The sequence below is a fragment of the Mangrovivirga halotolerans genome (genome assembly GCF_026241165.1).
GTDB lineage: Bacteria > Bacteroidota > Bacteroidia > Cytophagales > Cyclobacteriaceae > Mangrovivirga > Mangrovivirga halotolerans.
Window position 1 is genome coordinate 1 of the sequence record NZ_JAPFQN010000007.1, and the last position, 57,671, is coordinate 57,671.

Here is a 57,671-nt window from a genome sequence, read left to right on the forward strand (position 1 = left end):
TAAACACTTTTTTAATAATTGCAATACGTCACATTGGAAAAAATATTTACTCCCCCATAACTTGCTTAAAGTCACAACAATAATTTATTAAATAAAAAAAGCCGGCCTTTCCCGAGGCCGGCTTCATTTTAAAAGACTAAGCTTATTTTTATTTAAGCCGGTACTTCTTCTTTAATTATTGTAGCTTCTCTGTCTGGCCCAATTGAAACCAATGTGACAGGTACTCCTACGTATTTTTCAATATACTCGATATATTCTTTCATCTCAAGAGGCAGGGACGAAAACTCATTTATACCATCAAGATCACAATCCCATCCTTTAAATGATTTGTAAACAGGTTCTACCTCATTTGTACTCAGGTCGTATGGAAGCTCTCGATTAACAGAACCATCCTCATGCTTATACTCTGTACAAACTTTCAGTTCTTTAAAATCATTCAGAACATCTGCTTTCATCATATATAATTGCGTAACACCATTGAGCATTACAGCATATTTCAAAGCAGGTAAATCCAGCCATCCACATCTTCTGGGGCGACCTGTCGTAGCTCCGAATTCGCTGCCCAGCTCCCTTAATTTCTCTCCGGTCTCATCATGAAGCTCAGTTGGAAAAGGTCCGCTTCCTACTCTTGTACAATAAGCTTTAAAGATACCAAAGACTTCTCCGATCTGTGAAGGTGCCACACCTAAGCCGGTACAAGCTCCTGCTGTCATTGTATTACTACTTGTAACAAAAGGATACGATCCAAAATCAATATCCAGTAGCGATCCCTGGGCTCCCTCAGCCAACACTGACTTTTCCTCTTTTAAATAATTATTGATTACATATTCACTTTCGATGAACCTGTAATTTTTCAAGAATTCAATTGCTGAGAAAAAATCATCTTCAAGTTCTTTAAGATCATAGTCAAACTTATATGCATTTAAAATTGACTCGTGGTGTTTTACAAGTCTGTCATATTTCTGTTTGAACTCCTTAGAAAGAATATCCCCTATTCTAAGACCCATTCTTGCGACCTTATCCTGATAAGTTGGGCCTATTCCCTTTAGTGTGGATCCGATTTTACTTTCACCTTTAGATTTTTCATAAGCAGCATCTAGTAGGCGGTGAGTAGGTAAAATTAATTGTGCTTTCTTAGAAATTGATAAGCAATCTTTACATTCTACTCCGGCATCGATAAGCTTTTCAATTTCTTTTCTAAGAATTACCGGATCAAGAACAACTCCGTTTCCTATAACGTTGTCTACTTTATCTCGAAATACCCCTGAAGGAATTTGATGTAAAACATGCTTTCTTCCTTCAAATTCCAAAGTATGCCCAGCGTTTGGTCCACCCTGAAATCTGGCGACTACATTGTATCGGGGAGCCAATACATCTACTACTTTGCCTTTGCCTTCATCTCCCCATTGAAGACCCAACAATACATCAACTTTCATTAGCTACTTATTAAGCTTTTTTTAGCTTCCTCTATAGAATCAACTATTTGGAAAATATTATTCAATTTCGTTATTATAAGAAGTTTCTTAACCTGTTCTCCAGGATTGACAAGAACAACTTCACCTCCTCTATTTCTAAACTTGGTTAAAATAGTTATCAAAACCCCGATTCCGCTGCTATTGATGTATCTCAAATCTGAGATATCAATAGCACAAAGACTTATTCCTTTTTCAATTTTTTCCTGTATCACTTCTATCAGCTCAGCACCATCATTTTCACCAATAAGGTCTCCTGAAAAAGAAAGGATAAAGACTTGGTCTTCTATCTTATATGTATACTTCATTTTATTTCAATTATAAAATAGTGCAACTCCAATATAGAAATGCGTTTTTCACCACAAATATATATAAATGAATGAGAACCGACGAAAAAAAGAAATTATTTACAAATTATTCCTTTGGATTATATCGTGTTACTGATTCTACTCCATCTACACTGCGTAGTTTATCAATTAAATTTTTTAGATGAAATTTACTATCAACATATAATTTTATATTTCCATTGAAAATCCCTTTATCGGTACCTATCTGTACAGAACGCATGTTTACCTGCAATTCCGAAGAAATAATTTTGGTTACATCATTTACCAGGCCTATTCTGTCAGTACCGGTAATTTGTAATCCGGCAAGTGCAGCAGTTTCCTTCTGACTTTTCCATTTCGCTTTAATTACACGGTATCCATAGTTTGATAAAAGCTCAACAGCATTAGGACATGATGTTCGATGAATTTTTATACCGTCGGACACAGTAATAAAACCAAATACATCATCTCCCGGAATTGGATTACAACATTTAGCTAAGGTATAATCAACCTTATCCATGTCTTCACCAATAAGAAGTATATCCCGGTCTTCTTCTGTAACCCGCTTAAGTTCGGAAGCAAACTTTTTAGGATCATCAAGTTTAACCCTTGGCTTATGAGGAGTTACTTGCTCGGTTTCATCCTTTTTATATAGAATAGACTTTATACCCTTGACATCAATAATCCCCTTCCCGATCTTATAATACATATCAAGAACCGTACGCTCATTAAAGCGGTCTCTTAACTTATCAACGACACTACTATTAAATTCAATTTTATTTCTTTTTAATTTTCTCTGGAGTATTTCTTTACCGTCCGCAGCAGCGGCTTTCTTTTCTTCTTTAAGAAAATCTTTAATACTTGCTTTTGATTTACTGGTTACTACAAAACGCAACCAATCCTCAGAGGGCTTTTGCTTATTTGAAGTTAATATTTCTACCTGGTCACCGTTTTTCAAAACATGATCAATAGAAACTAGCTTTTGATTGATCTTTGCTCCGATACACTTTTTTCCTACTTCAGTATGGATTTCAAATGCAAAATCCAGAGTAGTGGCTCCATTTGGAAGAGACTTTAAATCTCCTTTAGGAGTAAAGACGAATACTTCCTTATTGAAAAGATTATATCTGAAATCATCTACAAATTCGATTGCCTGAGTGGTATCACCGGCTTCCAGAACTTCTCTGACCCGTGCTATCCATGCTTCGAGACCCACTTCCGGATTTATATTTTTACTTTCCTTATACTTCCAATGGGCAGCATATCCCTTTTCAGCGATATCATCCATTCTTCTTGAGCGGATCTGAACCTCAACCCATTGACCGCCTTTACTCATCACTGTGGTATGAAGAGATTCATAACCGTTAGCTTTAGGCGTACTGATCCAATCTCTTAAACGGTCCGGATTAGGTTTGTAGAAGTCAGTAACAATTGAATATGCCTGCCAGCATGCCGGCTTTTCCTGCTCCTGATCTGTGTCTAAGATTATTCGAATGGCAAAAACATCATAAACTTCTTCAAATGGAATATTCTGTTTATTCATTTTTGACCATATACTATGCACGGATTTTGTACGTCCTTTTACTTCAAACTCATATCCATGTTTTTCTAGCTCAAGTTTGATCGGATGAGTGAACCTTCTGATAAAGCGATCACGAATTGGTTTTTCAGCCTTTAATTTAGTTACTATTTCATTATAGACTTCAGGCTCAGTATATTTTAAAAATAAATCTTCAAGTTCAGACTTAATGGCATACAATCCGAGTCTATGAGCCAAAGGCGCGTAAAGATAGATTGTTTCGCTGGCAATTTTAAGCTGTTTATTCCGAGGCATACTTTCAAGTGTACGCATATTATGTAATCGATCTGCAAGCTTGATTAGAATTACACGGACATCTTCTGAGAGCGTCAGCAACATCTTTCTGAAATTCTCAGCTTGTTGAGAGGTGCCATATTCAAAAACCCCGGATATTTTTGTTAGTCCATCAATGATCTGAGCAACCTTAGAACCAAATTCATTTTCTATCTCATCCAGTTCGATATCGGTATCTTCGACAACATCGTGAAGTAAGGCAGCAACTATTGAGGTTGTCCCCAGGCCAATTTCTCTAACACAAATGTGGGCAACTTCTAACGGATGAAAAATATAAGGCTCCCCGGATTTACGCCTCATATCCTTATGTGCTTCAGCAGAAAGATTAAAAGCTTTTCGGATTATTTTAGCATCATTATTTTTAAGAAAAGGTTTTGCCGCTCTTAGCAACCTTCTATACTTGTTAATTATTTCTTTATTTTCTTCTTCTACAGCTACTACACCGGCCATATTTAAATTTTATTTTATTTTTTTTTCAAACGTTATTGCGAATTAAAAAATCTTTTTTACATTTGCACACTCAATTGCGGATGTGGCGAAATTGGTAGACGCACTAGACTTAGGATCTAGCGCCGCGAGGCATGGGGGTTCGAGTCCCTCCATCCGCACAAAACTCACCCTCGATCAGATAAAAGTATATCTTGGTTGAGGGTTTTTTAATTATTGTCGTACTATAAATGCAAGTCAGCCTTGGATATTACGTTAAACAAGAAATCCAATACAGAAGCTACCATTAAAATTAGCTTAAATCAGAATGATTACCAATCACAGGTAGCCGAAAAAATTAAAGAGTACAGCAAAAAAGCTAATCTTAAAGGATTCCGCCCTGGAAAAGTGCCTACAGGTGTAATTCAGCGCATGTATGGCAAGTCAATTCTCGTAGAGGAAGTAAATCACCTTGTCTCTCACAAAGTTTCGGACTACATCAGAGAAAACAAGATTCAGGTTTTAGGTCAGCCTATCCCGAATGAGGAAATGATGAACAAAATCGATTGGGACAACCAAAAAGATTTTGAATTCGAATATGAGATCGGTTTTGCTACAGAATTTAAAGCTGATGTTTCTAAACGAAAGAAGCTGACTAAGTATGTCATTAAAACCGACAAGAAAAATATTGATGAGACCATCGAGCGTCTTCAGAAGCAATTAGGCGAAACCACTGAGCCTGAGACTGCAGAAGCTGACGATGTCTTCACGGGAACATTAACATCTGAGGATGGTACCTTTGAAAAGGAGTTAACCCTAACCATCGATAAAGCTACTAAGAAAGAACAGAAAGCATTTATTGGTGCTAAAAAAGATGATGAAATCACTTTTGACATTAGAAAGTCTTTCAAAAAGGATGAGGATCTTGCTGCAGCGATCGGTCAGCCGGTTGACGAGGTAAAAGACCTTAAAGGTAACTTCACTTTCAAAATAGAAAAAATAGAAAGAAAACAGCCAGCTGAATTAAATGAAGAATTCTTTGAGAAAGTTTTCGGAAAAGATTCTGTCAAAGACGAAAAAGAATTCAGAGCTAAAGTTGAAGAAACAATTAAAGAAAACTACGACAGAGAGAGTGGTTATCTATTAGACAGAGATATTCGAGATAAGTTTGTTGAACTTACTAAGATCGAACTTCCTGATGAGTTCTTAAAGCAGTGGATTGTTAGAAATAACGAAGGCGAGGTTAATCGCGACCAGGTAGAAGATGAATTTGAAGCTTATTCTCGTGACTTGAAATGGAGCATGATCATCGATCAGGTTGCTGAAGAGAATGAAATTAAGGTTGAGAATGAGGAGATCATGGAAGAAGCTAAAAAATCCATTGCTCAACAATTTGGTGGTATGCAAATGAATGATGAGATGAGCCAAATGCTAGATCAAATCGCTCAAAACTACCTTCAGCAAAACAATGGCCAAAACTATATGAACATTCATAATCAGGTTAAAGGTCAGAAAGTACTTGATTTCATAAAAGAAAAAATTGAAATCACGGAAAAAGAAGTTGACGTTGATAAATTCAACGAGCTAGCTCAAAACTAATTTTCATTAATAACGTTATAAAAAAAGTCCGGCTGAACGTTGGACTTTTTTGTTGTATAAAACATAAAAAAGTCACTTCCGTTGGCAATTATAGGCTACAGATAGTAGATTGTTTGTAGAATTATAGTCAATTAAATCCATGAAAGAAATCAACAAGGAAGAATTTAGAAAATACGCAGTAAATCATAGAGGTATAAGCGGCTCTACTTTTGATGATTATTCAAAAGAAATGCAAAATATGACTCCTTATGTTATTGAGGAGCGTCCAACAAATTTCAGACAAATAGATGTATTCTCACGTCTGATTATGGACAGGATAATTTTTCTTGGTACACCTGTAAATGATGAGGTTGCCAATATCATAACTGCTCAATTATTATTTTTAGAGTCTGTTGATTCTAAAAAAGATTGCCTTCTTTACATCAATAGTCCTGGTGGATCTGTTACTGCTGGTCTTGGTATGTACGACACAATGCAGTATATCAAACCAGACGTAGCAACTATTTGCACAGGTCTGGCTGCATCAATGGGAGCTGTTTTATTAGCAGGTGGTGCAGAAGGAAAACGTGCAGGATTACCACATAGCCGTGTTATGATTCACCAGCCATCTGGTGGAATGCAAGGTACCTCTGCCGATATGGAGATCAGTTATAAATTGATCATGTCTTTGAAAAAAGAACTATACGATATTTTATCAAAACATACAGGAAAATCTTACGATCAAATTGAAAAAGATTCTGACAGAGATTATTGGATGAAGTCAGAAGAGGCTAAAGAATATGGCCTGATCGATGAGGTTTTAAACAGAAATTAAAGGAAGGAAATATATGTCCCAGGAAGTAACGTGCTCATTTTGCGGGAGGAATAAGAAGGATGTGGACCTGATGATTTCCGGTATTCATGCTCATATTTGCAACTTGTGCATCAGCCAGGCAAATCAAATTCTAACCGAGGAGTTGAAGAATAATAAAAAGACTGAGTCTCCTCAGTTTAAACTTCTCAAACCTAAAGAAATGAAATCTCATCTTGATGAATATGTCGTTGGTCAGGATGAGGCTAAAAAAGTTATATCTGTTGCTGTGTACAACCACTATAAGCGGTTGATGCAGCAAAAAGCAGATGATGATATTATAATTGAAAAATCTAATATTATCATGGCCGGCGAGACGGGTACGGGTAAAACTTACCTGGCCAGAAATCTTGCAAAAATACTTGAGGTGCCTTTTTGTATTGCAGATGCTACAGTGCTGACAGAAGCTGGCTATGTCGGTGAGGATGTAGAAAGTATTCTGACAAGATTACTTCAAGCTGCCGACTATGATGTCGAAGCTGCAGAAAGAGGAATCGTTTACATAGACGAGTTGGATAAAATCGCTCGTAAATCTGATAATCCTTCGATTACCAGAGATGTAAGTGGCGAAGGTGTACAGCAAGCATTACTTAAACTTTTGGAAGGTACTGCAGTTAATGTACCCCCTCAGGGTGGAAGAAAGCACCCCGATCAGAAAATGATCACTGTTAATACTGAGAACATTCTCTTTATTTGTGGTGGTGCTTTTGATGGTATAGACAGACATATAGCACGACGTCTTGACACTAAACCTATTGGGTTTGCTGGTGAAAAAGACAGAGCTGCTAAGGAAATTGACGAAGATTCAATTCTAAGCCATGTAACAGCTCAAGATCTTAAGAGCTTTGGATTAATTCCTGAATTGATAGGCAGACTTCCCGTATTAACTTACTTGAATCCGTTAACACCGGAAATTCTAAAGATGATACTTAAGGAGCCAAAAAATGCATTAATCAAGCAGTACACAAAGCTCTTTGACATGGAAGGTATCAAGATTCGATTCACCGATGGCGCACTTGATTTTATAGTCCAAAAGGCTACAGAATACAAACTTGGTGCTCGTGGTCTCAGATCAATCTGTGAAGCAATAATGAATGATAGTATGTATGAGCTACCATCAATGGATGATGTTAGTGAATTAACTATTGATAAGGAATATGCTCAATCCAGATTTGATAAATCTAATTTCAGAAAACTGAAAGTAGCTTAATTTTTAGAATTAAGCCTTGAAAATATAAGCTTCCCTGCCTCCAGGGAAGCTTTTTTATTGCCAAGTATTTCTTTTATTTCTCTAAAACCATCGATCATTTCTTCTCTTCTCCCTCCACTAATAATCTCTTTAAGGCCTTCCATCATTTCCTTAGAATTCATCTTATCCTGTATCAATTCGGGTACTACTTCTTTTCCCGCAATTAGATTCGGAAGCCCTATATAATCAACTTTGATCAGTTGCTTGGCAATTAAGTAACTAACCGTACCTGCTTTATAACAAATCAAATGGGGGACATTAAATAAGGCCGTTTCCAATGTTGCTGTACCACTTGTCACGAGGGCCGCATCGGCTACATTGAGAAGATCATAAGTCTGACCATTGATTAGTTTTACATTATCAAATTCATCAACCTTTGCATATAGCTCCTCTGGCAAGTTATCTACTGCGGCAACAACAAATGTTGCTTCTGGAAATTCGGGAATTACTTCCAGCATTTCGTTCAGCATGGTTGATACTTCCTGGTATCTGCTTCCGGGAAGAAGTGCTATTATTTTTTGAGATCCTTTTTCGTTAATCCTATTGAGAAAGGAAATATCCGGTTGAAAATTTCTGATTTGATCGAATAACGGATTGCCAACATAATCAGTAGAATAATCGAATTGTTCATAAAACTCTACTTCAAAGGGTAAAATGCAATACATGTGGTCAACCAGTCTTTTAATCTTATATGCTCTTTTTGTATTCCAGGCCCAGATTTTTGGGGAAATGTAATAATGCACAGGAATACCCAGGCTTTGAGCAAAAGCAGCCATCCTTAAATTAAAACCGGCAAAGTCCACTAAAATTATCGCATCTGGCTGTACAGATGAAATATCCGATTTGCATTGTTTGATAGCTTTTTTAATAGTCCGGAAGTTTTGAATAACCTCCCAAAAACCCATAAAGCTAATTGATTGATAATGTTGTAAAAGCTCCATACCTGCATCTTTCATATAATCTCCCCCCCAGCCAAAAAATTCAGCCTTATTATCTATAGAAGCCAAAGCTTTGATGAGATTACCTGCATGCATGTCTCCGGATCTTTCCCCGGCAATCAAAAAGTATTTCACAGATAGAAAATTAGATTTTATTCACCGTAATATTCTACGTAATTTTTATGCGTTTCAAAGAGAGTTAGCTTATGAAGAACGCTGTCCTTACCCATATCTTTAATAGCCGGAGCTAATATTTTCCATATTTCAGCTATAAGGTTTTCACAGCTTGGAAGTTTACCTCTCATAAAATCCACGTCCAGGTTCAAATTTTTATGATCAATTTTGTCGATGACTTCTTTGTTTACCAGATCCCCAAGCTTTTTCATATCAACAACAAACCCTGTATCAGGATCGGGATTACCTTTTACAGTCACAATAAGCTCAAAATTATGACCATGCCAATTAGAATTCGCACATGGCCCAAATACTTCCTTGTTTTTTTCCTCTGTCCAGCTATCGTTATATAGCTTGTGAGCTGCATTAAAATGCTCTTTTCTATTAACGTAAATCATCACTATCTAATTATTGTGCAAATATAGGAAAAGATAAGCCAATGAGTTCCATACAATTAAACCTATCAATTATATTTGTCATTCATTATGATATTTATTAACAATACAGATAGCTCAATTCCACTAACTTTAATTAAGTTACTAAACAAAGAAGGATTCTCTAATCTTCTGATTATTAATCCCAATCCGCCTTTACTATCCGAAATAGAATATTTTGATTCTATACAAATCAAAGAGCTAGAGTATTATTTAGACAAATATCAATGGGAAGCTGAAATGTTTATTTACATCAACACTTTGGATCTTGATCTCGACTGGGTGATAAAAAAATGTTCAGATTTTCAAATCCCACTTTTAGCTATCAACGCTAATGAAAACTCCGTTGATAAAAATCAAAATTCACCATTTTACTTTAAGTTTTATAAATGGGAAGGGGAAAGCATTACCAATGAGGAAAAAGAAAAGTTACTTTCTTTAATTCGTTTAAATAAATAAAAAAAGCCTGCTTGATTTACAAAGCAGGCTCTAAAATATACTTCTAAATTTTAGTATTTCATCAATTTAAACTTCTGTGTTCCATCAGGAGTATTAACTTCAATTATATATAGACCAGCAGACCATTGTGAACCATCAATTTCACACTGACTTTCCTTAACTGATATTTCTTTCATTAGCTTACCCTGAATATCTATTATAGAAATCGTCGCTACATTAGAAGGTAAATTATTGATTCTCCAAATTCCCCTAATACTTGGATTAGGATACACAACGATTTTATTCTCTTCTAATTCATCTTCAACAGAAGTTACTATTAAAGGTCTTACACTAGTATCCTGACATCCATTTTCACCGGTTATTGTAAGTGAAACATTAAAATCTCCATAATCACTATATGTGTGTTCAGGGTTTTGTTCAACAGAAGTGCTTCCATCTCCAAAATTCCAAAACCATGCAACCGCATCAGTACTTTGATCAGTAAAAAGAACTGGTGACTGATCAAAAATTGATTTTACATCATCATCAATTGCAAACAAACTAGTTGGCTTTGGTTTGATTGTTACAGACACTTCGTCACTTAAACTATTACAAGAAAATTCTGAGTTGGACACTTCTACTGAATAGGTTCCTCCTTCTTTTACTGTAATTGTTCTATCAGTACTGCCAGTTGACCACAAGTATTCATTACCACTCTGAACAGCAAGTAAGATAGAATCTCCCTCACAAATATTAGTTGAAGCTCTTGATAAAATAATTTGTGGATTTGCTACTACATTTACTACCGCAGGAGTTCTTACACTTTCAAAAGATGAGGTAGCATTAGAAACATAAATCACAGTATCATTTTTCACGTTGTTAATAGTAATAGTATTACTGTTTGTGACAATTGGCTCTCCTCCAGTAAAATTTTTATACCAATTAAATCTTGATGCACCTGAAGCTACTAATGTTGCATTACCATTATAGCATACGTTAACTGTATCTACTACAGGCATTGTTGCATTTAATGTCCTGTTATACATTGTGTAAGCAGCATTGGCAGAGTTGACAACATCGGCAAGACTATCACCGGCTAGTAATGCAAATGCAACTTTTGTGGTTTCTCCGGAATTAATAGATATAGGGCCAATTGAAACGGTATGAGATACATCGTTACCATCTTCTGATATTCCAGCTTGTGGTCTGCCTATGCCCGATGTCAAAGATTCAATTTTTTCTTCATCAGAATAGCCATCATACACTCCCCAGGGATTATCTTGAATATCACTATCATTATCAATAGCCCAATAATTAAAATCACCTGTGAGGGTTTGAATTGCTGCATAAATACTATCTGCTTCCTTTAAATTATGAACAAACCCAAAATTGATATTACCATCTGAATGATAACCAGCCCTATCCGGAGGCCCTGCAAGCTGGGATATATCCCAATCAGCATATAATCCTATATACAAATCTGTCAAAGGGGCCTCAGACTGATTTTCAAGTTCATATTCTACAATAACATATTTATCATCTGGTTTTTCTCCCCAAACCATTGAACGGTAATTGACTAATACATTGAGAGGCTTATCAGAATCAGAATCATCGAATGACCCAAATGCTTCTTCAGCTGAAAATTTACCTGGTATTATATTAGTAATTCTATCTACCGGGTTAAAATCATTATCAACAGATGATCCTGTACCCCTTACATTATTTGATAGATTTCCATTTGAAGTAAGCAATAAACCCATTTCAAATAGAAGATTTCTATCATCATAGAGAAACCCTATTCCCTCTTCAGCATTAGATAACGGATCATTAAATCCAATCCTTCCTTCTCCTGTAATAGTTGTTGAAACTAAATTTCGCTGAATATTTATATAAGTCGGGTTTAATATAAGGGTGATAAACTGAAAATCTTTATAATCACCATCTGTGAATGTTACCTTGAATGAAACTTCAGTATCGTTAGGTATCGTATTTTCTATAGCTATTCGAAAAGGTATATTTTCAGTGTTTAGCTGGTTAGTACTATCTATTACACCCGGGAAAATTTCACCATCCAAAACCTCAATATATATTGAGCTAGTTGATAATGTTACTTTGGTTGCATTTGATGATCTCCATAAGGAATTATTGATTACCCCTGTAATAATTGCCGTATCACCAGCTTTGGCTACTTGTCCTGTTTCTTCATTTTTAATTTCAATATCATTAAATGATAAGGCAGGTGATTGAAGAGTAAGGGCTTTAAATATATCCAATCTACCAAACCCTAACTTATCTCTATATCGAACTCCAGCCGTTTCATAGATTGAAGTATCTGCAGAAACTCTTAATAGTTTTTGAATTTGTTCGGGAGTGAAATCAGGGTATTTACCTTTGATTAAAGCTGCAGCACCAGCCACGATTGGCGCTGAAAAACTTGTTCCATTTGTATAGGTATATGAATTATCAAAGGAAGTTGTATATATTGATGAACCTGGAGCTATAATATCAACATAGTAACCATAGTTTGTAAATGATGATATCTGATCATTTCTTCCTGATGAAGCTACTGCAAATACACCGTCATAAGCTGCAGGATATTCATTTCTATTCAGAGCGCTATTGCCAGCTGCTGCAATAAATGTGACACCATTTTCTACTCCAAAATTGATGACTTCTTGCCAAATATCACTACGGCTAGGTCCGCCAAATGACATATTAACAATATCAACTCCTTGTTCAATCATATACATGACTCCTGCCAGCGTAAAATATACACTTCGGTCATCTTCCCCTTGATTATCATAAGAGTGCTTAGTAATCAATAAACTTGCATTATATCCTACACCTGCAACTCCAATTTCATTATTTGTCGCAGCAGCTGCAGCCCCTGCTACTAAATTACCATGATTTGTACCCGGGACGTCTTTTTTTACATTTACATCAGGATCTCCTGGATAATCAAAATCTAATGTATCTGGCCCAGCAAAATCCCATCCTCTTACGTTATCTATATAACCATCATTGTCGTCATCTATATCGTTATTAGGAATCTCATCCGGATTAACCGTTAATTTTGAAGCAAGGTCTTCATGGTCTATATCAATTCCACTATCTACAATTCCAATTACAATACTTGAATTTGATTTTGAAATATCCCATGCATCATATGCACCGATCAAATCCAAATAATATTGATTAATTAGAGACGCATCATTGGGAATTTCATATGTCTCATATACGATATCCTTTTCAGCAAATTCAATAAAATCACTTTCTTTAAGATTTGCTAAAAATTGATTTTCGTCAATATCATCAGGTTTAGTGATGTAAAACACCTTGTCTATGATAGAAGGCTTACTTCTTTTTAAAGGAGAGGAAATCAAATTCCGGATTGGAACTAACTTTATTTCTTTATGTACCTGATCTGATAAAACAGTTTTCAGGTTTTCGGATGAAACGAAATCTTTTGTTTTGATTACATACCTTTTTTGAGCACTGAGAGATACAGAAAGACAAAGGAAGGCAATTAAAAATAAATATTTTCTCATATCAAAATTGAAATAGTGTCTAAAACCATTTTCATCTATAAGGACAACCTATCAAAATTAAATAAAATAATCTAAATTTTTTACAATATTAATATCAGTCTATGTTTAAGAAAGTTTTAAAAATAATCATTTGATTTTCAAGTCATTAAATAAATAAATCGCCTATCACCCACCTTAAAAAGAGATTTAAAATTGAATTGAATTCAAAATTCATTCACATGATCTATTTTAAAATAACCCTGTAGAAACTATTAATATATTCTACATTAGCTTAGTTAAACATACCAATTTAGAAAAGTTGGTTTCAAGCGTTTTGTATAGTTTATTATTATCCCACTTAAAATGTATCTAATTAATCTAATTAACAAATAGAAGATGCCTATGTTTCTTTTGCGTGTATAAAAAAATGCTAAATAAATAAAAAAAGAGGTCGATAAACTCGACCTCTTTTATATAAAATTCAAAATTAACTTTTACTGTTTTGTTAAGGTCAAAGTACTTTCAAAACCACCGAAACAATCAGGGTTACTATAAAACATTGAGATTGTAAATGAAGTATCATCAGTACCGTCAAATGTACCTATTAATCCTGATGTAGGTGTTACAACATCAACGTTGCTTCCTCCACCACAACCAATACCAATTGATTGCTCATTAATAAATACCTGACCACAGGACAAATCAAATGTAAAGCCCAAATCAGCAAAACTACAGCATCCAGGAATAGTATAGTCAGCAGTAATTGTTCTTGCGTTTCCACCCGCATTAGTAATGGTTGCAGGCCCTATAAACAATCCCTGATCATCTTCTAAATCATATGTCCCTACAAATAACTCTTCAGGTACCGGACAAGATGCAATTGCAGCAACTGTTTTCGCGATAGGAAAAGCTTTTCCATCTGATTGTCTGATAGCCCTGAATGAATAAGTGATATTATCATTCAGACTAATTGTTTCAGGAGTCACTTCTGTAAATCCTGCAAATATGGCATCCTTACCGTCATTCACAGTAGCCGGGAATGTTGAATATACATCACCCTCAACTGTTTCGACTACACCATCTTCAGCAGAAACATAAGTTTTAACCACTTGTATTTCTATATTCTCATTAGTTGGTACCATTTCGAAATTCACAACCGATTGATCCAGATCTAACAAGTTAATTATTGGATCTGAACTAGCATTGATTTCTATTCCTGAGGCACCAATTTCATCTGCCTTACTGGTCGGGAGTTCAAAGTCTTCCCTATCCCAGCCACAAGACATTATCAGTATCGATAAAAATATATAATTTAATTTTTTCATTTCAGCAAATTTTAGTTTTCACTTAAATCATCCCAATAAACACCATTAATAGGTCGGCCTGAAGGAACATTTTCTCCATTGTTATCTATTTCACTTTGAGGATAAGGCCATCTTCTTAACAGATCTCCATTTGGATTGAAAAGGTTTGGAACTCCAGTTCTTCTCCACTCAGCCCATGCTTCAATTGACTGGAAAGGATAAAAACCAATATATTTTTGAAGATAAATATCCTCTAAAGAAAGATTGCCTTCTCCAGGTGCTACTGAAGGTTCGCTCAGGTATGCATCAATAACATCCTGGTCAGTCACTCCAGCTCTTCTTAATGCAGCCTCTAAAGCTTCAAGATAAGCAGCGTAAGCTTCCGGAGCATTATTATTTCTCAAATGAGCTTCAGCTTCAGCTAATTTCAATTCATCATAAGTCATGAATTGAATTGGTGAATCGGGTTCTATATAATCATAAACTTTTGAATAAATAGCACCTCCCTGATCAAGATCAGCTGTTCCATTTGGAGCTGGGATACTATTGTATCCATCATCAAAAAACAAGTCTCCTCTCGGATCATTAAATCCTGATAATAAATTAAAGAAGGATTCACTAACTGCAAAATGTACCCTATCGTTAGCTTCTTGAAACCTTGGGTTTTCAGTTTCTGCTCCAGCTGAAAATGCATCAAAAATAAAAGCTTCATCATTACTATCAAATGAATTGCTAGCTGCAGCTATCACCGCATCAGCGTCATAATAAGGGGTATTCCCTAATCGAGTAATCATTTTGGCTTTTAATCCATTTGCTGCTTTTATCCAAAGCCCCAAATCACCCCCATAGATCAGATCATCATCTCCTGGTACTATTGGAGTATCAGTATTTAGTGCTACGATAGCACTATCAAGTAAATCCAAAAGACCATTATCGCCAGTGTATATCTCCTCCTGCGTATCATATTCAGGATTGAAGAACTCACCTGAAGCTGCTTGTGAAAATGGTACAGGGCCCCAGCTATCTGTTGCCATCATAGCATTATATGCATAGAGAACCAGCCCTATTCCCTGGTAGGAATAAGCCTCTTCATTAGCCGCCTGCTCTATCATGATCCTTAAGTTTTTAAGAGATCCGGGATAGATTGCTGTCCAATCGTTATTAAAAGTAGTAGCACTATATACAAACCTGTCAAACTGGTGTAATTGTGCATGAACTCCAGTCATATGCTGGATCATTGTTGACATATATAATGAACCGTCTCCTCCTACTACAGCATACGCAGTATGAGTTTCCACATACGGTAAAATTGTCCTTAGAGGTACTTCTAACGGATTATCTTTGTCCCGGTTTATTTCATTCAGTGTTTCATCAGAACAAGCTGAAAAAATTAAACCAATGAGAAGTATATATATTATTTTAGTTTTCATATCGGTTTATTTTAGAATGTTACATTAATTCCACCACCTATTGAACGTGTTTGTGGTAAGTTAACATACTCCAGTCCCTGGAAGTTACTTGCTCCACCAACACTAGTTTCAGGGTCAAAGTTTGGATACTTTGTCCACAAGGCCAAATTTCTTGCCTGGAAGAAAACTCCAAGATTTTTAATTAAGCCTCCGCCCAAAATTGATTGTGGGAAATTATAGGTCAAATTAAGTTCTCTGAAACGTACAAAATCCGTATCGTAAACATTTGATTCGTCAATTGCATCCATTGCAATTTGCCAATATTGCTGATTTCTTTCAATAACAATATCATTTTCTCCTTCAGACTCCACTACAACATTTCCGTCACTATCGAAAGAATAATACCCTTTTACTCCTTCAACTACATATGGAGACTCTCTGTCCTCGGTAACTTCATCCATTCCATATAGCTTTTGAAGTCTGGTGTTACCAGCGTATGCCTGACCACCTACTCTTATATCAAAATGAACAGATAAAGTTAAATTCTTGTAAGAAAGAGATGAAGATAGTCCGACTTCATAATCTGGATTAACCTGACCGATCACCCCATCATCCGGGTTTTGAACAGGCATACCATAACTCGAATTAGGCACTCCATTTACAAACTCTCTGTTGTCAACCACAACTCTTCCTTCATCATCTCTCAAGAATCTTGAGCCAAATACAACAGGATAAGGTGATCCGGCATAAGCTCTAACGTTAGGCGTTACGAAACCACCCAGGAAAATATTTTCTACACCTGGGGCTAGTGATATCACCTCACTTCTTAACCTTGTGTAGTTAGCCGTTATATTCCATTCCCAATCCTGAGTTTGAAGAGGAACAAGATTTAAAACAACCTCCCAACCCTGGTTTTCTAACTCTCCAGCGTTTCGAAGGATAGATGTATAACCTGAAGATGGAGCTAAAGGAACAGTAAAGATCTGGTCTGTAGAATTCTCATTAAAATAAGTTGCATCTATTCCCAGACGTCTGTTGAACAACTCTAATTGGACTCCAACTTCCCAAGTTGTTACATTTTGTGGCTCAAGATTCGGGTCACGCAATGCATTACTTTGTTGATATGCAATCAAGTTATTAAACGTAGGAAATGCTATACCGTCATTGGTAAAACCTGTTCCAGTTCCAGCTGAAAGGAAAGGTACCTGAGTTGCCTGAATCGGACCAGGCTGACCTACTTCTGCATAAGATCCTCTGATCTTACCAAAATTGAACCATTCTGGCCTGCCATCCCATGGCTCAGTAAACACAAAACCAAGACCTATTGATGGATAAAAGAAGCTTCTGTTTGCCTCAGGCATATTAGATACATAATCCATACGACCACTTGCGTTCAGAAATAACATATCTCTCCACGATAATGAAGCATTCGCAAAAAACCCAACAGTTCTTTGCTGACTTGTTCCTACCGTTGTAGTTTGAGCTGAAGTATTACTGATTTGATCAAATCCACCAATTACAATTCCATTACCAGTTACACCTAATGATTTAGTCCTGATATCAATCAACTCATTTCCTAAAAGGAAATCTAAATAGAAATCATCACTCAAAGCTTTCGAAATAACCATATTAAGGTTTGAGTTGATCTGCTGATAATTGTAGGTTAATTCGGTAATCTGACCACCTGAAGGAGGGACTGTACGTCCACCTGTAAATCCTGAACCAAGAGCATAAACTTCTTTTCTTTGTTCAGAGAATACATCGGCACCAAACTTATAATTAACTGTAATCCAATCTAGAGGCTTATATTTAAAATATACGTTTCCAAAAGTTCTGGTGATTTTCTCATTGAAACTGTTGTTTGCCAGTGACCATCTTGGGTTATCCATAGCACCCCTGTAATGAATTTGTTGATAAGGGTCTGCTTCTGTAGCAAAAGGAGTTCCCCATAAATCATAAGATCTAGGAGCCCAATAGGTAGTAAAAAGAACGTTGGATAAGTTACTACCTCCTGCTAACTTATCGATATCAGTAACAACGACATTTATACGAGCACCTGAGCTAAACTTATCATTTAATTTATAATCTCCAGCTAATTTGAAATTAATCTTGTCCATTCCAGTAGTTGGAATTATACCATCTTGAGTAGTATAAGCTCCTGATACTGCATAATTGAATTTTTCTGAAGCACCTAATATCTCTAGGTTTGTGATTGAAGTAGTACCATTATCAAACATTGGACTGACATTGTCATAAACACGAGGTGTGACAAGTTCACCAACATTATTAACGTACTGACCATTACCATCAGCAAATGCATTTACAGATGGATCAGCAAAATTACTGATTCTTGGACCCCAGGAAGTACTGGCTGTTGGACTATATATCCCTCCTGATCCCTGGCCGTATGTAGATTGTAAATCAGGGGTTAGAGAAACCTCGTCAACCTGAAATGATTGTCTTAAATTAACCTTAAACTGACCAGCTTTCAGGTTTTTACCACTCTTAGTAGTAATAACAACTACACCATTAGATGCTCTGGATCCATATAGTGCCGCAGCAGTTGGGCCTTTAAGAACTGAAATACTTTCAATATCACTCGGATTAAGGTCTAATGCTCTGGAAGAATAATCTGTACCAGATACAGCACCAGAAGAAGATGCGTTGGATGCAATAGGCACCCCATCAACTACGAACAATGGCTGATTGTTACCTGTAAAAGAATTACTTCCTCTAATTCTAATGAAAGATGATGACCCAGGCATACCAGATGATTGGTTAACCTGAACACCAGCTACTTTACCTTGCATAGCATTTACTGTATTAGGAGTACCGGCATTTTCAAGTTTTTCACCAGATACATCTTGCACAGAATATGCTAATGCTTTTTTCTCTTTTTCAATACCAAAAGCTGTGACAACAACTTCAGTTAATTGCTGCACATCCTCTTCCATTACTATGTCAATAGTATTTTGAGCTCCTACAACCACTCTTTGTGTTGCATATCCCACCGAGGAGAAAACTAAAACAGCATCTGAAGAACTAACAGATATGGAATAATTTCCGGAAATATCTGTCACAACACCTGTTGAAGTACCCTCGATTATAACATTCACGCCGGGAATTCCTTCCCCGGATTCATCAGTCACCGTTCCAGTGACGGTCCTCTCCTGTGCCAAAGTCTGAAACATTAGCAATAGGAAAGCACTCAGAAATAGTAAACTTTTCCTCATACTTAAAAAAGGTTTAGATTTAAAATTAACACCGTTTACAATTTAGCACTTTTTTTGTATTTGTTAAAAAATGCTAAATTAAATTATATGAAGAATATCTGAATAATTCAATTTAAAACAAAATAAATTTTACAAAACTTAGGTTTATAAATATATTATTGGTTTAATCACTCAATCAGCAAGGGCATTATAACATACCGATTATTAATTGCTTAATCCAAAACCATAATAATCCAAGAGCTATTATTGAAGCAAATGATTATTCGACTTAATAATTTATCTAAAAAATATGTGTTGCTTAAAAAAAAAATTATGCTTAGAAATGTGAAGCTTGATTAATTAGGCAAGGCAAAAACATCCTCATTCAATCATTTAATAAGTCTATAAAAAACAAAAACCGAAGAAGGGTAGCCCTTCCTCGGTTTTTAATGTTGTTAATCCTGTATGATTAACAAATGATGATTAGTAAATGGTAAATATTACCAAACTAATATTTTTTCAGATATTTGATTATTTCCGGATTCATCAAAAGTATTTACAATATAAATCCCGGAAACCAACACATTTTGTAGTGTGATCTGATTATTTATGACTTCTCCTTGTTGGACCTGTTGTCCTAATAAATTAGTAATTGTATAACTATCCGTTTTAGTATCTGAATCGATATTCAACACCTCTCCATTTCTTAATCTGGTTGGATATATTGATGAAGCGCTAATAGTCAAATTATCGCCCACGGATAACAATTCATTTCTATCTTGAATGATAAGATCATCTATTGCCCATCCCCAAGAAGTGTTTTCAAGATCAGAATACATTCTAAATCTTAATAAAATCTCATCTCCTGGTTCAAAAAATTGAAGTAAATCAATCTGATGACTTACAAAATCATCATTCTTTGGTTCCACATTATTTTCATATGCTTCCAGCCATTTCGAATCAAATGATGCATCATACTTTTCCGTAATGCTAATCCATTCAAAACCATTCTTGGAAGCCTCAACTACAACATAATCTTTAAACGATGCTTCTTCAGGTAACGAACCTTCCAAACCGGGCTCCACTATAGCTATATCCTTATATGCAACAAATGCATCAAATTCTGCTACTCGTACCGGGAAATCAAACAATACTATTGATTCAGTTTCTGTATTGTATGGATGATCGGTTTGTATCGGTCTTCCATCAAAAATTGTAGATGAGTTTTGACCGATGTTATTGAAATCAAAATCAAAAGTGTTAGTCTTGAATCGGTTAATGTAACTATTAATTGCATCTGGATAGAATCCTAAAGTTCTAGACAATCCTTCACCAGGGAATGCTAATCCATTTTTATATCCTACAGTATTTATCTCTGCTCGTACGACTTCTTCATTAATATCAATTAACACTTCATATTCACCCTCTTTGATATCATAACTATAAATAGTGTCATAATCATTGAGTATTATACCAACAGAATCAAAGTCATTTCTGAATTTAAATCCTGCGATAATATCTTTAGTTAATGCAGCTTCTATTGACAATACTTCAGGACCCACTATAGTTTGCGGTAACTCAGGTAAGGTAACTGACCAAATACCACGGCCATGTGTACCTAGTACAACCTGATCATCTTCAACTTTAATATCCCATATAGATACAGCTGGCATATTTGCATTTAATCTATGCCATGATTGGCCTCCATCTGTAGATTCTATTATACCAATTTCAGTACCAACCCAGATAATATTATTATCAAATGGCATCACCTGTAAATCAAATACTGCTACATCAGGGAAGCCAGATGAAGACACTTCATTTGCGCCAAATCCAGAAATATCATTCCATGTTTGCCCATAATCATCAGTATGAAGTACTTTAGGTGATTTAGCAAAAGAAAATAATGCATATGCTTGTGCAGGGTCATTTGGATGTGTTGCCAAACCTGAAATAACTCCCATTTCTAAATCTGTAAAGTTATTTACCTGGCTAAAAGTTAATCCATTATCTTTTGAAACGAAGATACCAGCTTGATCAGGAATCATTCCTGCTCCTGCATAAACTACAGTTGGAGTTGCTTCTGAAATACTTACCTGGCTAAATGAAGTCAAACTCCAATCTCCATCAGGCTCAATAAGATCCCAAGTACCTCCAAATGTAGATGACCTCCAGATTCCTGAGGACCCAACAGCGTAAACAACATCAGGTTGGGAGTTTGAATTCTCCAATCTTGTAATAAAAGGAGCATTACCTGCACTATTATCAGTAAGACCTCTCACTGAAGATTGGAAGGATACTCCTCCGTTAGTTGATTTATTTATATCGTTGTAATAAACAGTTCCTAAGATTAAGTCAGGATTTGTATAATGCCAAACTACTCCAAAACCATCACCACCTAAAGCTCTTTGATATTTAGTATCGCTACCACCTACTTCTCCCTGTGGAGTTAACCACGTTCCGTTATCCTGAGACCCACCAATATACCTGTTCTCTCCAGGAGCTTTATCAACAAAGTAAAATTGAGTAGTGTTGTAGCCATCTCCTGAATAAATCCAATCACCATTAGATTCTCCTGGATTTGCTCCAGGTTTGGAAACATAAACACCTCCATCATTACCGTTTATTATCTTCCATTCCTGATTTGCTTCGTCAGTGATGACTGGAACTAAATTATGATGGTCAGGGTGAAGACCGGTTACTGTTGTTGCACCCGTTGTCTGACTAAATCTATTGTTTCCTGAATACTGGCCATATGCATCTGAAACATTCTTTGTATCCTTAACCCGAGTTATCATTGTACCCCAGTTTATTTTATATACAAGGCTTTGCATGTTAGCAGGATCCCAGGTTTGAGACTCTATTAAATAAGGCCAGAGAAAATACATGTCGTTAAAAACGTGACCGCCGTCTGTTGCAATATCAGTTGAAGGTGTTTCAGAATATTCAACGCTATGAATGTATAGATACTCTCTTGAATGAAGGTCTTCTTCTCCTGCAGTTGTATTTAAATTAATTAAATTGAATTCTCCATCACGTTGCTGATCTCTAAAAGACACCATTAGCTGGCGGTTATTATCCACATCCCAAACCTGGAAAGGAACCTCAACATAATCCTGATATGTATAATCAGAAGCAGGAACTCCCGGCCCCTCACCTTCAGGAACTGTAAATCTATATGCCTTTTGAGAAAGTCCAGCACCAAATCTAATTTCTACAGATGAATAATCTTCGATTGCTGCACTTCCTTGTCCAATTGTCCCAGAAAGAAATTCACCACCAAACTGAACAAGCTCAAAAAATGTCTCTCCGGTTTCTTCAACATTTAATAAAGTAGGGTCAGTTTCACTCAGTCCTTCTTGTACAGTGAATTTCCACAGGTTTACACCACCCACATATACAACATCCTGATCAAAAGGATGGGCCATTATTATATTATCATACCAACCTTGTCCTCCTAAGAAGTCAACATTAGTTGTAATTGCATCAGATGAAGATGACTCAAAAAGTAAATCCCACGTTTCACCCCTATCATCAGAGATATATAGGTCTGACGCATTCCCAGATTGATCACCTTGTGCAGAAGCAAAGACTCGATCTGTTTTTACTGGTGAAACCGTTATTTCTACCCTTCCAGATGGACTCATCCCTGAATTTGAAACACTCCAGTTTTCACCTGCATCAACAGATTTTAAAACGCCTAGTCTTCTCTCAGCAGCATAAATAACATCAAAGTTACCTGGTTCATAATCCAAATCCTGAACATACGAGACCTGAGCATCATATACTCTTCTCCATGATTGACCCCCATCTGTACTCTTAAATATCCCTGAATTAAAAGCCCTTGCATTAACAGGATCATTATTTGCACAAACGAGAACTGTATTAGGATCCTGAGGATCTACTATAATTCTACTAATTGTTTGGAAATTTTCATTAGCTGTGGCTGATAATTGAACCCAGTTTTCACCTCCATCGGTTGATTTAAACACACCAGCCCCTTTAATAAAACCAGAAGATGCTGAAAAACCTTCTCCGGTGCCAGCATATATTATACTAGGATTTGAAGGCGCATAGGCTAACCAGCTTATAGCAATGTTAGGTAATTCCGGAGTTTTATTAACCCAGGTTTGACCTGCATCTGTAGTTTTCCAGATACCACCACCAACAGATCCTGCCAACCAGGTATTACCTGTGTTATCGGTTGGATCAGCAACAATTCCTCTTGTTCGTCCCGGAACGTTCGAAGGCCCTCTTTCGTCAAAATTCAATTCGGCATTTCGTACTGAAAAATCGGTTGGTAGTTTGCTGTTTTCCTCAATCAAATAATTCACACCGTACTGAGGTGCTGAATCTCCATGCTTTGTTCTAATAGCATTGTAATACTTAATAAATTCATCAGGTTTATCAGCTTTAAAAGCACCATTTTGCTTAGAGCGAATTTTTTCCTGCCACCATTTTGTGAAGGAATCTTCTGCTAAATCTGATGTTGACTTAATTTTGGTTGTTTTATTTTCTTCATCTGCAGAATTGAATTGAAATATCATAATTACTGCAATAGCTGAAAAAAAATACACTAACAATTGTAAAAATTTTTTCATAATTAATATTTAATGGTTTCAGATTGTTTAGGTTGATTATTTCTCGTTTTGGTTTGAACGTTTAATATATAGGCTGGATTTATTGAATCATTTTGAATTCCAATTATAGGTCTAACTAAAATATTCTGGTCATCCTGCCAGGAAATATCCCCGCCTATGAAGGAATCATCAAAAATTATTTCTTTTTTATCATAAACTTTATAAAAAATAACTTGTTTACCGGATGTTGGAATTTTTCTCTTACAAACATCGATATAGTGACTTTTTGGTTGATTAAAAATCTGGTAAGTGCTGTCACATTGCAATGTGTCAAAACTACTTATCGTATTAGATTCTTTTTTATTACTAACGCTACAAGAGTACAAACTTAAAAATAATACAACTAAAAAGTACTTAGATCTAAAAATGTTTTTCAAAACAATAAAATTGGAATAATTTACAGGTTGAAAATAATTTTCAATTTAAAACACTTTTGACAATTTTTTGCACATATTTTATGAAAAATTTACATTTATCAACCTTTATTTGTTTAATAGTTTCGATTTTACAGATAAATGCTCAATCACAAACAGCAGGTGGAGTTTCTACGAAAGGTGTAGATATGAACACAAATGCATTTGGTGCTATCAGTCAATTTGATAGTTATGTACCATCTGAGAAAGGAACTGTTTATCTAACTGATGGATGGCATAAAAGCTCTTTTACCTTAGCAGACGATAGAAAAATTGAAGACGTTTGGGCAAGATTAGATCTTGTGAGAAAACAATTTGAAATAAAAAATCCTGAAAACATCAATGATATTAAGGTATTGAGTATCTCTATGATTAAGAGCTTTAGTTATTTAGATGTAGATAATAATAAAACCAGGTTTTTTAAAAATGCCAAATACATGGGGCAAATAACTAATCTACAACCAGGTCTTTACGAGATCCTTAGTCAAGGAGAAAATATTAAACTAGTAAAGAAAGCTGAGATAAAAGTTATTGAAGGAAACTATAACGTTGCACTTGATGTTGGATCAAAAGATAAAACATTTAAAAGAGATTTTAACTACTATTGGTTAATTGATAATGAGTTAATGGAAGTTAAAAAATCGACGATAAAAAAGTCTGACGAAATATCTTCAGAAGAATATAAAAGCCTGAAAAAATTCAACAAGAACAATGAGAGTGAATTAATTGAAACAACACTTAATTTTGACAAAGCTTTATAATTATCTATAGCAGTTAAAAAGCCATATCAACATATGATATGGCTTTTTTTATGCCCAAATAATAAATATATTAGAATTAAAATAGGCATTCAAAATATATTAATACAGGATAAAATATTTTCCTGTTCCCAATTTTGATTTTTAAACTGTCATACGAAAGATTGTCAGAATTAGAAGCAAAGTAGATGTTCAAATAAGCAGGGGGTTATAAATTCTAATTCTTTTACATTTTCACTTAATCAATTGAAGATGTTATATACTATATTTTATTAAACTAACACTGTGCTTAGCTATAGCTTACAATAGCATTTTTGCGGCTATTCAAAGGTTATCTCGCCCTTCTTACCTCTGGTAAACAACAAACAAAAAGTATTAAACCCTTTATGTATCTATTATTGTAAAGGTTCACTTAGCATAAATAATTGATTTAATTTCTAACAGCTTCCAAAATACGCAGCAATAAAAAAAAGCAGACCCTAAGGTCTGCTTTATATTTTGACATTCTAATAAAGAATGAACTTATTCAACTGGCTCTTCAAAAAGAAGATTATCATCTGCATCATATACCTTAAATGTGCCATCGCTATATACGTAATAGCCAATTAGGGTATAAGTTCCGTACTGTGTGATATCTGGATAACTTCCTATCTGTCCTTGCAATTCTGTCTCATCATATGTTACAGACTCAACAGTTACTTCTTCAAATGAACCACATCTTGAAAAAGACATCGTAGAAGGATAAGTAAAAGGACCTATCTCTCCAGTTTCAGTTACTGCATAAGTATAAGCGTAGATGAAATATTGCTTTCCAGCTTCTGGTGCAGTTACTTGTAAAGATTCTTCACCTCCTGTGAATGAACCACCGTAATAATTAAAATCTGCATCATAAATTTCGATATCATTGTCTAGAAAATCATATCCAGATTCGTTAGCAGAAACTTTTGCTGCATCATCACCAGAAAGATTCCAAGAATGAGTCAAATTAAACGCTGGTGTTCCTTCATCATTTTCCTTTACATTAGTTATTGTAAAGTCCATTGTTTCAGCAGTGAATTCAACGTTTCCGTTTCTTTCATCACCAATTGTGATTTGAAGAGTTTTTTCAGCTATATCATCACAGTTCGCTAAAATAGTAACATATGAAGTATCAGTAAGCTCTCCAGCAGGAATAGTTACTGAAGCCGGCATATCAAAATCTGTTCCAGCAACAGCGTCTCCACCAGTCTTGCTTAGATTAAACATCAAATCAACATTTTGAGCTTTGTTAAGATTAATAACTAACTCGACTTCTGTTTCTGCTTCATCGGTAACTAAATAAGTACCATCACCTTCAGGAACTATAGTAGCCACCACACCTTCTACAGGTGTCATACTACCATAACCTGTAAAGTCATCATCTTCGCAAGCAGTAAAAGCAAGTAATACTGCAACAGCTAATATATATATACTTTTAAGTTTCATCATTCAAATATTAATTTACAGGTGTTAAAACATCGTTATATGTCTGTCCTCCACGGTAATCTATGAAGTAAGAATAATCAATTTTAGTAACGTTACCATCTGCATCAAATGAAACTTTACCATTGATTCCAGCTTGTCCATAAAGGTTTTCATCTTCAATACCATATACCTGGTTACTGTAATAGTCACCAAGGTTATGCTGAGGAATGAATAAGTTACCGCATTGGTCATTTAACAATAATGGTGCATCCTTATCTCCAGGTAAAATTGGAGAAGACCAGTGACCAGTTCTTGAAACAGTGTACTGTCCAGGTCCTATTTCAGTAACTACAACATCAGTATACTCATAAGGATCGCCATCAGTCCAAGTACCACTTAAAGTATATGTTCCAGCTAAATTACTAGCACAGTTAGCAGTAACATCATACTTACCACCTCTTGATTCAAGAACTCTACCATCTTTCATGTGAATCATTACAACGAAAGAAAACACATCGCCTACTTTGATTCCATCTAAAGAAGCAGTTGTACCTTCAACAAACTCCTCAGGAGAAGTGATCTGGTAAGTAAATGATTTATCAAATGCAATATCTTCAGATGTGAAAGTTGTTACAGGAACTGCTTCTCCACCATTGTATTTCTTAACTAATTCGTAGAAATCAACAGATCCGTCCTCGCCTCCTGTATAAATCCTGACATTAAAATCAAGTAAAGTTTCAGTAAATGAAGCTAAAGTATCATTTTCAGTACTTTTGTTTCCTAAGAACTTACCTTCAGTTCTACTAACCTCAAGTAAAGCTCCACCTTCTTGCGCATTGCCTGTCATTGGATCCTCAGGATCTATACAGCCATATACTAATACTGCCAAGAAAGCTATTATTAATAAATTAATTTTTTTCATCGTCAATAATTTTATTTGTTCCACCAAAGTTTAGTAGTTAAATTATCTGAACCACCAAGCATTTCAACAGCCTCATCATAGCTTTCTCTGTTTTGAGATTGCTCATCACGTGGATAACGATATCTACTTGGAATTTCATCTTCAACTGCTTCAACTGGTAAATCTAAAGCAGGAACTTGTAATCTTCTCCACTCAGTAAAAGCTTCTAATCCCTGAGTATAAAGAGATACCCATTTTTCTTCAGCTATTTTATCAACACCAGCATAACCATTAGCTTCAAGGTATGACGCGATATCTGCAGCACCAATACCATTAGATTCTAAATCAGCTGTAACTGCATTATTATAATGCTCCTGAGCTAAAGCAGAACCACCAGTAATAAATCCTCTGGCAATTGCTTCAGAAATAAAGAATTCCTGCTCACTATAAGTTAAAAATAACGCTGGGTTTGTAGCCTGAAGATAAAACTCTCCGATTGAAGATACATTAGTATAATTCCACTCATCAGTTGGAAGACCAGTATAACCAGAAGGTTTTCCTCTGTATTCTCCGTCTTCATTTACTTCAGCATAAACAGACAATCTTGGGTCACCATTGGCTTCAAGTACTTCAATCATTTTAGAGTTGACCTTAAATTCTCCTCTATTACCCTCTACAATCGTGTTGTAAATCGGGTTGTTATTAGGAGCTGCAGCCAGGTATGCAAACTTAGCTTCATCATCTCTAGATGTAAATAATGTACCAGAATTATAGATCTCTTGTAACTTAGAAGAATAATTTGAGAATTCGCTAGTTGCACTCATTCTCATAATTGTTCTGAAAAGTAACGAGTTAGCAAATCTCTGCCATTTAGAAGCATCACCACCATACATTAAGTCTGATGTAGCATTGATAGTACCAACACCTGAACCAAGCTTATCAACAGCAAGATCAAGCATGTTTACAAGACTATCATACACTTCTGGCTGTGAATCATACTTAGGAGTGTTATTTCCAGATGGAGCAGCAAGTGCTTCACTCATTGGAATTGGCCCATAAACGTCAGTCAAAAGTGCATATACATATGCCGACAAAGTTAAGGCAACTCCCTGTACGTTTTCGTTTCCTTCTTGCTGAGCAAGCTCATACATTTTTTTAGCGTCAGCTAATGATCTCGCATAGAATGTTACCCACATTCCATTCGTAACAGTTTCGCGATATTGATATCTCGCTTCATCATTATACTGAACTTTACCCCAATGCTGAGCCCAGCAAGAACCCATGTCTCCACCAAGGAAGGTAGAATACATTTGGTCTCCAGTAATAGTTAAAACTGAAGAAATCAATAACGACGATGGTACTTCTAAAGGACCATTTGGGTTCGTATTTATTTCCTCAAAATCAGATGTACATGCAGATGCCGCTAATAAAGCAAATGCAAACACTGATAATATACTTTGTTTAATTTTCAATTTCATATTCTTCAAACTTATGGATTAAAAGTTGAAATTCACGTTGAAACCAATACTTCTGTTTGTAGGAATCTGACCAAACTCAAGACCCTGAGCATTTCCACTATTGAAAGATGTCTCTGGATCGATGTGCGGTACAGTTACATACAAGAATGCTAAGTTTCTACCAACTACAGAAAGAGTTAAGTTCTTAAACGGAGTATTTCCGATGATACTTTTCGGGAAAGTATAGCTAAGCTGAGCCTGACGTAGTTTAATGAATGATCCATCATATACAGAGCTTTCTGCAACTGAGTTGCTATATGCTCTCTGATTGTAAAGTTTACTAGAAACTACAACATCATTTTCTACATACACAGGATTCTCATCGCTACCAACGTTTTTAACACCAACTCCAACAAGTCCGTTTTCACGACCTAATAATGTCTCTTCTAACACACCTGCATAACGACCCCAAGTAGATGACATAGAATATACATCTCCACCTTTTCTTCCGTCGATTAATACGCTAAGTGATACACCTTTATATCTGATTGTATTAGTAAGACCTGCTGTGAAATCTGGCTGAGTATAACCTAAGATCGCAGAAGTTTCAGAAATAACAGGTAGTCCATCTTCATGAATAATATTTCCTTCTGGATCTTTCGCGAATGCAGGTCCAAAAAGAACACCATATCTTTCGTTCGGACGAGCCTGAACATCAACTGACCACTGGCTACCAAGGATAACCTGATCAAGGTTTGGAGCAAGTTTAGTTACTTCGTTTCTGTTTCTTGCCCAGTTAAGTTGAACATCCCATTCGAAATCTCCACCTCTTAATATTTCAGCTAATAATTGAACTTCAAAACCTCTATTGGTCATTTCACCAATGTTAGCTTGTCTGTTTGTATATCCTGAAGCACCAGAAATAGTTACTGGAATGATCTGGTCTGTGTTAACAGCATCATAATAAGTCATGTTAGTAGTAATGATACCACCAAACAATGTAGCTTCTAAACCAAACTCAGTTGAAGTCGTGATTTCAGGCTTCAAAGAAGGGTTTAATAAAGTATTTGATTCAGTTGGCTGAAGAACAGCTCCAAATGGATCAAAGAAAGCAAAAGTCTGAACTAATCTGTACGGATCAGTATCGTTACCTACTTGTGCCCAACTAGCTCTTACTTTTAAGAAATCTACAACTCCAGACTTCATTTCAAAAATATCTGAAACTACAGCACTTAAACTTGCTGAAGGATAGAAATAAGAGTTTTCATCAGCCGGAAGTGTAGAAGACCAGTCATTTCTAGCTGTTAACTGTAAGAAAAGATAGTTGTTATATCCAAATTCAGCAGAACCATAAAGAGAGTTAACTCTTTTTTGCTCGTAGTAATTTGAAGTAGTTACGTTAACACCTGATTTTACGTTATCTAGGTTGTAAACACCTGGAAGTTCTAATTCCGGAGCAGAACCATTTAAAGACTGGTAGTAATAATCTCTTCTGTTACCACCGAAAGAAGCGTCGATAGAAAACTGCTCATTAATATTTTTGTTAGCAGTAATTAAGAAATCTGTGTTGATTTCCTGGAAGCTGATATCAGATCTGCTGTAAGCACCATTACCATTATTGGTAGTTTCAATACCTTTAGCATACTTACTTTCTCTTAAATCGTGGTATGTATCCATACCTGATCTAACAAATACACTTAACCAGTCAAGGATCTGATAAGATAAACGGAAGTTACCGTATAATCTGTTTTTAGTATTTCCTACATTAATATTGTCTGCCGCCCAGAATGGGTTGTTTTGATATCTTGTGTTCCAGTTAATTGGAGCATATCCAGCACCTAGACCCTGATCCGTAATTGGAAGGTTTTCATAATCCTTAAGTGCATTGAAATCAACGTTTCTACCAGACCAGATTGTCTGCTGGATAGGGTTACCAGAACTGTAACCTACTATTGGACGGTTGTCACTGTGGTTCTTCACATAGTTAGCAACAAACTCAGCTCTGAATTTCTCAGTCAGGTTATATCCACCAGCTAAAGAAACTGTGTTTCTGCTTAAATCTGTATTTGGTATAGTACCAGTTTGCTCAAGGTTTGTAACTGATAATCTAAAGTTACCCTTGTCATTTCCACCAGTTAAAGCAACGTTATTAGTGAATAATTTACCTGTTTCGTAAATATCTCTAACGTTACCAGGAACTGAAACCCAAGGAGTTGCTTCCTGTCCAAGAGTTGTGAACTGAGGGAATTCGTATCCTACATCTAATCTTGGACCCCAAGACTCATCAACACCACCAGCAGCACTTGATCCATCAATCCAGTTAAATGATTTGATTGAAGAACCTTGTCCGTAAGAGTTCTGGAAAGAAGGTGTTCTTAGAGGAGAATCAAACTGGAAAGAAGAGTTAACTGCAACTCCGATTCCTTTTGTTCCTTTACCTGATTTTGTAGTAATAACAATAGCACCATTAGATGCACGAGAACCGTAAAGTGCCGCAGCATTTGGTCCTTTAAGTACTGTTACTGACTCAATATCATCAGGGTTAATATCAGCTGCACCGTTACCGAAGTCAACTCCACCATATGGTCCAGAGTTACCTGCTGCTGCGTTACTAATTGGAACACCATCCACGATAAATAATGGCTGGTTGTTACCTGTAATTGAAGATGGTCCTCTAAGTACAATTCTTGAAGAAGCACCAACTGCTCCTGAAGAAGAAGTAATTTGAGCACCAGCAACTTTACCTGATAGAGAGTTAATCACGTTTGACTCTCTAGCTTTGTTCATATCATCGCTGCTCACTGACTGGACTGAATAACCCAGCGCTTTTTGTTCTTTCTCAACACCAATCGCTGTAACAACAACTTCTGAAAGTTGTCTTACGTCTTCGATTAGTACTACATCAATTGATGTTTGCGATCCAACAGGGATTTCCTGAGTTACGTAACCAATCGATGTGATTTGAATAATTGCATCACTTGAAGGTACATTCAAACTATAATTACCTTGAATGTCTGTTACCACACCACGAGTCGTTCCTTTAACAAGAACGTTTACACCTGGTATGCCTTCTCCATTTTCACCGGTTACTGTCCCGGATACCGATTTCTCTTGTGCTATAGCTAAAAAACTAATCGCCCAAAAGAATGATAAGAGGAAAATTCTCTTCATACTGTTTAGGTTTAGGTTTAACGGTTTAAAAAAAGTTTATCTTCAAATCTAACTTATAATTTATGTTAAAAAAAAGATAACTGTAAATAAATAATCCAGATTCTGATTTAAAACAAAACGCAAAATTTAATTTCGAAATAATAAATAAACCTGAAAATTTATTTCACCTTTTAAAAGGTTGGGATAGGTTTTAATGAAGTAGAACAAAGATTGATTTAATATTCTTTTATCGGTATTGTAATATTTCTTATTAGATTATTACAATATCTTAACTACGATTCTTCTATTTTCAGCTCTGTTCTCTTCAGAATCATTGGGGACTGCCGGACGCGTATCTCCATATCCTTCATACTTTAATCTGGATGAAGATATCCCATTAGCAATTAAATAATCGTACACCGACTTAGCGCGTTTTTCAGAAAGTTGCTGGTTATAGGCAGGTTGTCCTTTATTATCTGTATGCCCCTCAATTAAAATGTTGATATCAGGATTTTCCTCAAGAAGGGAAATGATATTATTAAGCTCAGGTATCGACTGAGGTTTAAGTTTAAAATCGTCAAAATCAAAATAGACATTTCCTAATTTATAATACTCACCCGATTTAATAGGCACAAGCTCTATATCCTTGTTAAAGGTATTGATTTCATCATCAATAAGGTTAATAGATTCACTTTTATACAGATATTCATCTGCCTTAGTAAATAACCCGTATTTTTTCCCTTCAGGAACAACGATTAAATATCTGCCGGTAAATCGATCAGACTCTACCTGCTGTACAATGCTATCTTTTTCAAGATCTATCAAGCTGACTGTTGCTTTTAAAGGGGTTTCTTCATACTTGTCAGAAACAATTCCAGTTAAGTGCCTTGCGGCCTCCATATCGAAGAGATCTCTGGAAAAATCATACATATAAAGATAACCTTCATAATACGTATTTAACCTTCTTTCACTACTGAAATAACCTCTTTTACCATCGGGAGTAATGTAAATTGATGGTTGATCCTGACTATCATTAATGGGCCAACCAAGATTTTTAGGATCAGTCCATTTACCATCATCCTTTAAATTGCTGTAAAATAGATCTTGTTTACCAAACCCTTTCAAACCATTTGTTGAATAAAACAATGTCCTCCCGTTGGCATGTATGAAAGGTCCGGAATCATCCCCTTTGGTATTCACAGGTTCCCCAAGCGTTTCAGCAAGTGACCATTCTCCTTTTGAATTTTTATATGATACATAAATATCTTTTCCGCCGAAAGAGGGTTTTCTGTCACTAACAAAATACAATATTCTACCATCCGCTGATAAGGAAGGTTGCGACTCCCAGGCTGAAGAATTAATTCTCCCTCCAAGGTTTTCTGGCTTAGTCCAGTTTGCCCCTTCTTTATAACTTATATAAAGGTCACAGCTACCAAACCCTTCCCTTTCGTGACAATAGGTGTAGATTATAGTTCTTCCGTCACCGGAAACTGTACATGTCCCCTCGTTCTTTTCAGAATTTATATTTTCACTAATTGATTCAGGCACTGACCAGTTCCCCTGATCATCTCTTACCGAAACATAAAGATCTTCATCGTGATAATTATAGAATCCCTTTCTGCCTGTAAAAAATATTTGTTTTTCATCAGCAGATAAAGCAGGAAAATATTGTAATTGAAATTGATTGAGTGGCTCTGGTAGTTTTACTTTTTTGACATTAGAAGTATCCTTGTTTGTCTTAAAGAATTTAATTGCATAATTAGAATTCTCTAATCGTTGTTGCGCTAATCCTAATAATCTTTGATTTGGTTTGCTGTAAATAAATTCTTCGTAATACTCCTTAGCTTTATTATAATTATTGTCATTAAAATACAATTCAGCTAATTGAAGTCTGATTATTGGATAATTATTATTTGGATCTAACTCTAATGATTTTTGAAAAGTTTGTAATGCAAGATCTGGTTTTGAAGTCGCTTGATAACACTGGCCCAACCTCAGGTATGCTTCAATAAAGTCATCATCTTTCTTAATTGATTGTTGGAGCAAATCAATGGCCTGGTCATACTGACGCCTGATCATATAATTCTCACTTCCCTCAAAATATTCAATAGCTTTTTTATTTTTAGTAGAGTAATTACTCTGTCCTCTTTGAGCTAAAAGCGAAAAATTTACAAAGGCAAAAATAGAAACAACAAAAAATAAAGAGATTTTTGACATACTTATAATTATGGTATTTGCATAAATTTATGTACCTGAAGTGATATATTCCAGTCTGGGTTAGATTTTACAAAATTTATTATAGCCGGAATCATCTCATCAGCTTTAGACCATTCAGGCTGTAAATATAGTTTACATGCACTATTGACACGTTCAGCGTGCATTTTGGCCCATTCAAAATCAGATTTATTATAAATAATTATTTTTAGTTCATCTGCTTTGGAATAAATTTCATCCAATGGTCTTTTAAATTTTTTAGGCGAAAAACAAATCCAATCCCATGAACCTGTAATCTTGTGTGTTCCTGAGGTTTCTATATGTGTCCTTTTACCCCTCTCCTGAATAGCAGAAGTCAAAACATCAAGATCGTGCATTAAAGGTTCTCCACCAGTAATAACAACGATATTACCTTCGACTTCCTCCACTTCATTAAGTAATGATTGTACTGTTTTTCTTGGATGAACTGATGCATCCCAGGATTCTTTCACATCACACCAATGACAACCTACATCACATCCTCCTAAACGAATAAAGTAAGCTGCTTGTCCCTGATAAGCACCTTCCCCCTGAATGGTATAAAATGATTCCATTACAGGTAGAGTTTCTGAAGAAATCTCTACCTCCTTAATTTTAATTTGTTCTTGCATACAACTTTTTTTAAGCGGGTGGCTGGAACCGCTATTAAACAATTTATTTCTTATCTGCTGCTTTTAACGTATTATGTAGCAAAGCAGTTATCGTCATCGGCCCAACACCTCCTGGAACTGGCGTAATAGCAGATGCTTTTTCTGATACCTCATCAAAAACTACATCTCCTTTTAACTTAAACCCACTTTTCTTTTCCGGAGCCTCAACTCTGTGTATTCCAACATCGATTACAACAGCACCTTCCTTAACCATATCCGCTGTTACAAACTCAGGTTTTCCAATCGCAACAACCAGGATATCCGCTTGCAAGGCAATTTCTTTTAAATTTTTAGTCCGGCTATGCACTAAAGTAACGGTAGAATTCCCGGGTTTTGAATTCCTGGATAATAAAACACTTACCGGAGTGCCTACTGTATGACTCCTCCCAAGCACTACTGCGTGCTTCCCTTCGGTTTCTATGCCATTTTTTTCAAGAAGCATCATAATGCCTTTAGGCGTTGCAGGCACTAATCCCGGAAGCCCTAGAAGCATTTTACCCATATTTAAAGGGTGAAAACCATCTACATCTTTTGATGGAATAATCGCTTCCACAACTTTTTCCTCATTAATATGGTCCGGAAGCGGAACCTGAACAATAAACCCATCGATGTTCGAATCATTATTTAACTCGTTTACCTTGTCTAATAATTCGATCTCTGAAGTACTTTCCGGAAGTTTGATTAAAGTAGATTCAAATCCTATTCTTTCACAGGCTTTTACTTTTGCATTAACATATGTATGACTCGCTCCATCTTCACCTACCAAAACCGCAGCCAAATGAGGCACTTTCATATCTGCCTTTTTTCTTCGGTCAACTTCGTATTTAATTTCTTCCTGAATTTTTAAAGCGGTAGCTTTTCCATCAATGATTGTAGCCATATTATTGCTTCTTAACCTGTGTTTATGTTTTTTTAATCTATTTGCAATACTGCCATAAATGCTTCCTGAGGTATCTCTACATTTCCAACCTGGCGCATTCTTTTCTTACCCTTTTTCTGTTTTTCAAGAAGCTTTCTCTTACGAGAAATATCACCACCATAACATTTAGCAGTAACATTCTTTCTTAATGCCTTAACTGTTTCCCTCGCAATCACCTTGGTTCCTATTGCAGCCTGAATAGCAATTTCAAATTGCTGACGAGGCATCAATTCTCTCAGTTTTTCGCAAAGCTTTTTCCCCCATTCATATGCTTTATCCCTATGTACTATAGCGGAAAGTGCATCAACCCGATCACCATTTAACATTATATCAAGCTTAACCATATTACTGGTCTTATATCCCATCAGCTCGTAATCCAGAGATGCATAGCCTTTCGATAAGGTCTTTAATTTATCAAAGAAATCAAAGACTATTTCAGATAAAGGCAGTTCAAAAGTTAATTCGACTCGATCTTGTGTCAAATAAACCTGGTTTTTAATTTCACCTCGCTTATCTATACACAAGTTTATTATATTTCCTACGAATTCAGATTTAGTAATAACCTGAGCTCTTATAAATGGTTCTTCTACATGAGAAATATCTCCGGGGTCAGGCATTTCAGAAGGAGCACTTACCTGGGTCACTTCACCATCTTTTTGGTGAACATCAAATCTCACCGAAGGAACAGTGGTGATCACAGTCATATCAAATTCCCGCTCCAGTCTTTCCTGGATGATCTCCATGTGAAGCATCCCAAGGAATCCACATCGGAATCCAAATCCTAGAGCCAATGAAGTTTCTGGTTCCCAAACTAATGAAGCATCATTCAATTGGAGCTTTTCCATTGAAGCTCTCAGTTCTTCGTAGTCTGATGTTTCTACAGGATAAATTCCTGCAAAAACCATCGGTTTTACATCTTCAAATCCTTTAACCGGAGGACAGGGTCTTTGGACATGAGTAATAGTATCACCGACTTTTACTTCTTTTGCTACTTTAATTCCAGAAATCAGATATCCAACATTACCAGTACCAATTTCTTTCCTAGGTTCCTGCTTCAGTTTTAAGACTCCAATTTCATCAGCATCGTATGTTTTGCCAGTATTAACAAACTTTACTTTGTCGCCCTTTTTAAGTGAACCATTGAAAACTCTAAAATAGACTTCAATTCCTCTGAAAGGATTGAAAACGCTATCGAAGATCATAGCCTGTAAAGGTGCTTCAGGATCACCTTTTGGTGAAGGGATCCTCTTAACTATTGCACTAAGGATTTCTTCTATCCCTATACCTTCTTTAGCACTGGCCATCAATATATCGTCACGATCGCAACCGATAAGATCAACGATCTGATCTTTAACTTCTTCAGGCATTGCACCTGGCAAGTCTATTTTATTAAGCACAGGAATGATCTCCAGATCATGATCTATAGCAAGGTATAGATTTGAAATTGTCTGAGCTTCGATACCCTGAGCTGCATCCACAACTAGTAATGCCCCCTCACAAGCAGCGATAGACCTTGAAACCTCATACGAAAAGTCGACGTGACCTGGTGTATCGATAAGGTTCAACACATATTCTTCTCCCTCAAAAGGATAATTCATCTGAATCGCATGCGATTTGATAGTTATCCCTCTTTCTCTTTCAAGATCCATATTGTCCAATAACTGATCTTGCATCTCACGTTCTGTAACCGAACCTGTAGTTTGCAATAACCTGTCAGCCAATGTGCTTTTCCCGTGGTCAATATGGGCTATTATACAAAAATTGCGAATGTTCTTCATATAGAAATTATTTCAAATTCAGAGTCAGACACCTAGATGTCTGCTCCAACGAACTGCAAAATTAGTCAATATTTCGCAACTCATACAGTAGGATATAATAATTATATTCTTTATAGCACTTCTATAAGGTTTGCTAAATAAAAAAACGGAAAAGCTGAGCCTTTCCGTTTAAGATTCTCATATAAAGAATTGAGTTATTCAGACTTATATAATTTTCCGTCTTTCATTACAAAAGCCACATCTGTCATTATTTCGATATTTTCTAGAGGATCACCTTTTACAGCAACGATATCTGCAAGCATTCCTTCTTTGATTATCCCTACCTGATCTTCCACTTCAAATAGTTCTGCTGTTGTTAATGTTGCTGCCCTAATTGCTTCAAAAGCCGGCATACCCCCTTCAACCATAAAAATAAATTCTTTAGCGTTTTCACCATGCGGAGAAACACCTGCATCAGTACCAAAGGCTATTTTCACTCCTTTTTTATAAGCTTTGCCAAAAGTATCCTGAATCTTTGGCCCGATTTCCAGGGCTTTAGGTACCACAAGCTCGGGAAAGTAACCATCTATTTTTGCTTTTTCAGCTACAAATTTTCCTGCACTGATAGTCGGCACTAAATAAGTTCCTTTTTCTATCATCAAATCCATTACCTCCTCAGTCATCAAAGTGCCATGTTCAATTGAAGTGATGCCAGCTTCTACGGCTCTTTTCATTCCTTCTGCTCCATGGGCGTGAGCTGCGGTAGTCATTCCGTATTCTTTAGCCGTCGAAATGATAGCTTCTAACTCATCAGGCTTAAACTGAGGCCCTTGTCCGTCTTTTGCCACGCTTAACACTCCACCTGTTGCTGTGATCTTGATTACATCTGCCCCATTCTTATATCGATACCTTACTGCTTCTCTCGCCTGGTAAGGTCCATCAGCAACACCATTCATTGGAGTAGCATCTCCGGAAAATCTTCTTTTCATTCCATTTGTCGGATCTGCATGCCCTCCTGTTGTGGCAATACTTTTACCTGCGGTCATGATCCTGGGACCATCAACCCATCCTGAATTAATCGCATTTCTGAGTGAGATGTTAACTCCTGAGCCTCCCAAATCTCTTACAAAAGTAAATCCTGCCATTAATGTCCTTTCGGCATATTCAGCAGCTCGAAATGCAACATCTGCATCTTCAAGGGTAAATCTTTCCAGATATTTTTTTGGATTGGATTCACTTTCGAGATGAACATGAGCATCCATTAGCCCTGGCATTACAGTATATTCTTTTAAATCAATATATTCAACCTCATCAGGAACCTCTGCATATCCTTTTTCGACAGATTTAATTTTATTTCCTTCAATGACAATGGTATATTCTTCCAACTCCTTCAATTCCTCTACATCCAGAATGGTACCGCAATGAATATAAGTTATCTTTTCATCCTGAGCATTAATCGCAAAAGCCAGGGAAATCAAAATGATTATAAAAATATTCTTCATGGTTATGACTATTGTTTTTCCAATTTAACTAAATACTGAGCCGTTTCTTCATCTTCCTCAATCAAATCAGTTTTCCAGCCTTTTTTTGAAGCAGTTTTTTTTAATGTTTTCAGATCTAAATACAACCACTTAAACCACTCTCCTTTCTCTCCATTATATTCGTATCGATAATCGATCTCCCCAAAATACTTTCCTGGATCAAGATCTGTTTCATCATATAAATAGGAAATATCAGAACTGTCAAAGATTATTATCCCATCTTCAGTCAAAAGTTCATTGCACCTGTCAAGAAACCTTTCAAGGTTTGAGAGTTTTTCAATAAACCCAATACCATTCATTAAAAGTAAAATGGTATCAAATTTTTCTGATGGCTGGAAATAAAAAAAATCAGCACAAACTACTTTTTTAATGCCTCTTTTTTTCATGACTTCACAACAGTGACTTGATGCATCCAAAGCTGTTACATCATAACCTTTAGATTGTAGAAAAAGGGCGTGGGTGCCAGCGGCAGCGCCTACATCAAGAATTTTCTCCCGGGTAGACTCTAATAAAGCTTCCTGTTCTATTGATGAGAAATCCTCCGGATCCTTAAAATAATGTATTAGAGGCATCTCTTCGGCTTCACCATAATAATTATGGATCTTCAATGGACCTTTTTGAGTCTTATTAAAATAATCTGATATGGCTTTGCCGTGAATATCGTATTTTTTATCCACAGTCATTGTTAAGAAGAGTGGTCAGAAACAATTTTCCATTGGCCGTTAATCATTTTCCAAACAAGGGTAAAATGTCCGCCAACGTTGCCTTTCATTCTCGTGAGATGCCATTTACCTATCATAAAGTAAGTGTTTTCACCAATAGGATATAAATCAACAACCTCAAATTTTAATATTCCCATTGTTGATTTATCCGGATATGAACTTTTATAATTATCCAGCGTTTTTTGCCAGCCTCTTGTCACTCCATTACTACCAATAAAAACCAGGGAGTCGGACTTCCAGTACCCATCCATAAATTTAGTGATGTCTCCTTCATTCCAGGCAATAGTCTGATCAGCAAGAATCATCATTATCTCTTTTCTATCCTGAATATTTCCGGATTGTGCAGATAGATATAAATTAAGATTAAAAAGTATGATAAAAAATAAAAAATCAGATCTCATGTTATCTTTCTTTTAAATACCCGTTGATTGTTTCCTTCAAAGATTCTTTATCATCCAGAAGGTGGGGTTGCATATAAATAGTTGTAATAAAATTAAAAAAAACCGACTCATCATAACCTAACCATTTAGTGACCCTGAGGCAATAGTTTACTTCGCTTCTTTCAAGTTTGCCATCCGCTTTCATCAGAGCTATTATATCATACAGATATTCAATTTTCTGTTCACTGGTGAGGGCATGTGTATCAGGTAAGCTGTCATCGGTATTTATTTCTTCAAAAAATTGATCCACCTCTTCCTTATCGACATCATGTCTGACAGCTATTCTTTCGATTATACCACGTTCTTTATCGTGGATATGACCGTCAGCTTTGGCAAGTTGTATAAGAATTTTGATATGCGTGGGTATCATAAAAAAACAATTTACCCGAATTTAAATAAATTTTGCTAAAGCATCCCTGCTTAATTAAATTTAATCAACTTGTAAACTATATGAATTTTCTAGCACATTTATATTTAAGTGGTGACCATCAAGGAATTGCTGTAGGGAATTTTATCGGTGACTTTGTAAAAGGAGCTGAAATATTTAATTACCCTCATTCTATTCAAGAAGGAATCAGGTTACACAGGGCTATCGATGAGTTTACTGATTCACACGAAACGGTGCTAAAGAGCAAGAAGCGTTTGCGTAAACGACATAGTCATTATGCTCCGGTAATCGTTGATATTTTTTATGATCACTACCTCGCTGCATTATGGTCTGAATATCACGACGAAAAACTTCATAGCTTTGCCCAGAGAAATTACCAGCTATTGGCAAATCATGAGGAGTTTTTACCACCTAAAACAAAACATATGCTGCCCTTTATGGTAGAACAGGACTGGTTGACTTCTTATGCGGAAATAGATGGTATCCGAAGAGTAATGCAAGGAATGTCTCGCCGAAGTAGCTTTGCCAATAAAATTGATAGCTCCGTAGAAGATCTTTTGAAAGATTATGATGATTATAAATCTGAATTCAGAGAGTTTTTCCCTGACCTGATCAAGTTTTCAGAATCATATTTAAATAAAAAAAGCGGATAGCTCAGGCCATCCGCTTTTCATATATTTATCTTTTCTTAGGCTCTTTAATTTCTAAAGTTTGAGATTCAGCCAACCTTCCTAAGCTAAATTCTACAGTATATTTTCCAGGCTTAAGGAAATCTTTTTTATCTGATCTTTTCCTGCCATCATATGAATAACCTTTAAGATCATATTTAATTTTACCATAACCTTCTTCTACTTCCTTGTTCAATTTTGAGATTTCTTTACCTTCAGAATTAACTATCCTAATTTCCAAATCACCCGGTGCTTTAGAAAACCAGCTCAATTCTACTTCAGGATTATTTGGCTCTTGCCATTGATATGTCCTTTCTCCCCATTTTTCCGAATGTGTAATGGATTCAATTTCGTAAGCTATAAGTTCTTTATCAGGATTGGCAACTACTTTTCGCAGTGGTTTAATATCTGCAACATAAATACTACGCCCATGAGTAGCAATAACAAGTTCTCCATCACGTGGATGTACAACCATATCATAAGAAGCCACATTTGGAATTGAAGCCATTATATCCCAGTTTTTCCCAGCATCAAAACTCACATAAGAACCACCATCAGTTCCCATGAAAAGGAGATTCGGTTCCTCTGTGTCTTGTATGATAACATTGGCAGCTTCATATTGAAGTCCGTCTCTAATCGAGGTCCATGTTTTGCCGTAGTCACCACTCTTATAAACCCTGGTTTCAAAATTATCTTCCCTATAACCAGTCAGGGTGGCGAAAACTTCTCCTTCATCATGATTTGATGGATGAATACTACTCACCCAAAGTCTTTCAGGAAGATTTTCACTTATTTTTTCCCAGCTACCTCCTCCATTTTTAGTAACCCAGATATTTCCATCATCACTTCCTGCATATATCAATCCAAATTTTAGAGGTGATTCTTCAATTATACTAATCGTAGAATATGGCACATTTCCCTGAGGAAGGTCTTTAGTAAGATCTTCACTGATCTCTTCCCATGAATCTCCCTGATTCATTGATCTGAAAACTTTTTGAGCACCCATGTAAAGAATTTTATTATTATGGGGACTCATCTCTAAGGGAGTTCTCCAGTTAAATCTTAAAGGATCTTCACCGATATCGTGCCTTGGACCAATTTTAGTATATTTTTGCTCATCCATCTGGATTCGGTAATAGTTTCCGAACTGAAATCCAGTATAAATAAGATTATGGTCATCTGGGTCGGGAAATACATACATTCCGTCTCCTCCAAATATTTTCTCCCACGATTTGGTTTTATTTGGTATAGATTTGCTCGAGCCTCTTAAAGAACCGTTATCCTGCAGTCCTCCATAAACCATATACGGATCTTGATTATCGACAGCAACAGTATAAAACTGACCTATTGCCAGATTATTGATATGAGTCCAATGTCCTCCTCCATCATAAGTTCTGTATAAACCGCCATCATTACCCAACAGCATGTGCTTAGGGTTATTCGGGTTAATCCATAATGCCTGATGATCCACATGGACATCTCCCGCTGAGTCTAATCTGTGCCATGTCGCTCCGCTATCAATACTTTTGAGCATAGGCACACCCATGATAAATAATTCACTATCATCTTGTGGATTCAATCTTATCTCTCCAAAATAATATCCGTAAGTATAATAAAGGCCTTCAATCGGATAAGAATTTGCAAGTTCCCATGAATCTCCGGCATTTTCAGATTTGTAAACTTGTGCGCCAATTATAGAAGTCTCAAACAATGCGTTATTCGCATCACCCAGATAGTCGGATAATGCTTTGGGTGTATAATTATTTTTCCTGATTTCCTCCTTTACCCGTTGAGCATCATATTTTTCCGGAAAATTATTGGCTTTGAGGTAATCGTTTATTTTTTCATTTTCAAGCGCTAAAAATTCATCCTTTGACATTTCCAGAAAATCAGAAGCAAGTAATTCATCCTTTTCTCTGTCTTTCTTTTTCTTTTCTTCTTTTTGATTATCAATTAAGGCATAAATAACTGACGGGTCTTCCTGACTTACTGCTAATCCAATTCTTCCTCTATTTTGTTTTTCAGCAAACCCGTTATCCAGTTCGTTCCATGTTTTCCCACCATCATCAGATCTGTATATTGAAGAGCCCGGGCCACTTCCTTTAAAATTCCATGCTTTCCTGGTTCTTTCCCATGAGGAAGCCCATAATTGATCTGGATTTTCTGGATTAATTACCAGGTCGATTATACCAGTACTGTCATTTACGAATAGTGTTTTCTCCCAATTTTTCCCTCCATCTTCGGATAAGTAAACCCCTCTTTCATTATTTGACGAATAGAGGTTTCCCATAGCAGCTAACCATACTTTATCTGGGTTTTGGGGATGGACTATTATTCTTCCTGTGTGTTGTATCCCTTCAAGTCCAAGAAATCTCCAGGTTTTACCTGCATCATCAGATCGATAAACACCATCGCCAGCATAGCTACTTCTACTTGAGTTATTTTCTCCACCTCCAACATAAATTATATCCGGATTTGACGGAGCAATGGCTATATCGCCAATTCCTATGGTCCGTTGATTATCAAATACAGACTCAAAGCTCTGTCCGTTATTTATTGTTTTAAATACACCACCGGAGGCATATGCTATATAAAATTCATTTATATTTTCTGGATTTACAGCAATATCAACTATTCTCCCACCCTGCACGATCGGCCCAATATTTCTTACAGGCAATTCCTTTACTGGAGAATTTTCCTCCAGGGTCTGTCTTTTTTGAAATGCCTTGCCAAAGATATCAGGTCCTGATGGTTCGACTTGTCCCATTATCGAACCGCAGCTAAAAGATAGCAGAGCTATAGAAAGGATTGATGTAAAAATTTTTTTCATATTTGCAGTTAATTAATTTTAAAATGGTAATCCACTGTTTAAAGAATGGTTTGAATTCCTATAAGGAAAATAAGGTATATTTGAACCAAGATAAAATATAATTAGCTAAAATCATTATGTTGATAAGCAGACCAAGAAGAAATACGCTTTTTTCTATTTTTATTTTTATTATAATTCTTATTGCCGGGATTTATTTCTTATTAAACCTTTATAATCAAAACGGTCATTGGGGCTGGTTGATAGGAATCACATTCCTGGGAATTATAGCGGTGGCATTAGTCTTAAAGATCATGTTCGGATATAAGGTGGTCAAAGCTGAAAAAAATAAATTTCTGGTCTATTATCCTTTTAGATTTCGACGCGAAAGTTATTTGTTAACTGACCTGATCCAGTGGGAAATAATAATTATAGATACAGGTAAACAACCATTTGAAGAAATAAAAGCACTTTTTACAAATGGAAAGTTTTCTATAAACCTGCCGGAAAATGGTAATTACAATAAGTTTAAGCAATTCTTTGAAAAAAAGGCCCCTAAAAAAAGAGTAATACAATGAAGGCAATTTTATTAGTCGGTGCCGGAGGCTTTTTGGGTGCAATTCTGCGATTTTTGATCGGGAAGTGGCTGCATACCATCACTTTATTTCAAATCCCCTGGGCTACTTTATTAGTAAACCTCCTCGGAAGTTTTGTAATAGGATTCACTCTTGGAATAGTTTCTCAAAACGGAACAACCTTAGATAATTATAAATTGTTTATTGTTACAGGGTTTTGCGGAGCCTTTACAACCTTTTCAACTTTTTCATTTGAAAATCTTATTTTAATTAAAGATCAGCATTATTCCATCGCAGCCATTTATACCTTAGTTAGCTTTATTGGTGGATTGCTCCTGGCCTGGGGCGGATTTGAATTATCAAAGTAATCTAATGCCTGAAAATTGCATTGACCACATTCAGATATTATATTGTCCTCTCTGAAAAAACAAACTATCCCATTTTATGAAGAAAGTCGTCCTGGTTGTTATAATATTTTTGCTGGCATTAGTTATCACTTTTTTTGTAGGAACCAGCTTAGCTAGTGAAGCACTACCTTCGGGACAAAAAGGACCACAGGCAGATAGCCTGGCTAAGAAAATGCTCTATGCAATCAATCATGATTCATGGGAAAACACTAAATATGTCTCATGGAATTTCTCTGACAGACACTCATTTATTTGGGATAAAAAATCACATTATGCATGCGTGGAGTGGGATAATTATAAAGCATTGATCGATCTCAAAAAGCAGGTTGGGATAGTTTATGAAAATGGTCAGCTTATTGAAGATCCTTCTGACAATGCCACTCTTGTGAAAAAGGGCATCGATCATTTTAATAATGATTCTTTCTGGCTGAATGCACCTGCAAAAGCCTTTGATCCCGGAACTGAAAGAAGAATGGTAGATTATGAAGGCAGAAAAGCACTCTTGATCACTTACACTTCCGGAGGAACAACTCCAGGTGACTCCTATTTATGGTTTCTGGATGAGAATGGATTGCCTGAATATTACAAAATGTGGGCCAGCATATTGCCTGTAAAGGGCTTAAAAGCTACATGGGAGGATTGGAAAGAAATTAATTCCGGAGCACTGATCTCTACATCGCACAAAATCCTTTTCTTAAACGTGAAAATAAAAGATCTTAAATCAGCTGAAACTCTGGATGAGATTTCCCCAGATAATCCAGATTTATTTTCACCGTTAAAAAATTAACCCCTGTTCGATAAAACAGGGGCTAAAAATTTTAATGATTCCAGTCGTGATTATTAATTTCTTCCAGGCAAATCTTTAATAGCTTAATACTATCACCAATGTCATTTTTATTGGCCATTTCTATTACCTGGTGTAAATATCGTGTTGGGATTGAAATTGCTCCACTTATAGCTCCCTTTTTACCCATTCTTTGAAGTCCGGCGGTATCGGTGCCTCCGGCAGTCAGGATTTCCGGTTGCCATTTGATTTCATTTTTATCAGCCATCTTTTTCATGAATTCAACCATTCGGTAATCGCAAATTGTTGAAGCATCCATTACCTTAATCGCTGTACCACTGCCAAGTTTTGTTACCTTTTCGTGTTCAGCAGCACCTGGGGAATCATAAGCTATGGTAGTATCCAACCCTATTCCAAAGTCAGGGTTTATGTTATGAGCAGCAACATTTGCACCTCTGATCCCTACTTCTTCCTGAACAGTAAACACCCCATAAACATCTATATCATTATTTTTTAGTTCTCTGAGTGCTTCAATCAGGATAAAAACACTGACGCGATTGTCGATAGATTTACAATTCACACAATCACCCATTTCAACCAGTGAACGCTCTCTTGTGATTGGATCTCCAATTGAGATATACTTATCAACTTCTTCCTTAGGTAGTCCAAGGTCAATAAAGTAATCTGTGGTTTTAGGGTTTTTATTTCTTTCCTCCTGACTCATCACGTGAATAGGTTTTGTACCCATTACGCCAATGAAATCTTTTTTCCCATGAACAATTACACGCTGAGCAGTGAGTGTCTTTGGGTCAAATCCTCCAAGAGTATGAAATCTTAAATATCCTTCCTTATCGATATGAGTAACAATAAAGCCAATTTCATCCATATGAGCAGCTACCATGACTTTTTTGCCTTCTGGATTATTTTTGCCTTTTTTTACTGCGTAGACATTCCCGAGATTATCAACATTAACTTCATCTACCAAGGGAGTTACTTCTTTAATTACAAGATCCCTTATTCTTTTTTCAAATCCTGGTGCCCCTGCTTCTTCGCAGATATCTTTAAGTAATGAAACGTTTATCATTTAGTTATTTTTTTATAAGTGCATTTCTATGAATCACTGCATCATGAATTTCATGTTTATCATCCTGATAGATGAACACAACATAATCCTGTTCATCCCAGTATTGAGTTGTTTTACCTTCATAGGTGTCTCGATAGCCTACTACAGTGTACGGCCTGTTATCCAATCCGTTAAAAAGTGTAACCTGACCTAATTCTAATGGAGGCTCAGGTCGTTCATTGTTAGATGGCCCGAGATTACAAGCTGCAAATACAATGATCATTAACCCCACAAAAAATACATTCTTCATCATCTTTATAATAAATTATCGTAAGATATATAGCTTCCCAAAACCATTTTTAAAAGCCCTGGCATCAGGCCCCAGGCTTCTTTGTTTTATTTGTTCTCCCTGGTTTCGAATTGAAACTTTGTAAAGATAAACACCATTTGCCAGTTTATCCCCAAATTCATCGGTCCCATCCCATGAAAATTCGGTGATATTATTACCTGAGTGGATTGGGCCTAATTCGTCCTGGGTGATTTCCCGTACTATTCTTCCACTTATCGTCATTATGGTAATTTTAATTTCTTCGGGTATATCAGAGCCTGTTAAGGTAAAAACAAATCTGGTTGATGTAGAAAATGGATTCGGATACGGATAAAAATTCGTGATTGTTGATTCATTTATTACTTCAAAAGAAATCTCGTATGGTTCACTTCCGGTTTGATTCCCTGAAGCATCAGCAGCTTTAACCCAAAGAGAATAAACCCCATCTTCCAGTGGACCCGGTCGAAAATTTAAAGTGAAATCCCGGTCTTCTAATGCAGGCAAAACTTCTACCTTATCAGAAGAGAGAACGACTTGCTCATAATTACATCCTTCACAAACAGGCTTGAATAATAATTCGACTCCTGTAGTATCAGTTTTCCTTAGCGAATTCTGTTCATCACGGACTTTAATTGATATTAAAGGATCCGGAGAAACTATTTCACCATCCATTATTGTGCGCCCGTCAAAAGTTACTTTAAGTGTGGGTTGTAGGGTGTCTCTTTTTACTGAAAGCAGCCGATCACCTGAAAAAACATTGTTCGTATAATATATCTCTGGCTCAACATATGGATTAACAAAAACATTAAGGTCATTTTCCCCTGCGAAACCTTTGGTATTAAATGTAACACTAAACTGTTCTTCTTCCCCTGGTTGAGGAGCATTGATTTTTATTGTATCATTGAATATTTTTCCAGTCTCCTGATTCCTCATTCTTAAAGAAACTTTTAATGAATCAGTAAATTCCTTTTTGGATATATTCCTGAAACCAAAATCTATTATTTTAGATTCCCCTTCATTTAATTCTGATCGTTCTACTTGTGTTTCACTTAAAGGATATAAAATACCCTCCGGAGGATATGATAAAGTAACAAACCAATAATCCATAGGTGCAGGAGTTCTGTCTTCAGTATCACTAATATTATACTTGAGCCTTAGATATGGATAATCTTCCGGATTTATCGTGCTAATATCGTACTCGCCGTTTTGCAATTGAGTAAATCCGGCTATAACATTTTGATCACCGATAAAATTTTCACCAATCAGATCAACTGAATAATTGTCGTTGGCTTCTGACCTGGCTTTTATTTTCAGAGTAGAAAAACTAGTTGCTGGCCCTATCCTTGAAGAAATCAGCTCTCCCTCATCAAATCTTCCGGTGATAATACCGTCAAAACTAATTTCCTGTAGCTCTTCCGGAGAAATCTCTGCCTTGATCACCTCGGCTTCACCAACTGCTGATCCCTTTTCTCCAACTATAATAATTGGATCTCCATCTGAGAAATCATTCCATGTAGAAATTTGAACACCAATTTCTGATAAAGCTTGCTTTGTGGGCTCATTTAAAGTACTGTAGGATGCTGAACCAATACTAAAAATGACTACTTTATCACCGTTCTTCAACCCATTTATATAGTCTACCAGATCGGGCCCATTTCTTTCATTTAACTGAGAATTTAGGAAATTATTTATAACCTGAGGTCGTCTCCCACAGCGGTTTGGGTCTAAAAGGTCAAAATTACCATTATCAAGAACGGCATACGGATTAGCATTCTGGCGATCAAAAGCCACAGCATTTAAACTATTATTACGACATACTTTCCTTTGATCATCTGTTATGATATAATTAAGATCGTTAATGAATAAGCGAATATTCTCCGGATCGCTATCCGGATTTGAAGCACCAAAAGTAGTCAAGTTCAATAATGCCTCAGAATTTTCAAAATTCCATTGCCCTGTTACAGGATCTATTTCAATTCCTTCAAGGTCATTAAACGTAAATTGACCAGGATTCAATTGTGCCCAGGCTTCAGGATGCCCTTCTATATAACTAAAGGAACTCTGGACATAAGATGTGTCTTCCTCAGGTGTAGGTGAAGCATACTTTGTTCTCCAGTACCAACTTACACTATCTTGATCTGCTAAATTATAGACCCTTTCAGCAATAATTTCTCCCGATACTTGTTCCGAACTAAATGCAGGACTGCTATAAAAGAATGACGAGTCAATATCTACAACAAATGTTCTGTTTCTTTCTGCGGGATCAGATGAACTAACTATTAAATCAGTTTGAGTATCTGACAATACTGAAAACTCAGGAGGTAAAAGAGTCAACACCCCACTCTTAGGTATAAAAACAGGCACTCTAATCGTATTATTGACCTCGTTCAATTCATCAACAAAATTTTCAGAGTCAACGGTGATTTCAAAAATATTATTTCCAAAAGCTCCTGAAACATTTGGAATATTAAAAGCTATCGTATCACTGTAAAGTATTGATGGTCTGAAAAAATCATCATAAAAATATGTAGTTCCATCTTCAAGTATCCTGGTTATTCGGTAATTGATGGAGTCTTTTACCGTAGTTCCAAAATTATGGAAAGCAACGTTAATTGAAATAGAATCAGACTGATCATTTAAAGACCCTCCCAAAGCATCCTCAATAGAAAAAGTTTCACTGATTGCTGCGTAATCTGGTTTCTTTGCTCCAAATAAGTGCACTGCCGGATCACTGTACAAAACCATTTGATGTATCTGAGCCAAATGTCTTTCACTTGGAAAAATACTGTTATAATATTCTTTTTCTATTTTAGCCTTTACCTCTCCAATTGACTTATTTACATATACACTATCTGAAAAAGCATAATCATAAATTAAGCCGGAATATCGTCTTAAGTCAGTACTAAAAGCCAGGTTAGCATGAGCAATAAAGCCAATAGACCCTTTGTTCGGAATTATCAGCCAATCTTCACTGAAGGCGATTGCCGAACTATATAAATTTCCCGCACTGCAACCATTGATGAGCATGAATGGATATTTCCCCTGGTTTTCATAGCCCTGCGTAGGATCTGAAGCTTTTCCAATATCAATATCAGAAGCTACAGTCCCTGAATGACCGAAAAATGTTATCATAGTCAAACCATTATTTGCTGCTTCAGCAATGTTTATCTCTTCAATAGAATTGTTAGTGCTTTTACCTTGAGTAGTGACCTTTCCACCCATGTAGTGAGATTCAGCATCAACTTTAAAATCATTCACATAGCGTCTAAAACTGATCAGTTCATTCTCAGTGAGACCTCCACTCAAATGTAAAAAATCTTTTCTCCAAAGAGCATCAAAGGGTAATTGTTCTATTTCTCTTACTTTATTTAAATATACTGCAACATCCTGAGCATCCTTGGCAGGATATCTACCTATAGGGATAGTTCCGTAAGGATTATTTCCCTCTAAATATGCTGTGTACAGTGCATCACTACCAGGGAAACCTGACGTTGGCACCAGATCATAGAGCACATCACCTCCATCGCTGGTTATGGGGCCATTTCGATAATAATTTCTAAACCAATAAAGTGCCCTTCCGGCAATAAAAATCATTTTCAGATTACCATTGTCATGCAGGAATTTAACTAAATTGAAAATTCCACCAGGCCCTGGCTGACCATAATTAAACTGATCATAAATAGTTTGAACATTCATTACCATGGTATCGTAACCACCTCCTTCAGAAGAAGCGCGATAAGACGCATAAGCTTCTACAGGATCATCATAATCCAGGGCAGGAACTCTTAATAATTTATTTGATATAATCAAATAATCAGCATTTAAGTCTAATTGCTTAAAAGATACTGGTTGAATTTCTGGTACGGACAAAAAATTGGATGTAGCATAGAAATCGCGTTCAATAAGTGCTCCGTCATAAATAAATTGTATATCGTTCTGGATGTTTTCAAAAGAAACTTTTCTGATATTATCCGGATCTGTAATATCAAATAACTCTTCTACCAGAGATGCGTTTCTAATTATCCCTATAGCATCCCCAGTCGTTTGCCGGGCAAAAGAAAACTTTTTAGACGGTTCCCCAAGCATGTCTGCATTTTGAGTATAATGCAAGCTTGCATAAGATACAGAAACATCATCTGTGGTGGTATTATTCACTGTAATCTGCACTACCACCTCATCATTAGGGCCAACTAATGACCAGGGTATCTCTCCTGACCAGGAAGAATTAGTAAATCCATTGAAAGAAAGAGTCGTAATTAATGATAATTCTGATGGAGAGGAACCAACATAGATATCCACATTATGATCCCTGTTATTCCTGCCTGTTAATTGAATAGTGAAAAATGGATTTGAAGAAGTTGTGACCCCCGAAGCAACAGGAGCTAGTGAAAAATCAAATGACTGACCACGCCTGACTCTTGTCCCTGTCCATTGCTCGCCCTGATCAAAGGCAGAAAGCATAATATCTCCTATATACCTGACACCTGTGGCGGCCTGGTTAGTAAAAACTCTTAATGCCTCTGCCTTATGAGATTCTATCACTGGTAAATCACCCGTATTATTACCTGTATAGGTGGGCATTCTTTTTCCAAGTGATCCGTCGAAACTTGAAGTTAAAAAATAAGCAGCAGTATCAGTAAATATATTATAAAACTGATGAGGTTGATCACCAGGTTCGGTATACAATTGTTGATCAATTGATCCATCATTTCTTTGGCCATAAAATACCAGCTCATCGTCAGGATCGAAACTCCCGTCAGACTCACCTTTTATTAAAATTGATTGTTCTTCTCCTCTGAAATACAGCTTTAAAAGTCGCGGATCAATCTCATCGATAGCAACACCAATATTACGTAGGTCTTCATAGGTTATATTGTAAAACCCGGTTTCAGCTACTTTAATTTTATAATAATTCTGGTTAGGATTAATCCAGTCATTAGCATACTGTGCTCTTACAGGAAAAATAAAAGCCACGAAAACTAAAAAAAGTAAATATTTAAAGCTTCTATTCATTTTTAAGACTGAAATCTACTTTTAAACTAAAAACATGAGAATATAGAGCATCATTAACGTTGCCCATATCTGTCAGGGCATAATCAATATAAAAGTTCTTGATTTTTAATCCTACTCCTGCTGATGGTGTCACTTTATATGATTCGGTTCCATCATAGTCTTTTGATTTTTGAATCTGCCCAGCTCCCCCTCTGACAAAAATCATTTGTTTATAATCTAATTCAAGGCCTGCGTATGGATCTACTGATGTAAAGCTTCCTGATATAAGTGTGTTACGTTTACCATCAAAAGTGAATAGCAAATCAAGAGCAGGCCTTACGCCAATTTTTTCACCTAGTAAATTAAATCTTCGGTTAGTTCCGATAATCAATCTGGGTGGAGAGATTTCCAGACTTTGATCAGATATCTCATTTCCTGTCTGAGCATAAATTTGAGATAGCAAGCTTGTTTCATGATACCAGGCTACATAAGTCCCGGTTGCATCCCTTAAGTTTACTCCCACATCCCATTTACCAAATTTAGTTTTAAGTCCGAGGTCAAATCCAAATCCCCAGGCCGTGGCAAAATCCCCGGCATTTCTGTATAAAACCTTAACATTAGCTCCAAAGTGAAGATTGGGAGTTTTTGGAAACACATGGGCGACCGAAAAAATAAATGCGTAATCGGCAGCTGAAAAAAACTTTATATTATCATAATTAATTGAACCATCTGCATCATATAAAAAGCGCGTATCGGGAATATCATCTACACCAAGCCTGATAAAAGAAAACCCAAGAGACGTGGAAGAGTCTGTCCGCGCAGCTATTGAGGCATAGTCGTAATTAGCTATTCCGGCAAATAAGGAAGTATGCATGGCGGAGGCTTGCAACTGATTAGGGGTAATACCTAAAAGCCCTGCAGGATTCCAATACCCGGAATAAACATCAGAGGCGACAGACTGAAAGGCGCTACCCATTCCATAAGCCCTTGCCCCAACTCCCAGAGCGAGGTATTCATTAGCATATTTCGGGGTACTAACCTGAGCAAAAAGCAGGGAAGGCAGAAAAAAAATCAACCAATACAATCTGATCATAAAGCAAATTACTGAAATCAAATGCTTCGGCAAAAAAGATTTTCTAATAAAAATTTAATTTTTTTTAAAAAAAATCATTTTTTTTCACCTTTCTGACACTCTCAATCTTATTCACCTGTATATCAGTAACTTAGCAAAAACGCTTTTTAAATAATTGTTCATAATCGCACACTGCATTGTTCGTCATTGTTACAAAAAACCCCGGATAATTCTATGCGTAAAATATAACAAGGAACATGACAAAGAACAGTACCTTGCATTACAAAGTACATTGTATTACTTTAGCAACTATAGTTACAAGAAATAAAGTTTAAGGCAGATGCATAAAAAGAAATAAATGATGAAAGTTGAAAATACACAAGTGCAAATGCGGAAAGGAATTTTGGAGTTTTGCATTTTGCATATAATTTCGAGAGGTGAAGTTTATGCTTCAGACATGTTGGATGAACTTACCTCAGCACGGATAATGGTTGTGGAAGGCACCCTGTATCCGTTACTGACACGCTTGCGTAAAGCTGGATTAGTTGAGTATAAATGGGTTGAGTCTCAATCGGGCCCACCCCGTAAATATTATACTCTTACTGAAGAGGGCGAATTATTCCTGAAAAGCTTAAATGACACTTGGGAAGACCTCGTTTTATCGACAAACCAAATTATCCAGGAAAAATAATTGAAGAATCGTCATGAAAAAGAATATAAGTATAAATATCGGAGGAATCATATTCCACATAGAGGAAGAGGGATATGAAAGTCTGAAATCCTATTTGGATTCCATAAATAAGTATTTCTCTACCTATGAAGACAGCAGTGAAATCATCGCAGATATCGAGAATCGTATTGCGGAGATTTTCCTTGCCAAATTAAATGAAGGTAAACAGGTTATTAATGCAGAAGACGTTGCCTCATTAATAAGCACCATGGGTAGCATAGAGGATTTCGAGGCATTAGAAGAAACATTGGATGATGGAACGTTCAATGAAGAATTCAGCCATAAGGATAAAGATAAAGCATACCAGGGCCCTTCTGTTGCTTCCAAAAAGCTGTTTCGTGATATGAACAACAGATTGATTGGAGGCGTTTGTAGCGGACTTGCACATTACTTTAACGTAGATGCGCTTTGGATTCGATTGATTTTTCTAATCCTTACTTTTGGGGGCTTAATATTTGAAGCCACTCCAGTTGTAGTCATTATTGGATACATAGCAATGTGGATAATCGTTCCACCAAACTATACCCTTGAGGAAAATAAGCAAATAAAAAAGCTCTACCGAAATCCGGATGATAAGGTAATAGCTGGCGTTTCAGGAGGTATTGCTGCTTACTTTGGTACAGATGTCACTCTAATTAGAGTGTTATTTATCCTGGGAATATTTGCAGGTGGTGCAGGACTTATATTGTACCTGGTGCTATGGATTATAACTCCTATGGCAACTACTATCACTGAAAAGGTGCAAATGCGGGGGGAGCCAGTAACCCTTTCTAATATAGAGTCGAATATTAAGAAAGGGTTGAACCTGAAAGAAGACGAACAGGAAAATCTTTTAGTTAAGATTCTTCTTTTCCCTTTCCGACTTATTGCCATGTTTTTTCAGTGGTTATCCAGGGTTCTTGGCCCATTGTTGAAGTTTTTAGTAGAAGCAATAAGAGTGATAATAGGTGTTTTCATAACCTTTATAGGTCTTGTTATCTCTGTCTCTTCAATTATAGGACTAGCTGCTGCACTAGGTATTACTGCAGCACCTGAAAACACAGTGATTGATGGTATCCCGATAAGTATTTTCACAGAAATGTTCCCTGCAATTGGAATATTAGGAGTCTTTCTGATAATTACTATTCCGGGTGTGATGCTGGCAATAGCTGGTATATCCATTATCTCCAGAAGATGGGTTCTAAATACAGGTGTAGGTTGGAGTTTTCTTGCAGCATGGTTTATTTCAATTGCTATTGTTGCCGCTACTCTTCCAAAAGCTATTTCACAATGGAGTGATGAGGGCCATGTTGAAACTGAGGAAATTTATAGTGGTATAGAAGGCAAACAGCTAGTATTGCGATTGTCTGACGAATACAATGATGATAATAACCTATTCAGCAGAGATATAAATGATTACAATGAAATCAGGTTACAGCTTCGCGGTCACGATGAAAATTATGTGAAAATGGTGAAAAGGATTTCTGCAAGAGGCAGTTCATTTGAAAATGCCAGGGAATATGCGGAAAAAGTAAACTACGGGGTAATTCAAAATGATTCTGTTATAGTATTTGACAGAGAGATCGAGTTTGACAGTGAGGCAAACTGGAGAGCCCAGGAGGTAACTGTAACTCTATATATTCCATATCAAACGCCGGTTCATGTCGGAAAAGGTTTTAACCAGATCATTTCAAGAACATTGAGCAAATATGGTTACAGAAGATCTCAGTTTTCTAAAAACACCTGGGTATTCAATCCTGATGGTTTACAATGTTTAACTTGTGAATCTGATGAGGATTCTGATAATAATTACAGATATGAATATAGAAGTGATGAATCTGACACTATAGATTTTGATTCTATCTCAAGCCTTGTAATCGATGAAGGCTTCAATGTGAAGATCAATCAGGGAGATAAATATTCGGTAACAATAAACAGTCGTTCTGAAAGAAATATCGATAGAGTAAACCTGACTAATATTGATGGTGTATTAACCATGGATTATGATAACAATGGCAATTCGTGGATGGATGAGAGCGATGAAGTGTTTATTGAAGTGACAGTTCCTGAGCTGCAGTCTATTAAATCTACCGGAAAAAGTAAGGTTTACTTAAACAACCTGAGACAGGAGTCTTTTGAAATAGAGGCATCTAATCAAGCGAAGATATTTTACACTGGTGATATTAAAAATTTATATGTTAACGCTACAGGAATATCTAAAATTGATCTAGAAGGAAATTGCAACTTCTTACAAGCGACTATTTCAGGTAGTAGCTCATTGCAAGCAAAAGAGCTGGAAACAAACAGAGCGGAGATCAAGGTTTCGGGTGCTGCAAGAGCTAAAGTGAACGTAACAGGTGAATTAAATGAAACTATTTCTCAATACGGATCGATTGAAAATATCGGACAGTATAATCAGTAATAAATTTTATAATATTTCTGACAGAAAACCGGCTTTAGGCCGGTTTTTTGCTTTATATTAATCACACCTACTAAAATCATTATTATGTTTAAATATCCAGTATTAATCAACATAAGCCTACTCATGATTTTTATAATTTCATGTGCAGCAAATAAAAAACAGTACGAACAGGGTATTACAGGTAAAGTAATGTGGTATGAAGGTAATTTTATGCCAGCAATTGGTGATGATGCCAAAAGAAGTAAGCCTGTAGGGATTTCCAGAACTATCTATATTTTCGAACCGATAAGTACAGAATCGGTAGAAATCACGAATAGAGTTTGGTTAAGTACCATTGATAAAAACCCTGTTAAAACAGTTAAGTCAGATGAATATGGCAATTTTAAAGTTTCTTTGCCTCCGGGAAAATACACAATTGTCTCAAAAGAAGACAAAGGGTATTATGTAAACAGATTTGATGGAGAAAACATTATTAATCCGGTAATAGTAGAAGAGAATAAATGGACAGAAATAGAAGTGAAATTAGATTATAAAGCAGCTTTTTAATTTTTTTTTAAAAGCTAAGCAACCTCTGAACATACTTCTGCATCTACCTTATGAATGCGAGTAATGAGACTGAAAATTTCACATAACGACTCACTTGAGCAAATTGTTCTGGATTGTAAAAAGCAAAAAAGAAATGCTCAAAAAGAGCTATATGACAGGTATTCCGGCAGAATGCATGCTATTTGCCGACGATACATTTCAGATAGTCTAGAAGCTGAAGGAGTTATGGTAAAGGGATTCATGAAGATCTTTGAAAAAATAGATCAATATGAATTTCAGGGAAGTTTCGAAGGATGGATGCGAAGAATAATGGTAAATGAAGCATTAATGTATCTCAGGAAGAATAAAAATATGTGGCCTGAGTCTGACTTGAATGCAGCTTCAAATGTCCAGGATTTGAATGCGCTATCCAATTCTCTCGAAGCAGAAGACCTGTTAAAACTAATTGACAAATTACCTCAGGGTTATAAAACAGTCTTTTCATTGTATGCTATAGATGGATTTTCTCATAAAGAAATTGCCGAAAAGCTTAGCATCAGTGAAAACACCAGTAAAAGCCAATTAAGCAGAGCAAGGTCACAATTACAAAAAATGCTTTCTTATGAGGAAGAACGCATTAATAAAAATTTAAAGGAG

General features: G+C 36.2%; 41 protein-coding genes and 1 tRNA gene (1 of these 42 running past the window's edge). 14 read left to right on the plus strand and 28 right to left on the minus strand.

All coding sequences use genetic code 11. The features are described from left to right. Positions 1 to 152: 152 nt before the first annotated feature. From OO013_RS13725 to OO013_RS13735, 3 genes are all read right to left on the minus strand, one after another. Positions 153 to 1,436 carry an adenylosuccinate synthase gene (locus OO013_RS13725; protein ID WP_266057483.1) on the minus strand — a complete coding sequence of 428 codons (1,284 nt, stop codon included), beginning with the start codon at positions 1,434 to 1,436 and terminating at the stop codon, positions 153 to 155. Continuing rightward, a complete protein-coding gene (locus tag OO013_RS13730) occupies positions 1,436 to 1,780 on the minus strand; it encodes an STAS domain-containing protein (protein ID WP_266057484.1) in 345 nt (114 codons plus the stop codon). Before OO013_RS13730 ends, OO013_RS13725 begins: the two co-directional genes overlap by 1 nt. Before the next feature lie 106 nt (positions 1,781 to 1,886). Next, positions 1,887 to 4,121, minus strand: a complete 2,235-nt coding sequence (locus OO013_RS13735; protein ID WP_266057485.1) for a RelA/SpoT family protein — start codon at positions 4,119 to 4,121, stop codon at positions 1,887 to 1,889. Positions 4,122 to 4,197: 76 nt separating this feature from the next. Here OO013_RS13735 and OO013_RS13740 point away from each other — a divergent pair. From OO013_RS13740 to clpX, 4 genes are all read left to right on the plus strand, one after another. Beyond that, positions 4,198 to 4,279 (plus strand) — tRNA-Leu (locus tag OO013_RS13740). Positions 4,280 to 4,361: 82 nt separating this feature from the next. After that, complete coding sequence (gene tig / locus OO013_RS13745; RefSeq protein ID WP_266057487.1) at positions 4,362 to 5,696, plus strand: trigger factor; 1,335 nt, start codon at positions 4,362 to 4,364, stop codon at positions 5,694 to 5,696. Positions 5,697 to 5,835: 139 nt separating this feature from the next. Continuing rightward, positions 5,836 to 6,510 carry a ClpP family protease gene (locus OO013_RS13750; protein WP_305067237.1) on the plus strand — a complete coding sequence of 225 codons (675 nt, stop codon included), beginning with the start codon at positions 5,836 to 5,838 and terminating at the stop codon, positions 6,508 to 6,510. Between the two features lie 13 nt (positions 6,511 to 6,523). After that, positions 6,524 to 7,756, plus strand: coding sequence for an ATP-dependent Clp protease ATP-binding subunit ClpX (clpX, locus tag OO013_RS13755; RefSeq protein WP_266057488.1), 1,233 nt, complete (start codon positions 6,524 to 6,526; stop codon positions 7,754 to 7,756). Here the strand turns inward: clpX and lpxB are convergent. Both lpxB and OO013_RS13765 read right to left on the minus strand, forming a co-directional pair. Further along, entirely contained in the window at positions 7,753 to 8,868 is a 1,116-nt protein-coding gene (lpxB, locus tag OO013_RS13760; RefSeq protein WP_266057490.1) for a lipid-A-disaccharide synthase, read from the minus strand. The two genes, clpX and lpxB, sit on opposite strands and share 4 nt — an antisense overlap. 17 nt (positions 8,869 to 8,885) lie before the next feature. Continuing rightward, complete coding sequence (locus tag OO013_RS13765; RefSeq protein WP_266057492.1) at positions 8,886 to 9,305, minus strand: 6-pyruvoyl trahydropterin synthase family protein; 420 nt, start codon at positions 9,303 to 9,305, stop codon at positions 8,886 to 8,888. A gap of 87 nt (positions 9,306 to 9,392) precedes the next feature. Here OO013_RS13765 and OO013_RS13770 point away from each other — a divergent pair, with 87 nt between their 5' ends. Further along, on the plus strand, positions 9,393 to 9,800 hold the full coding sequence (locus tag OO013_RS13770; protein ID WP_266057493.1) for a hypothetical protein: 408 nt from the start codon (positions 9,393 to 9,395) through the stop codon (positions 9,798 to 9,800). A 50-nt stretch (positions 9,801 to 9,850) separates the two neighbouring features. Here the strand turns inward: OO013_RS13770 and OO013_RS13775 are convergent, their stop codons facing one another. The 6 genes from OO013_RS13775 to OO013_RS13800 form a co-directional block, all read right to left on the minus strand. Further along, the gene (locus tag OO013_RS13775; protein WP_266057494.1) at positions 9,851 to 13,327 is read right to left on the minus strand and encodes a S8 family serine peptidase; all 3,477 of its coding nucleotides are present in this window, start codon (positions 13,325 to 13,327) and stop codon (positions 9,851 to 9,853) included. Positions 13,328 to 13,800: 473 nt separating this feature from the next. Next, positions 13,801 to 14,631: a hypothetical protein gene (locus OO013_RS13780; protein ID WP_266057495.1), complete on the minus strand. Its 831-nt coding sequence runs from the start codon at positions 14,629 to 14,631 to the stop codon at positions 13,801 to 13,803. Positions 14,632 to 14,642: 11 nt separating this feature from the next. Continuing rightward, entirely contained in the window at positions 14,643 to 16,040 is a 1,398-nt protein-coding gene (locus OO013_RS13785) for a SusD/RagB family nutrient-binding outer membrane lipoprotein (protein ID WP_266057496.1), read from the minus strand. Between the two features lie 11 nt (positions 16,041 to 16,051). Next, complete coding sequence (locus tag OO013_RS13790; RefSeq protein ID WP_266057497.1) at positions 16,052 to 19,252, minus strand: SusC/RagA family TonB-linked outer membrane protein; 3,201 nt, start codon at positions 19,250 to 19,252, stop codon at positions 16,052 to 16,054. 479 nt (positions 19,253 to 19,731) lie between these two features. Further along, positions 19,732 to 23,832: a T9SS type A sorting domain-containing protein gene (locus OO013_RS13795; protein ID WP_266057499.1), complete on the minus strand. Its 4,101-nt coding sequence runs from the start codon at positions 23,830 to 23,832 to the stop codon at positions 19,732 to 19,734. A 2-nt stretch (positions 23,833 to 23,834) separates the two neighbouring features. Then, positions 23,835 to 24,248, minus strand: coding sequence for a hypothetical protein (locus tag OO013_RS13800; protein WP_266057500.1), 414 nt, complete (start codon positions 24,246 to 24,248; stop codon positions 23,835 to 23,837). An 80-nt stretch (positions 24,249 to 24,328) separates the two neighbouring features. Here OO013_RS13800 and OO013_RS13805 point away from each other — a divergent pair, with 80 nt between their 5' ends. Continuing rightward, complete coding sequence (locus OO013_RS13805; protein WP_266057501.1) at positions 24,329 to 25,045, plus strand: hypothetical protein; 717 nt, start codon at positions 24,329 to 24,331, stop codon at positions 25,043 to 25,045. Positions 25,046 to 25,564: 519 nt separating this feature from the next. Here the strand turns inward: OO013_RS13805 and OO013_RS13810 are convergent. From OO013_RS13810 to OO013_RS13865, 12 genes are all read right to left on the minus strand, one after another. Continuing rightward, positions 25,565 to 26,509 (minus strand): hypothetical protein, encoded by a 945-nt coding sequence (locus OO013_RS13810; RefSeq protein ID WP_266057502.1) that lies wholly within the window; start codon positions 26,507 to 26,509, stop codon positions 25,565 to 25,567. A gap of 7 nt (positions 26,510 to 26,516) precedes the next feature. Next, a complete protein-coding gene (locus tag OO013_RS13815) occupies positions 26,517 to 27,407 on the minus strand; it encodes a hypothetical protein (protein WP_266057503.1) in 891 nt (296 codons plus the stop codon). An 11-nt stretch (positions 27,408 to 27,418) separates the two neighbouring features. After that, positions 27,419 to 28,864: a SusD/RagB family nutrient-binding outer membrane lipoprotein gene (locus OO013_RS13820; protein ID WP_266057504.1), complete on the minus strand. Its 1,446-nt coding sequence runs from the start codon at positions 28,862 to 28,864 to the stop codon at positions 27,419 to 27,421. 18 nt (positions 28,865 to 28,882) lie between these two features. Further along, positions 28,883 to 32,014, minus strand: a complete 3,132-nt coding sequence (locus tag OO013_RS13825; protein ID WP_266057505.1) for a SusC/RagA family TonB-linked outer membrane protein — start codon at positions 32,012 to 32,014, stop codon at positions 28,883 to 28,885. A gap of 258 nt (positions 32,015 to 32,272) precedes the next feature. Next, complete coding sequence (locus tag OO013_RS13830; protein WP_266057506.1) at positions 32,273 to 34,210, minus strand: OmpA family protein; 1,938 nt, start codon at positions 34,208 to 34,210, stop codon at positions 32,273 to 32,275. A gap of 8 nt (positions 34,211 to 34,218) precedes the next feature. Beyond that, positions 34,219 to 34,857: a 7-carboxy-7-deazaguanine synthase QueE gene (locus OO013_RS13835; protein ID WP_266057507.1), complete on the minus strand. Its 639-nt coding sequence runs from the start codon at positions 34,855 to 34,857 to the stop codon at positions 34,219 to 34,221. A gap of 43 nt (positions 34,858 to 34,900) precedes the next feature. Next, positions 34,901 to 35,776: a bifunctional methylenetetrahydrofolate dehydrogenase/methenyltetrahydrofolate cyclohydrolase FolD gene (gene folD / locus OO013_RS13840; RefSeq protein ID WP_266057508.1), complete on the minus strand. Its 876-nt coding sequence runs from the start codon at positions 35,774 to 35,776 to the stop codon at positions 34,901 to 34,903. A gap of 32 nt (positions 35,777 to 35,808) precedes the next feature. Further along, on the minus strand, positions 35,809 to 37,593 hold the full coding sequence (lepA, locus tag OO013_RS13845; RefSeq protein WP_266057509.1) for a translation elongation factor 4: 1,785 nt from the start codon (positions 37,591 to 37,593) through the stop codon (positions 35,809 to 35,811). Between the two features lie 194 nt (positions 37,594 to 37,787). Continuing rightward, a complete protein-coding gene (locus OO013_RS13850) occupies positions 37,788 to 39,074 on the minus strand; it encodes a metal-dependent hydrolase family protein (protein WP_266057511.1) in 1,287 nt (428 codons plus the stop codon). An 8-nt stretch (positions 39,075 to 39,082) separates the two neighbouring features. After that, complete coding sequence (locus OO013_RS13855) at positions 39,083 to 39,796, minus strand: class I SAM-dependent methyltransferase (RefSeq protein WP_266057513.1); 714 nt, start codon at positions 39,794 to 39,796, stop codon at positions 39,083 to 39,085. Between the two features lie 2 nt (positions 39,797 to 39,798). After that, on the minus strand, positions 39,799 to 40,236 hold the full coding sequence (locus OO013_RS13860; protein WP_266057515.1) for a YybH family protein: 438 nt from the start codon (positions 40,234 to 40,236) through the stop codon (positions 39,799 to 39,801). A 1-nt stretch (position 40,237) separates the two neighbouring features. Further along, positions 40,238 to 40,645: a hypothetical protein gene (locus tag OO013_RS13865; RefSeq protein ID WP_266057516.1), complete on the minus strand. Its 408-nt coding sequence runs from the start codon at positions 40,643 to 40,645 to the stop codon at positions 40,238 to 40,240. A gap of 80 nt (positions 40,646 to 40,725) precedes the next feature. Between OO013_RS13865 and OO013_RS13870 the strand changes: the two genes are divergently transcribed. Next, positions 40,726 to 41,316 (plus strand): acyl carrier protein phosphodiesterase, encoded by a 591-nt coding sequence (locus OO013_RS13870; protein ID WP_266057517.1) that lies wholly within the window; start codon positions 40,726 to 40,728, stop codon positions 41,314 to 41,316. Positions 41,317 to 41,341: 25 nt separating this feature from the next. On the opposite strand, the gene OO013_RS13875 is transcribed toward OO013_RS13870, so the two are convergent. Beyond that, complete coding sequence (locus OO013_RS13875; protein WP_266057518.1) at positions 41,342 to 44,161, minus strand: WD40/YVTN/BNR-like repeat-containing protein; 2,820 nt, start codon at positions 44,159 to 44,161, stop codon at positions 41,342 to 41,344. A gap of 116 nt (positions 44,162 to 44,277) precedes the next feature. Between OO013_RS13875 and OO013_RS13880 the strand changes: the two genes are divergently transcribed. The 3 genes from OO013_RS13880 to OO013_RS13890 all read left to right on the plus strand — a co-directional run bounded on the left by OO013_RS13880 (position 44,278) and on the right by OO013_RS13890 (position 45,906). Further along, complete coding sequence (locus OO013_RS13880) at positions 44,278 to 44,715, plus strand: hypothetical protein (RefSeq protein WP_266057520.1); 438 nt, start codon at positions 44,278 to 44,280, stop codon at positions 44,713 to 44,715. After that, positions 44,712 to 45,080 (plus strand): fluoride efflux transporter CrcB, encoded by a 369-nt coding sequence (crcB, locus tag OO013_RS13885; RefSeq protein WP_266057522.1) that lies wholly within the window; start codon positions 44,712 to 44,714, stop codon positions 45,078 to 45,080. The genes OO013_RS13880 and crcB overlap by 4 nt, the downstream gene beginning before the upstream one ends. Positions 45,081 to 45,156: 76 nt before the next feature. Then, positions 45,157 to 45,906: a hypothetical protein gene (locus OO013_RS13890; protein ID WP_266057525.1), complete on the plus strand. Its 750-nt coding sequence runs from the start codon at positions 45,157 to 45,159 to the stop codon at positions 45,904 to 45,906. Between the two features lie 31 nt (positions 45,907 to 45,937). Here the strand turns inward: OO013_RS13890 and OO013_RS13895 are convergent, their stop codons facing one another. The 4 genes from OO013_RS13895 to OO013_RS13910 are packed head-to-tail and all read right to left on the minus strand — an operon-like array spanning position 45,938 to position 53,379. After that, a complete protein-coding gene (locus tag OO013_RS13895) occupies positions 45,938 to 46,987 on the minus strand; it encodes a M42 family metallopeptidase (RefSeq protein ID WP_266057526.1) in 1,050 nt (349 codons plus the stop codon). A gap of 4 nt (positions 46,988 to 46,991) precedes the next feature. Next, positions 46,992 to 47,279, minus strand: a complete 288-nt coding sequence (locus OO013_RS13900) for a hypothetical protein (RefSeq protein ID WP_266057527.1) — start codon at positions 47,277 to 47,279, stop codon at positions 46,992 to 46,994. Between the two features lie 12 nt (positions 47,280 to 47,291). Next, complete coding sequence (porU2, locus tag OO013_RS13905) at positions 47,292 to 52,307, minus strand: putative type IX secretion system sortase PorU2 (protein ID WP_266057528.1); 5,016 nt, start codon at positions 52,305 to 52,307, stop codon at positions 47,292 to 47,294. Then, positions 52,300 to 53,379 (minus strand): putative type IX sorting system protein PorV2, encoded by a 1,080-nt coding sequence (locus tag OO013_RS13910; RefSeq protein WP_266057529.1) that lies wholly within the window; start codon positions 53,377 to 53,379, stop codon positions 52,300 to 52,302. Before OO013_RS13910 ends, porU2 begins: the two co-directional genes overlap by 8 nt. A 340-nt stretch (positions 53,380 to 53,719) precedes the next feature. On the opposite strand from OO013_RS13910, the gene OO013_RS13915 reads away from it, so the two are divergent. The 4 genes from OO013_RS13915 to OO013_RS13930 all read left to right on the plus strand — a co-directional run. Next, complete coding sequence (locus OO013_RS13915) at positions 53,720 to 54,049, plus strand: PadR family transcriptional regulator (RefSeq protein ID WP_266057683.1); 330 nt, start codon at positions 53,720 to 53,722, stop codon at positions 54,047 to 54,049. A 13-nt stretch (positions 54,050 to 54,062) separates the two neighbouring features. Beyond that, a complete protein-coding gene (locus OO013_RS13920; RefSeq protein WP_266057530.1) occupies positions 54,063 to 56,489 on the plus strand; it encodes a PspC domain-containing protein in 2,427 nt (808 codons plus the stop codon). A gap of 123 nt (positions 56,490 to 56,612) precedes the next feature. Next, entirely contained in the window at positions 56,613 to 57,035 is a 423-nt protein-coding gene (locus OO013_RS13925; RefSeq protein ID WP_266057532.1) for a carboxypeptidase-like regulatory domain-containing protein, read from the plus strand. A gap of 63 nt (positions 57,036 to 57,098) precedes the next feature. Next, positions 57,099 to 57,671, plus strand: partial view of an RNA polymerase sigma factor gene (locus tag OO013_RS13930; protein ID WP_266057533.1) — the 5' portion only. Its footprint extends 15 nt past the window's final position; only the first 573 of its 588 coding nucleotides appear in the window; it begins with the start codon at positions 57,099 to 57,101; its stop codon lies off the right edge, out of view.

Excerpts from the sequence above, each read along its gene's own strand:
- OO013_RS13860 (WP_266057515.1), bottom strand. The coding sequence starts at position 40,236 with ATGAGATCTGATTTTTTATTTTTTATCATACTTTTTAATCTTAATTTA.
- porU2 (WP_266057528.1), bottom strand. The coding sequence starts at position 52,307 with ATGAATAGAAGCTTTAAATATTTACTTTTTTTAGTTTTCGTGGCTTTT.
- OO013_RS13810 (WP_266057502.1), bottom strand. The coding sequence starts at position 26,509 with ATGATGAAACTTAAAAGTATATATATATTAGCTGTTGCAGTATTACTT.
- OO013_RS13825 (WP_266057505.1), bottom strand. The coding sequence starts at position 32,014 with ATGAAGAGAATTTTCCTCTTATCATTCTTTTGGGCGATTAGTTTTTTA.
- OO013_RS13785 (WP_266057496.1), bottom strand. The coding sequence starts at position 16,040 with ATGAAAACTAAAATAATATATATACTTCTCATTGGTTTAATTTTTTCA.
- OO013_RS13750 (WP_305067237.1), top strand. The coding sequence starts at position 5,836 with ATGAAAGAAATCAACAAGGAAGAATTTAGAAAATACGCAGTAAATCAT.
- OO013_RS13725 (WP_266057483.1), bottom strand. The coding sequence starts at position 1,436 with ATGAAAGTTGATGTATTGTTGGGTCTTCAATGGGGAGATGAAGGCAAA.
- OO013_RS13835 (WP_266057507.1), bottom strand. The coding sequence starts at position 34,857 with ATGCAAGAACAAATTAAAATTAAGGAGGTAGAGATTTCTTCAGAAACT.
- crcB (WP_266057522.1), top strand. The coding sequence starts at position 44,712 with ATGAAGGCAATTTTATTAGTCGGTGCCGGAGGCTTTTTGGGTGCAATT.
- OO013_RS13815 (WP_266057503.1), bottom strand. The coding sequence starts at position 27,407 with ATGAAAAAAATTAATTTATTAATAATAGCTTTCTTGGCAGTATTAGTA.
- OO013_RS13830 (WP_266057506.1), bottom strand. The coding sequence starts at position 34,210 with ATGTCAAAAATCTCTTTATTTTTTGTTGTTTCTATTTTTGCCTTTGTA.
- OO013_RS13730 (WP_266057484.1), bottom strand. The coding sequence starts at position 1,780 with ATGAAGTATACATATAAGATAGAAGACCAAGTCTTTATCCTTTCTTTT.
- OO013_RS13850 (WP_266057511.1), bottom strand. The coding sequence starts at position 39,074 with ATGAAGAATATTTTTATAATCATTTTGATTTCCCTGGCTTTTGCGATT.
- lepA (WP_266057509.1), bottom strand. The coding sequence starts at position 37,593 with ATGAAGAACATTCGCAATTTTTGTATAATAGCCCATATTGACCACGGG.
- OO013_RS13870 (WP_266057517.1), top strand. The coding sequence starts at position 40,726 with ATGAATTTTCTAGCACATTTATATTTAAGTGGTGACCATCAAGGAATT.
- OO013_RS13910 (WP_266057529.1), bottom strand. The coding sequence starts at position 53,379 with ATGATCAGATTGTATTGGTTGATTTTTTTTCTGCCTTCCCTGCTTTTT.
- OO013_RS13925 (WP_266057532.1), top strand. The coding sequence starts at position 56,613 with ATGATTTTTATAATTTCATGTGCAGCAAATAAAAAACAGTACGAACAG.
- OO013_RS13795 (WP_266057499.1), bottom strand. The coding sequence starts at position 23,832 with ATGAAAAAATTTTTACAATTGTTAGTGTATTTTTTTTCAGCTATTGCA.
- clpX (WP_266057488.1), top strand. The coding sequence starts at position 6,524 with ATGTCCCAGGAAGTAACGTGCTCATTTTGCGGGAGGAATAAGAAGGAT.
- folD (WP_266057508.1), bottom strand. The coding sequence starts at position 35,776 with ATGGCTACAATCATTGATGGAAAAGCTACCGCTTTAAAAATTCAGGAA.
- OO013_RS13895 (WP_266057526.1), bottom strand. The coding sequence starts at position 46,987 with ATGATAAACGTTTCATTACTTAAAGATATCTGCGAAGAAGCAGGGGCA.
- OO013_RS13900 (WP_266057527.1), bottom strand. The coding sequence starts at position 47,279 with ATGATGAAGAATGTATTTTTTGTGGGGTTAATGATCATTGTATTTGCA.
- OO013_RS13735 (WP_266057485.1), bottom strand. The coding sequence starts at position 4,121 with ATGGCCGGTGTAGTAGCTGTAGAAGAAGAAAATAAAGAAATAATTAAC.
- OO013_RS13790 (WP_266057497.1), bottom strand. The coding sequence starts at position 19,252 with ATGAGGAAAAGTTTACTATTTCTGAGTGCTTTCCTATTGCTAATGTTT.
- OO013_RS13805 (WP_266057501.1), top strand. The coding sequence starts at position 24,329 with ATGAAAAATTTACATTTATCAACCTTTATTTGTTTAATAGTTTCGATT.
- OO013_RS13915 (WP_266057683.1), top strand. The coding sequence starts at position 53,720 with ATGAAAGTTGAAAATACACAAGTGCAAATGCGGAAAGGAATTTTGGAG.
- OO013_RS13890 (WP_266057525.1), top strand. The coding sequence starts at position 45,157 with ATGAAGAAAGTCGTCCTGGTTGTTATAATATTTTTGCTGGCATTAGTT.
- OO013_RS13770 (WP_266057493.1), top strand. The coding sequence starts at position 9,393 with ATGATATTTATTAACAATACAGATAGCTCAATTCCACTAACTTTAATT.
- OO013_RS13855 (WP_266057513.1), bottom strand. The coding sequence starts at position 39,796 with ATGACTGTGGATAAAAAATACGATATTCACGGCAAAGCCATATCAGAT.
- OO013_RS13875 (WP_266057518.1), bottom strand. The coding sequence starts at position 44,161 with ATGAAAAAAATTTTTACATCAATCCTTTCTATAGCTCTGCTATCTTTT.
- OO013_RS13775 (WP_266057494.1), bottom strand. The coding sequence starts at position 13,327 with ATGAGAAAATATTTATTTTTAATTGCCTTCCTTTGTCTTTCTGTATCT.
- OO013_RS13765 (WP_266057492.1), bottom strand. The coding sequence starts at position 9,305 with ATGATTTACGTTAATAGAAAAGAGCATTTTAATGCAGCTCACAAGCTA.
- OO013_RS13780 (WP_266057495.1), bottom strand. The coding sequence starts at position 14,631 with ATGAAAAAATTAAATTATATATTTTTATCGATACTGATAATGTCTTGT.
- OO013_RS13865 (WP_266057516.1), bottom strand. The coding sequence starts at position 40,645 with ATGATACCCACGCATATCAAAATTCTTATACAACTTGCCAAAGCTGAC.
- OO013_RS13820 (WP_266057504.1), bottom strand. The coding sequence starts at position 28,864 with ATGAAATTGAAAATTAAACAAAGTATATTATCAGTGTTTGCATTTGCT.
- OO013_RS13880 (WP_266057520.1), top strand. The coding sequence starts at position 44,278 with ATGTTGATAAGCAGACCAAGAAGAAATACGCTTTTTTCTATTTTTATT.
- OO013_RS13920 (WP_266057530.1), top strand. The coding sequence starts at position 54,063 with ATGAAAAAGAATATAAGTATAAATATCGGAGGAATCATATTCCACATA.